General features: G+C 65.7%; 62 protein-coding genes and 1 pseudogene (2 of these 63 only partly in view). 23 read left to right on the top strand and 40 right to left on the bottom strand.

Annotated features, from left to right (window positions below; translation table 11 throughout):
• The 17 genes and pseudogenes from MA07_RS26765 to MA07_RS26685 all read right to left on the bottom strand — a co-directional run.
• Positions 1–335, bottom strand: the 5' portion of a protein-coding gene (locus tag MA07_RS26765) for an ATP-binding protein (RefSeq protein ID WP_052003586.1). The gene continues 1087 nt to the left of window position 1, outside the view; 335 of the gene's 1422 nt are visible here — the first part of the coding sequence; it begins with the start codon at positions 333–335; the stop codon falls past the left edge of the window.
• 10 nt (positions 336–345) lie between these two features.
• Entirely contained in the window at positions 346–1044 is a 699-nt protein-coding gene (locus MA07_RS26760; protein WP_036359595.1) for a response regulator transcription factor, read from the bottom strand.
• A gap of 139 nt (positions 1045–1183) precedes the next feature.
• Complete coding sequence (locus MA07_RS26755; RefSeq protein ID WP_052003585.1) at positions 1184–2386, bottom strand: trypsin-like peptidase domain-containing protein; 1203 nt, start codon at positions 2384–2386, stop codon at positions 1184–1186.
• A 106-nt stretch (positions 2387–2492) separates the two neighbouring features.
• On the bottom strand, positions 2493–2957 hold the full coding sequence (locus MA07_RS26750; RefSeq protein ID WP_036359593.1) for a cytochrome c-type biogenesis protein: 465 nt from the start codon (positions 2955–2957) through the stop codon (positions 2493–2495).
• A gap of 3 nt (positions 2958–2960) precedes the next feature.
• Positions 2961–4943: a heme lyase CcmF/NrfE family subunit gene (locus MA07_RS26745; RefSeq protein WP_036359590.1), complete on the bottom strand. Its 1983-nt coding sequence runs from the start codon at positions 4941–4943 to the stop codon at positions 2961–2963.
• A gap of 28 nt (positions 4944–4971) precedes the next feature.
• Positions 4972–5430, bottom strand: coding sequence for a cytochrome c maturation protein CcmE (gene ccmE / locus MA07_RS26740; RefSeq protein ID WP_036359587.1), 459 nt, complete (start codon positions 5428–5430; stop codon positions 4972–4974).
• The gene (gene ccmI, locus MA07_RS26735) at positions 5427–6530 is read right to left on the bottom strand and encodes a c-type cytochrome biogenesis protein CcmI (protein WP_244445360.1); all 1104 of its coding nucleotides are present in this window, start codon (positions 6528–6530) and stop codon (positions 5427–5429) included. The genes ccmE and ccmI overlap by 4 nt, the downstream gene beginning before the upstream one ends.
• Positions 6531–6598: 68 nt before the next feature.
• Positions 6599–7996 (bottom strand): sensor histidine kinase, encoded by a 1398-nt coding sequence (locus MA07_RS26730; protein WP_081929183.1) that lies wholly within the window; start codon positions 7994–7996, stop codon positions 6599–6601.
• Positions 7993–8685 carry a response regulator transcription factor gene (locus tag MA07_RS26725; protein WP_036359581.1) on the bottom strand — a complete coding sequence of 231 codons (693 nt, stop codon included), beginning with the start codon at positions 8683–8685 and terminating at the stop codon, positions 7993–7995. Before MA07_RS26725 ends, MA07_RS26730 begins: the two co-directional genes overlap by 4 nt.
• A 14-nt stretch (positions 8686–8699) precedes the next feature.
• Positions 8700–9014 (bottom strand): PepSY domain-containing protein, encoded by a 315-nt coding sequence (locus MA07_RS26720; RefSeq protein WP_152569033.1) that lies wholly within the window; start codon positions 9012–9014, stop codon positions 8700–8702.
• Between the two features lie 93 nt (positions 9015–9107).
• A complete protein-coding gene (locus tag MA07_RS26715) occupies positions 9108–9317 on the bottom strand; it encodes a hypothetical protein (RefSeq protein WP_036359577.1) in 210 nt (69 codons plus the stop codon).
• Position 9318: 1 nt separating this feature from the next.
• Complete coding sequence (locus MA07_RS26710; RefSeq protein ID WP_036359575.1) at positions 9319–9858, bottom strand: glycosyl hydrolase 108 family protein; 540 nt, start codon at positions 9856–9858, stop codon at positions 9319–9321.
• Positions 9855–11393, bottom strand: coding sequence for a DUF2793 domain-containing protein (locus tag MA07_RS28250; RefSeq protein ID WP_052003583.1), 1539 nt, complete (start codon positions 11391–11393; stop codon positions 9855–9857). Before MA07_RS28250 ends, MA07_RS26710 begins: the two co-directional genes overlap by 4 nt.
• Before the next feature lie 33 nt (positions 11394–11426).
• Positions 11427–15284, bottom strand: a complete 3858-nt coding sequence (locus MA07_RS26700; protein WP_036359573.1) for a glycoside hydrolase/phage tail family protein — start codon at positions 15282–15284, stop codon at positions 11427–11429.
• Complete coding sequence (locus MA07_RS26695) at positions 15284–15712, bottom strand: NlpC/P60 family protein (RefSeq protein WP_036359571.1); 429 nt, start codon at positions 15710–15712, stop codon at positions 15284–15286. The genes MA07_RS26700 and MA07_RS26695 overlap by 1 nt, the downstream gene beginning before the upstream one ends.
• Before the next feature lie 256 nt (positions 15713–15968).
• Positions 15969–16859 (bottom strand): annotated as a pseudogene (locus MA07_RS26690) (DUF2163 domain-containing protein).
• A 414-nt stretch (positions 16860–17273) separates the two neighbouring features.
• Positions 17274–17912, bottom strand: a complete 639-nt coding sequence (locus MA07_RS26685) for a DUF2460 domain-containing protein (RefSeq protein ID WP_036359676.1) — start codon at positions 17910–17912, stop codon at positions 17274–17276.
• 81 nt (positions 17913–17993) lie between these two features.
• On the opposite strand from MA07_RS26685, the gene MA07_RS26680 reads away from it, so the two are divergent.
• The gene (locus MA07_RS26680) at positions 17994–18239 is read left to right on the top strand and encodes a DUF465 domain-containing protein (RefSeq protein ID WP_036359569.1); all 246 of its coding nucleotides are present in this window, start codon (positions 17994–17996) and stop codon (positions 18237–18239) included.
• 5 nt (positions 18240–18244) lie between these two features.
• On the opposite strand, the gene MA07_RS26675 is transcribed toward MA07_RS26680, so the two are convergent.
• The 8 genes from MA07_RS26675 to MA07_RS26640 all read right to left on the bottom strand — a co-directional run bounded on the left by MA07_RS26675 (position 18245) and on the right by MA07_RS26640 (position 22299).
• Positions 18245–18901, bottom strand: a complete 657-nt coding sequence (locus MA07_RS26675) for a phage tail tape measure protein (protein ID WP_036359566.1) — start codon at positions 18899–18901, stop codon at positions 18245–18247.
• Positions 18902–19211: 310 nt separating this feature from the next.
• Positions 19212–19361, bottom strand: coding sequence for a hypothetical protein (locus tag MA07_RS30345; RefSeq protein WP_160195506.1), 150 nt, complete (start codon positions 19359–19361; stop codon positions 19212–19214).
• Between the two features lie 471 nt (positions 19362–19832).
• Positions 19833–19994: a phage tail assembly chaperone gene (locus MA07_RS29270; RefSeq protein ID WP_348270426.1), complete on the bottom strand. Its 162-nt coding sequence runs from the start codon at positions 19992–19994 to the stop codon at positions 19833–19835.
• Complete coding sequence (locus MA07_RS26660; RefSeq protein WP_052003582.1) at positions 19994–20377, bottom strand: gene transfer agent family protein; 384 nt, start codon at positions 20375–20377, stop codon at positions 19994–19996. Before MA07_RS26660 ends, MA07_RS29270 begins: the two co-directional genes overlap by 1 nt.
• Positions 20378–20385: 8 nt before the next feature.
• Entirely contained in the window at positions 20386–20796 is a 411-nt protein-coding gene (locus MA07_RS26655) for a phage major tail protein, TP901-1 family (RefSeq protein WP_036359557.1), read from the bottom strand.
• A 175-nt stretch (positions 20797–20971) separates the two neighbouring features.
• A complete protein-coding gene (locus MA07_RS26650; protein ID WP_036359554.1) occupies positions 20972–21385 on the bottom strand; it encodes a DUF3168 domain-containing protein in 414 nt (137 codons plus the stop codon).
• The gene (locus MA07_RS26645) at positions 21382–21717 is read right to left on the bottom strand and encodes a phage head closure protein (protein WP_036359551.1); all 336 of its coding nucleotides are present in this window, start codon (positions 21715–21717) and stop codon (positions 21382–21384) included. The genes MA07_RS26650 and MA07_RS26645 overlap by 4 nt, the downstream gene beginning before the upstream one ends.
• Positions 21718–21732: 15 nt before the next feature.
• Positions 21733–22299, bottom strand: coding sequence for a head-tail connector protein (locus MA07_RS26640; RefSeq protein ID WP_036359670.1), 567 nt, complete (start codon positions 22297–22299; stop codon positions 21733–21735).
• Positions 22300–22324: 25 nt separating this feature from the next.
• On the opposite strand from MA07_RS26640, the gene MA07_RS26635 reads away from it, so the two are divergent.
• A complete protein-coding gene (locus MA07_RS26635; protein WP_036359548.1) occupies positions 22325–23071 on the top strand; it encodes a trypsin-like serine protease in 747 nt (248 codons plus the stop codon).
• A 79-nt stretch (positions 23072–23150) separates the two neighbouring features.
• Positions 23151–23939 (top strand): trypsin-like serine protease, encoded by a 789-nt coding sequence (locus tag MA07_RS26630; protein WP_036359545.1) that lies wholly within the window; start codon positions 23151–23153, stop codon positions 23937–23939.
• 243 nt (positions 23940–24182) lie between these two features.
• Here the strand turns inward: MA07_RS26630 and MA07_RS26625 are convergent, their stop codons facing one another.
• The 9 genes from MA07_RS26625 to MA07_RS26590 form a co-directional block, all read right to left on the bottom strand.
• Entirely contained in the window at positions 24183–25421 is a 1239-nt protein-coding gene (locus MA07_RS26625) for a phage major capsid protein (protein ID WP_036359542.1), read from the bottom strand.
• Positions 25422–25532: 111 nt separating this feature from the next.
• Positions 25533–25757, bottom strand: a complete 225-nt coding sequence (locus tag MA07_RS30340) for a hypothetical protein (RefSeq protein ID WP_052003581.1) — start codon at positions 25755–25757, stop codon at positions 25533–25535.
• A gap of 108 nt (positions 25758–25865) precedes the next feature.
• The gene (locus tag MA07_RS26615; RefSeq protein ID WP_036359537.1) at positions 25866–26402 is read right to left on the bottom strand and encodes an HK97 family phage prohead protease; all 537 of its coding nucleotides are present in this window, start codon (positions 26400–26402) and stop codon (positions 25866–25868) included.
• Complete coding sequence (locus MA07_RS30335) at positions 26399–26548, bottom strand: hypothetical protein (RefSeq protein ID WP_160195505.1); 150 nt, start codon at positions 26546–26548, stop codon at positions 26399–26401. Before MA07_RS30335 ends, MA07_RS26615 begins: the two co-directional genes overlap by 4 nt.
• The gene (locus MA07_RS26610) at positions 26545–26745 is read right to left on the bottom strand and encodes a hypothetical protein (RefSeq protein WP_052003580.1); all 201 of its coding nucleotides are present in this window, start codon (positions 26743–26745) and stop codon (positions 26545–26547) included. The genes MA07_RS30335 and MA07_RS26610 overlap by 4 nt, the downstream gene beginning before the upstream one ends.
• 129 nt (positions 26746–26874) lie before the next feature.
• Positions 26875–28047, bottom strand: coding sequence for a phage portal protein (locus MA07_RS26605; protein WP_052003579.1), 1173 nt, complete (start codon positions 28045–28047; stop codon positions 26875–26877).
• Positions 28048–28831: 784 nt separating this feature from the next.
• On the bottom strand, positions 28832–30205 hold the full coding sequence (locus MA07_RS26600; RefSeq protein ID WP_244445359.1) for a terminase family protein: 1374 nt from the start codon (positions 30203–30205) through the stop codon (positions 28832–28834).
• The gene (locus MA07_RS26595) at positions 30093–30644 is read right to left on the bottom strand and encodes a hypothetical protein (protein ID WP_036359534.1); all 552 of its coding nucleotides are present in this window, start codon (positions 30642–30644) and stop codon (positions 30093–30095) included. The genes MA07_RS26600 and MA07_RS26595 overlap by 113 nt, the downstream gene beginning before the upstream one ends.
• Positions 30645–30897: 253 nt before the next feature.
• Positions 30898–31995, bottom strand: a complete 1098-nt coding sequence (locus tag MA07_RS26590) for an endonuclease/exonuclease/phosphatase family protein (protein ID WP_052003578.1) — start codon at positions 31993–31995, stop codon at positions 30898–30900.
• Positions 31996–32153: 158 nt separating this feature from the next.
• On the opposite strand from MA07_RS26590, the gene MA07_RS26585 reads away from it, so the two are divergent.
• The 9 genes from MA07_RS26585 (at position 32154) to MA07_RS26545 (ending at position 41506) form a co-directional block, all read left to right on the top strand.
• Entirely contained in the window at positions 32154–32348 is a 195-nt protein-coding gene (locus MA07_RS26585; protein ID WP_036359531.1) for a hypothetical protein, read from the top strand.
• Positions 32349–32447: 99 nt separating this feature from the next.
• On the top strand, positions 32448–33956 hold the full coding sequence (locus MA07_RS26580; protein ID WP_052003577.1) for an HWE histidine kinase domain-containing protein: 1509 nt from the start codon (positions 32448–32450) through the stop codon (positions 33954–33956).
• A 137-nt stretch (positions 33957–34093) separates the two neighbouring features.
• Positions 34094–35182 carry a TRAP transporter substrate-binding protein gene (locus tag MA07_RS26575; protein ID WP_036359528.1) on the top strand — a complete coding sequence of 363 codons (1089 nt, stop codon included), beginning with the start codon at positions 34094–34096 and terminating at the stop codon, positions 35180–35182.
• Between the two features lie 139 nt (positions 35183–35321).
• Positions 35322–35903, top strand: coding sequence for a DUF2939 domain-containing protein (locus MA07_RS26570; RefSeq protein WP_036359653.1), 582 nt, complete (start codon positions 35322–35324; stop codon positions 35901–35903).
• 87 nt (positions 35904–35990) lie between these two features.
• Complete coding sequence (locus tag MA07_RS26565) at positions 35991–36305, top strand: glycine zipper domain-containing protein (RefSeq protein ID WP_036359525.1); 315 nt, start codon at positions 35991–35993, stop codon at positions 36303–36305.
• A gap of 424 nt (positions 36306–36729) precedes the next feature.
• Positions 36730–37779 carry an AI-2E family transporter gene (locus MA07_RS26560; protein ID WP_160195504.1) on the top strand — a complete coding sequence of 350 codons (1050 nt, stop codon included), beginning with the start codon at positions 36730–36732 and terminating at the stop codon, positions 37777–37779.
• A 176-nt stretch (positions 37780–37955) separates the two neighbouring features.
• Entirely contained in the window at positions 37956–39134 is a 1179-nt protein-coding gene (locus MA07_RS26555) for a hypothetical protein (RefSeq protein ID WP_036359522.1), read from the top strand.
• Positions 39127–40110 (top strand): DUF6384 family protein, encoded by a 984-nt coding sequence (locus tag MA07_RS26550; protein WP_244445358.1) that lies wholly within the window; start codon positions 39127–39129, stop codon positions 40108–40110. Before MA07_RS26555 ends, MA07_RS26550 begins: the two co-directional genes overlap by 8 nt.
• 4 nt (positions 40111–40114) lie before the next feature.
• Positions 40115–41506 carry a hypothetical protein gene (locus tag MA07_RS26545; protein WP_036359519.1) on the top strand — a complete coding sequence of 464 codons (1392 nt, stop codon included), beginning with the start codon at positions 40115–40117 and terminating at the stop codon, positions 41504–41506.
• Positions 41507–41521: 15 nt separating this feature from the next.
• Here the strand turns inward: MA07_RS26545 and MA07_RS26540 are convergent, their stop codons facing one another.
• A complete protein-coding gene (locus MA07_RS26540) occupies positions 41522–42016 on the bottom strand; it encodes a YcgN family cysteine cluster protein (RefSeq protein ID WP_036359516.1) in 495 nt (164 codons plus the stop codon).
• Between the two features lie 218 nt (positions 42017–42234).
• On the opposite strand from MA07_RS26540, the gene MA07_RS26535 reads away from it, so the two are divergent.
• The 6 genes from MA07_RS26535 to MA07_RS26510 all read left to right on the top strand — a co-directional run bounded on the left by MA07_RS26535 (position 42235) and on the right by MA07_RS26510 (position 48383).
• Positions 42235–44445, top strand: a complete 2211-nt coding sequence (locus MA07_RS26535) for a PBP1A family penicillin-binding protein (protein ID WP_036359513.1) — start codon at positions 42235–42237, stop codon at positions 44443–44445.
• A gap of 20 nt (positions 44446–44465) precedes the next feature.
• Positions 44466–45116, top strand: a complete 651-nt coding sequence (locus MA07_RS26530) for a DUF1214 domain-containing protein (RefSeq protein ID WP_160195503.1) — start codon at positions 44466–44468, stop codon at positions 45114–45116.
• A complete protein-coding gene (locus MA07_RS26525) occupies positions 45113–45676 on the top strand; it encodes an integral membrane protein (RefSeq protein ID WP_036359507.1) in 564 nt (187 codons plus the stop codon). Before MA07_RS26530 ends, MA07_RS26525 begins: the two co-directional genes overlap by 4 nt.
• A gap of 5 nt (positions 45677–45681) precedes the next feature.
• Complete coding sequence (locus MA07_RS26520) at positions 45682–46179, top strand: GNAT family N-acetyltransferase (RefSeq protein WP_036359504.1); 498 nt, start codon at positions 45682–45684, stop codon at positions 46177–46179.
• 500 nt (positions 46180–46679) lie between these two features.
• Entirely contained in the window at positions 46680–47693 is a 1014-nt protein-coding gene (locus MA07_RS26515; RefSeq protein ID WP_036359501.1) for a DUF2336 domain-containing protein, read from the top strand.
• Between the two features lie 105 nt (positions 47694–47798).
• The gene (locus MA07_RS26510) at positions 47799–48383 is read left to right on the top strand and encodes an alkylhydroperoxidase (protein ID WP_036359499.1); all 585 of its coding nucleotides are present in this window, start codon (positions 47799–47801) and stop codon (positions 48381–48383) included.
• A 19-nt stretch (positions 48384–48402) separates the two neighbouring features.
• On the opposite strand, the gene MA07_RS26505 is transcribed toward MA07_RS26510, so the two are convergent.
• Both MA07_RS26505 and MA07_RS28245 read right to left on the bottom strand, forming a co-directional pair.
• Positions 48403–48744, bottom strand: a complete 342-nt coding sequence (locus MA07_RS26505) for a DUF1491 family protein (RefSeq protein ID WP_036359496.1) — start codon at positions 48742–48744, stop codon at positions 48403–48405.
• Complete coding sequence (locus MA07_RS28245; RefSeq protein WP_152569031.1) at positions 48744–49583, bottom strand: peptidoglycan-binding domain-containing protein; 840 nt, start codon at positions 49581–49583, stop codon at positions 48744–48746. Before MA07_RS28245 ends, MA07_RS26505 begins: the two co-directional genes overlap by 1 nt.
• 151 nt (positions 49584–49734) lie before the next feature.
• Between MA07_RS28245 and MA07_RS30330 the strand changes: the two genes are divergently transcribed.
• The 3 genes from MA07_RS30330 to MA07_RS26485 all read left to right on the top strand — a co-directional run bounded on the left by MA07_RS30330 (position 49735) and on the right by MA07_RS26485 (position 50770).
• A complete protein-coding gene (locus MA07_RS30330; protein WP_160195502.1) occupies positions 49735–49875 on the top strand; it encodes a hypothetical protein in 141 nt (46 codons plus the stop codon).
• A gap of 75 nt (positions 49876–49950) precedes the next feature.
• The gene (locus tag MA07_RS26490) at positions 49951–50274 is read left to right on the top strand and encodes a hypothetical protein (RefSeq protein ID WP_036359485.1); all 324 of its coding nucleotides are present in this window, start codon (positions 49951–49953) and stop codon (positions 50272–50274) included.
• Positions 50275–50314: 40 nt separating this feature from the next.
• Complete coding sequence (locus tag MA07_RS26485) at positions 50315–50770, top strand: SufE family protein (protein WP_244445357.1); 456 nt, start codon at positions 50315–50317, stop codon at positions 50768–50770.
• Here the strand turns inward: MA07_RS26485 and MA07_RS26480 are convergent.
• Positions 50767–51735, bottom strand: a complete 969-nt coding sequence (locus MA07_RS26480; protein WP_244445356.1) for a DUF6456 domain-containing protein — start codon at positions 51733–51735, stop codon at positions 50767–50769. The genes MA07_RS26485 and MA07_RS26480 overlap by 4 nt on opposite strands.
• Positions 51736–51920: 185 nt before the next feature.
• On the bottom strand, positions 51921–52355 hold the full coding sequence (locus MA07_RS26475; protein ID WP_036359482.1) for a rhodanese-like domain-containing protein: 435 nt from the start codon (positions 52353–52355) through the stop codon (positions 51921–51923).
• Positions 52356–52443: 88 nt separating this feature from the next.
• Between MA07_RS26475 and ftrA the strand changes: the two genes are divergently transcribed.
• A complete protein-coding gene (ftrA, locus tag MA07_RS26470; RefSeq protein ID WP_052003573.1) occupies positions 52444–53439 on the top strand; it encodes a transcriptional regulator FtrA in 996 nt (331 codons plus the stop codon).
• A 45-nt stretch (positions 53440–53484) separates the two neighbouring features.
• Here the strand turns inward: ftrA and MA07_RS26465 are convergent, their stop codons facing one another.
• The gene (locus tag MA07_RS26465; RefSeq protein WP_036359480.1) at positions 53485–53919 is read right to left on the bottom strand and encodes a MucR family transcriptional regulator; all 435 of its coding nucleotides are present in this window, start codon (positions 53917–53919) and stop codon (positions 53485–53487) included.
• A 422-nt stretch (positions 53920–54341) separates the two neighbouring features.
• Here MA07_RS26465 and MA07_RS26460 point away from each other — a divergent pair, with 422 nt between their 5' ends.
• Positions 54342–54400 carry the 5' end (the start) of a S9 family peptidase gene (locus tag MA07_RS26460; protein ID WP_036359478.1) on the top strand. Its footprint extends 2053 nt past the window's final position, so 59 of the gene's 2112 nt are visible here — the first part of the coding sequence; it begins with the start codon at positions 54342–54344; the stop codon falls past the right edge of the window.

The raw sequence follows: 54400 nt of genomic DNA, 5'->3' as shown, positions 1-54400 counted from the left end.
TGGCCTGTCCGGCCCAGCACGTCGGGAGGCAGCGCGCCGACATTGCCGGCGATGCGTTCGCCCGTCTCGGTCGTGACAAGATAGATCAAGGCGCCGGGCGCGCGCGATCTCCGCTCGACGCTGGTCACAAGACGGCGCAGCCCCCCGAACCTGTACAGGTTGGACAGGCTGTCGATCTCGCTCTCGATGGTGGAGACGAATTGCTGGGTGAGGAGTCTCTGAGCGTTCCAGGCGACATAGCCGAGCCCGACAAAGGCGAAGATGGTGAAGATGAGGAGATACGCGAGGGACAGCTTGAAGGCGGTCGTGCGGACGAGCTTGCCGAGGGCGGTCATGACCGTAGCCTCATTCCTCGTCCCCCTCGGCACCCACACGCACCGTATAGCCCGCACCGCGGATGGTGTGGATGAGCGGCTTGTCGAAACCCTTGTCGATCTTGGCGCGCAGGCGCGAGACGTGAACGTCGATCACGTTGGTCTGAGGGTCGAAGTGGTAATCCCACACATGCTCCAGCAGCATCGTGCGGGTGACCACCTGGTTTGCGTTCTTCATGAGGTATTCGAGCAGCCGGAACTCGCGCGGCTGCAGCACGATCTCCTGCCCTGACCGGGTCACGCGATGGGACAGCCGGTCGAGTTCGAGATCGGCGATGCGGTAGACCGTCGGCTCCGCATGGGGGGCGGACGCACGGCGGCGCGAGAGAACCTCGACGCGGGCAAGAAGCTCTGAGAAGGCGTAAGGTTTCGGCAGGTAATCGTCGCCGCCCGCGCGTAGTCCCTTCACCCGGTCGTCCACTTGGCCCAGGGCCGAGAGGATGAGCACGGGCGCCTCCACCTTCTGCTCGCGCAGGGAGCGGATCAACGAGAGACCGTCGAGCTTGGGCAGCATGCGGTCGACCACGAGCACGTCGTAGTCGCCTGCTTCCGCCATGGCATAGCCGTCGAGGCCGTCGGCGGCGTGGTCAGCCACATGGCCCGCTTCCCGGAACGCCTTGACGAGATAGGAGGCTGCCTCCCGGTCGTCCTCGATGATCAGAATCCGCATCGGCCTGCACGCCACACAAGAAAAAGCCCGTCGGCGGACCGGTCCTGGAGGGGAAAGACCGATCCGCCGCGGGCAGAAGACACCAGGTGTCGGGGGCAATCAACAGGAAAGCCTGGTGTCCATCTCCTTATCCGAAGGATCAGACGCCCTTCGGCTGGCTCGCGACCTCGAGGGTCACGTTCCGCTCCTTGCCGTCACGCCAGAGCGTGAGCGACAGGCTCTTGCCCGGGGCGACATTGGCCACCTTGCGGGAGAGGTCCTTGGCCTCGTTGATCGGCTGCCCGTCGACGGCGATGATCGTGTCGCCCGTCTTGACACCGGCCTTAGCCGCGGGGCCGTCCTTCATGGCCTCGGCCACGAGGGCGCCCTTGGGCTCCTTCAGGCCGATGGCCTCGGCGATCTCCTTGGTCACCGGCTGCATCTGCACGCCGATGAAGCCGCGGGTCACGGAGCCGCTCTCCTTCAGGGACGCAACGACGGTCTCGACCGTGCTCGCCGGAATGGCAAACGCAATACCCACATTGCCGCCCGACGGCGAGAAGATCGCCGTGTTCACGCCCACGACCTCGCCTGCGAGGTTGAAGGTTGGCCCACCCGAGTTGCCCCGGTTTACGGAGGCGTCGATCTGGATGAAGTCGTCGTAGGGACCGGCGCCGATGTCGCGGTGCTGGGCCGAGACGATGCCCGCCGTCACCGTGCCGCCGAGGCCGAACGGGTTGCCGATGGCCACCACCCAGTCACCGATGCGGGCCTTCTGGCCTGCCAGGCGGACGTAGGGGAAGTCGCTGCCCTCGACCTTCAGCAGGGCGAGGTCGGTCTTCGGGTCGGTGCCGACCACCTTGGCGTCGAGCGTCCTGCCGTCGTCCATGGTGATCTCGACCTCGGAGCCCTTGTCGACCACGTGGTTGTTGGTCACGAGGTAGCCGTCAGCCGAGACGAAGAAGCCCGAACCCATGGACTGGCCGAACCGGCGGGGCTGCTCGCGCCGCTGGCCACGGTCGCCGCGCTCGCCGTCGCGGAACTGGCGGAAGAAGCGCTCCATCGGGTGGCCCGGGGGTAGATCCGGCGCGGAGAAGCGCGGGCCGTCCTCGTCGTCGCGGTCGGCCACGTTCTGCACCTTGACCTTCACGGAAACCACAGCGGGCTTCACCCGCTCGATCACGTCGGCGAAGGACGGGAGGTTCTGAACCGGCTGAGCCATGGAGCGCAGCTCGGCATGGGCGGCATTGGGGGCAACCAGACCGCTCTCGACGGCGCCGCCTGCGATCAACGCAGCCACGGCCGCTGCGCCGAGCCATGTCGCGGTGCGCTTGCGGGCGGGGGTGGAAACCTTGTCCAACATCTCTTGTCTCTCCTGGATGAACCCTTGGCGGTTCGTCATGGGAGCAAGATGGGGGCTGGCGCCTTACGGTACCCTCACCCCAAGATGAAATGTTGGTAAGGTTTGGTCAGGAGGCGGATTTGTCCTGGCTCAGCAGCGCGTCCAACGCCTTGCGCTCCTCCTCGTCGAGGGCTGCGGCGGCTGGCTGCGGGCGCCTGCGCATGGCCGCGTATGCACCGAGGCCGCCGAGGATCAGCACCAGGGCGGGCGTTAGCCAGAGCAGCAGGGTGTGGGCGCCGAAGGTGGGTTTCAGCAGGACGAACTCGCCGTAGCGCTGGACGAGGAAGCTCTCCACCTGATCGTTCGTATCGCCGGCGACCAGCCGCTCGCGCACAAGAAGGCGCAGGTCCTTGGCGAGCTGGGCATCGGAATCGTCGATGGACTGGTTCTGGCAGACGAGGCAGCGCAGACCCGCCGAGATTTCGCGGGCGCGCTTTTCGAGGGCCGGATCCTTCAGCACCTCGCCCGGTTGAACGGCGAAGGCGGAGGCGCTGAAGAGCAGGGCTGCAAAGAGGGCGAGGACGTAGCGCATGGCCTACTCCGCAGGAACCGCATGAGGTGGCATCGCCTTGGCGGGAACCGGGGCGCCGATGCGCAGGCGCCGGTCGGTGAGCGAGATGCCGCCGCCGATGGCCATCACGAGGGAGCCGATCCAGATCAGCAGGACGAGGGGCTTGTGGTAGAGCCTGATGCCGATCGATCCATCCGGCTGCGCATCGCCGATGCTGGCATAGACCTGGCCGAGGCCGACGGTCAGGATTCCGGCCTCCGTGGTCGGCATGCCGCGGGTGACGTAGAGCCGCTTCATTGACTCAAGGGTGCCGATCTCGCGGCCGGAGCTGAACACGGTCAGGACGGCCGCTTCCTCGCGGTAATTGGCCTCGACACGCGGGATGACCCGTTCGAGCCGCACCTCGTAATCGCCGCCCTTGAGGCGCTCGCCCACCTTCAGGCTGCCGATGGCCTCGACGCCCCAGGCCGTGGCCGCGATGCCGATCACGGTGAGGCCCACGCCCGCATGAGCAATGGACGTGCCCCAGGCGGAGCGCGGCAGCCCTCGCGCTTTACGCAACGCAACCGCCAGAGGCGTGCCCTTCGACCAGGAGCGGGTCACGATTTCGTTGAGCGAGCCGAGCACCAAGTAAAGCCCAAGCCCGATGCCGAGAGGCGCCGCCACCGGGCCGCCATAGGTGAAGGCGAACATCACGATCGTAGCCAGGATCGAGAGGCCGAACACCGCATAAAGCCGCTGGGCCGTACCGAGGAAGTTGCCGCGCTTCCAGGCGAGCGTCTGCCCGAGCGGCAGGAGCAGCAGGAGCGGCACGATCAGCGGCAGGAAGGTGAAGTTGAAGAACGGCGCGCCAACGGAGATCTTCTCACCCGTCAGCACCTCGAGCGCCAGAGGATAGAGCGTGCCGATGAACACGGTGGCACACGCCGTGGCCAGGAACAGGTTGTTGACCACGAGCGCGCCCTCGCGGGAGACGGGCGCGAACAGGCCACCCTGCTTGAGCATGGGCGCGCGCCAGGCAAAGAGCGCCAGCGAGCCGCCGATGAACAGGATCAGGATGCCGAGAATGAAGGTGCCGCGCTCCGGATCCACCGCGAAGGAATGGACGGAGGTCAGCACGCCGGAGCGCACCAGGAATGTGCCGAGCAGCGAGAGCGAGAAGGTCAGGATGGCGAGCAGGATCGTCCAGACTTTCAGCGCGTCACGCTTCTCCATTACCACGGTGGAGTGCATGAGCGCCGTGCCGGCAAGCCACGGCATGAGCGAGGCGTTCTCCACAGGGTCCCAGAACCACCAGCCGCCCCAGCCGAGTTCGTAATAGGCCCAGTAGGAGCCCATGGCGATGCCCAGCGTCAGGAACGCCCAGGCGCCGAGCGTCCAGGGGCGGACGATCCTGGCCCACACCGCATCGATGCGCCCGTCGATGAGCGCCGCGCAGGCGAAGGCGAACGAGATCGAGAAGCCCACATAGCCGATGTAGAGAAGCGGCGGATGGATCGCGAGGCCAGGATCCTGCAGCAGCGGGTTGAGGTCCTGCCCCTCGAGCGCTGCCGGAACGACGCGCGTGAAGGGGTTGGACGTGGTGAGAATGAAGAGCAGGAACGCGATGGTGACGGCGGCCTGAACGGCGAGTGTGTTCGCCTGCAGCCGCATGGGAATGCTGTTGCGCGAGATCGCCACCACGGCGCCGAACAGCGCCAGGATCAGCACCCAGAGCAGCATGGAGCCCTCATGGTTTCCCCACACGCCGGAGATCTTGTAGATCAGCGGCTTTGCCGAGTGCGAGTTCTGCACCACGTTGAGCACCGAGAAGTCGGAACTCAGATAGGCGAAGGTCAGGGCCAGGAACGAGAAGGCGATGCAGGCGAAGACCGCGAGCGCGCTCGTCGGCGCCACGGCCATCAGCACGGGATCGTTGGCGCGTGCGCCCCAGAGCGGCACGAGGAACTGGATCAGCGACAGGCCCAGGGCGAGCGCGAGTGCGAAATGTCCGGCCTCGACCAACACGAGGGTTCTCCCTTGCTACTGGGTCTCTTTACTGGGTCTTGGGCGCGGCATTGGCCTCGCCCTGCCAGTGACCCTGTTTCTTCAGCGTATCGGCCACTTCGCGCGGCATGTAGTTCTCGTCGTGCTTGGCGAGAACCGAGTCGGCCCGGAAAGCGCCAGGGCTTTCCAGAATGCCCTCGGCCACGACCCCCTGCCCTTCGCGGAACAGGTCGGGCAGCAGCCCCTTGTAGTTCACCTTGATCACGGCCTCGGCATCCATGACCTCGAAGGTGATCTGCTGATCGGCCCCGCGCTGTACGGAACCCTCCTTCACGAGGCCGCCGAGGCGGATGCGCGTGCCGGGCTGCACGCTCTTCGCCTGGATGTCGGCCGGCGAGTTGAAGAACACGATCGTGTCGTTCATGGCGTAGAGCACGAGCCCGAGTGCGACCGCGAGGACGCATCCGGCAACTCCGATAAGGGTCAGGCGGCGTTGTTTTCTCGTCATGGCTGTGCGTCGGTCAGTTTCAGTTCCTGGGCCATCGAGTCGATGGTCTTCAAGGCCTCGGTATCCTGCGCCAGCGCCTGCCGGGCGCGCTTGGCCGCGTCAGTAGCCTTGTCGCGCTGTCCCAGCACCGCGTAGGAGCGCATCAGCCGGGCCCATTCCTCGGCGGAGCCGCCTTGCGCTTCCAGACGGCTCGCAAGCCCCGCCACCATGCCGGCAATCGCCTCCGGGCCGATCTGCGGCGCCCCGGCCGGGGCTGCCTCGGGTTGAGGTTCGCCGAGCGCCGCCAGTTCCTGCCTCACCGCATCCACCCACGGCGCATCGGCGGGCGAAGAGGCGATCAACTCCTGAAGAATGGTCTTGGCCTTGTCGGTCTGTCCGTCCTGCACGGCCGCGCGGGCAAGGTAGAACTGGGCCTTGGGTGCGCTCGGATCGAGCTTGACCGCCTGCTCGAAGGCGGCCTGCGCCTCCGCCGAGATCAACCCGTCCTTGGCGAGCACCAGGGCCTCGCCGTAATTGGCAAAACGCACGGCATCGGGCGCCTGATGACGGATGGCCAATTCATAGGCCTTCACCGCATCCTCGATGCGGCCCATGCGCAGGTAGACCGGGGCGATCACCTCCCAGCCGCGCCCGTCCTGCGGGTTGCTTGCGAGATGCGCCTCGATCTCGGCCACGGCGCCGAGCAGATTGATGTTGCCGGCCTGCTGCGGCTGCATCCGTGCGCCCGGCGGTTCGCTCAGCAATTGGGGCGAGCCGTAGATCTCATAGGTCGCCAGCGCCAGAAGCGGGATGATCGACAGGGCCAGCGTCGATGCGGCGCGGCGGCGGCGCAGGGCCGGCTCGCCCACGGCGGCAAAGGCCTCTTCGGCCTGCACGCCCGTGGCCCGCAGCAGCCGGCGTCCGGCCTCGGTCTTGGCGGCTTCGGCCTCGTTGGGGAGAAGCACGCCGCGGGCCAGATCGCGCTCGATCTCGGCGATCTGCTCGCGGTAGAATTGCGTGTCCGGATCGGCCTGGCGCCCGACGGCATAATGGCGCGACAGCGGCCACAACACCGCCATCACGGCCGCAGCCGTCATTGCCAAAAGAATGATCCAGATCACCATAAAGTCCTATTTACTCCGTGTCCTCCTCAAGCACGACGGTGGCACGGTGTCACGCGTAAATCTCCTTAAGAGGAACTCCTATCCCCCGGGAGTTCCAGGATCGCGCGCAAGCCCCCCATGGGCGAAGCGTCGAGCTTGAGCGAGCCCCGATAGAGGCTCGCCAGATCGCTGACGATGGAGAGGCCGAGGCCCGAGCCCGGCTTCGTCTCGTCGAGCCGTCGCCCGCGCTTCAGCATATCGGCCCGTGCGGCCTCGGGCAGTCCCGGCCCGTCGTCGTCGATGAGCAGGCGGAAGCGCGGCCGGTCTTCGTCACGGACGATCTCGGTGGCCACCACGACCTTGCCGGAGGCCCATTTGGCCGCGTTGTCGATGAGGTTGCCGGCCATCTCCTCGAGATCCTGCTTCTCGCCGCGAAAGCGCAGGTCCGGTGGAATCGCGAGTTCCACCTCCAGATCCTTATCGCGGTAGATCTTCGCGAAGGTGCGGGCCAATCCCGCAATCACGGGCTCGGCTTCGGTCAGCGTGCCGAGCGTGCCGGCCAGCGCCGCCGCGCGGGCCCGGTCGAGATAGTAATTGACCTGATCGCGCATGAGAGTCGCCTGCTCGCGGACCCTGGCGGCCACGTCCTCGGGGGCGTTCTCCGCCTCGTTCATGATCACGCTGAGCGGCGTCTTGAGCGCGTGGGCGAGGTTGCCGACCTGCGTGCGGGCGCGCTCCAGAATCTCCCGGTTGGTGTCGAGGAGAAGGTTCAATTCGCTGGCAAGCGGGGAGATGTCGCGGGGATACTCGCCCACAATGCGCTCCGCCTCTCCCTGCCGGATGGCCCCGAGAGCGCTGCGCAGATTCGACAGGGGCCGGAGGCCGAAGCGGATCTGCAGCAGCGTGGTGAAGCCAAGCCCCATGCCGAGAAGCGCGAAGGTGACGGTCAGCGCGAAGATGAAGTCCCGCACCGCAGCTTCGATCTCGTCGGCGGGCCCGGCCACGCGGATGATGTAACGTCCGTCCTCGCCGAGATCGATGTCCCGTTCGATCACCCGCAGGTTGCGATCGTCCGGCGCCCGGCCGTAGCCACGGCGGATCTGCCCGAACCGGTCATCGCCGGCGACGAGGGTGGGCAACTGCCCGCCGAAAAGGGATTTCGAGGATCGGATCTCGGCCGGGGCCGCATTGGGGCGCGCCACCTGCCAGTACCAGCCCGACAGAGGCAGCTCGAACCGGGGATCGCCGATGGGTCCGAGATCCCGGTCGGGGTCGCCCGGCCCGACGAGGTTGGAGGCCAGGGTGTTGGCATAGACGAGAAGCCGCTGGTCGAAGGCCCGCTCCGTGTTGTCCCGATAGAGGGTCGACAGGATAAGCCCCGCGATGAGCAGGATCACGAAGCTCCAGAACACGGAGGAGACCGCCAGACGGACCGCGATGGGACGGCTGGCGAACCGTTTGACGAGCGGTGACAGTCCGGTCACGTCTTGGTCTGGGCTTGGGTCGCTTGAGCCTGGCTCGCATCGAGGAGATAGCCCAGTCCCCGGACCGTCTGGATGATGTCGACGCCGAGCTTCTTGCGAAGCCTGCCGATGAAGACCTCGATGGTGTTGGAATCCCGGTCGAAGTCCTGATCGTAGAGATGCTCGGTCAGCTCGCCTCGCGAGACGATGCGCCCCATGTGGTGCATCAGGTAGGACAGAAGCCTGTACTCGTGTGAGGTCAGCTTCACGGGATTGCCGTCAACGGCCACGCGGCCTGAGCGGGTGTCGAGCTTCACAGGCCCGCAGGAGATCTCGCTCGTGGCGTGTCCCGCAGAGCGGCGCAGCAGGGCGCGCACGCGGGCCAGAAGCTCCTCCATGTGGAAGGGCTTCGTAACGTAATCGTCGGCGCCGGCGTCGAAGCCCTGCACCTTGTCGCTCCAGCGGTCGCGGGCGGTGAGGATGATCACCGGGGTCTTGCGACCCTCGCGGCGCCAGGCGGTCAGCACGGAAACGCCATCCACCTTCGGCAGGCCGAGATCGAGGATGATGGCGTCGTAGGGCTCGGTCTCCCCGAGGAACTGCCCCTCCTCGCCGTCCATGGCGGCGTCCACCGCGTAGCCTGCCTGTTCAAGGGCAGTCACGATCTGCTTATTGAGGGTTCTGTCGTCCTCGACAACGAGTAGGCGCACGGTTTTCGCTTTCTCTACTTGACCGATCTCACACGCCCGGAGGAGCCGTCGATCATCACTTGCACGATGCGACCATCCTTTTGCAAGGCCATGATCACATAGACAAGGGCATCGCTGCTGCGGCAGAGGCTGGCCCGGACCACATCGGCGCCCGGAACCTGTCGCCGCGCCGTCATCACGGCGGAGGCCGGGGTGACGACGCCCTTCGAGGCCACGGCTTCCTGCATCTCGCGGGGTGGAAGGCAGTTTCCGAGGGCTGCCGACGCGCTTTGCGCATGAGCCGCCCCCATCGCTCCCCACAACGCTATGACCAGACAAACCAGACGCATGAGGTGACCATGCCTTTGCCGCACTGAACGAATTCTGAATGTAACTAGGGCCGGTTCGGGAAGGATAAACCGGCCCGATGGCCTTAAAATCCTTCAGTTCAGGATCTGCTTCGTGGCGACGATCCGGAACAGGGTCGATGCGATGAAGCTGCCGGCGGCGAGGAGCTGGACGAGCGCCTCCTCGACCGCGCCGGTGGCGAGAGCCGAGCCGTCGAAGCCGAACATCCCGAAGACGAGGGCCGCAAGCCCGATCAGGTTGGACCAGATTGTGCGGCTGGCCAGAATGGTCTTGGTATCGAACATATCAGATGCTCCTGGAGTGAGGGGGTGGAGAAGCAAGCCGCAGAGTCCCCTGCTCGACGGCGAGAACCCGCCGGCGCCAGCCGCGCCCGAAGACCGGCCAGGCAGCGAGGCGCCCGAGGAAGCCGAGGCGGGCGCGGGTGAGATGGCGGATCGTGTCCGAGGAATCGGCGTGTCGGGCCGCCTCCAGGGTCACAGGGCCGATGATCCCATCGGCCGGATCCCCGAGGATGGTCTGCATCATGCGCACGGCTCGGACGGGGCCTGAATTCACGGCGAGGTCGAAGACGGCGAGATCGATGCCGGGCGGCAGCTCATCCGCGCGCAGCACATCCCAGTAGAGCCTCCGATAGACGGCCACAGCCTCCGCGCGGGTCAGCTCCCGCACGTCCTCGACGGACACGGGGCGTCCCCGCGCCCGGGACAGGGTTTGCCGGGTGATGCCGAACTTGGTCGCACCGCCCGGATCTCGGGGATGATCCACGAATCCGCCCTCGTGCTGCAGCACCAGTTCGACCGCCTGGTGAAAACGCGATGCGCTCACAGTTCCGCCTCGATCGCGATGAAGGCGTCGGCTCCGAGGTGGACGTTGCCCATGCCGCCGGCCGCAGCCGTGAAGGAACTGCCGGCTCGAAACCGCAGAACGAGACATGTGGCGCTCGCAGGCGTTGCGGTCGTCACCGTCAGCGAGCCCGTAAGGGCTGCCCAGAGCGCGCTGCTGTTGCTGTAGAAGCCGACTTGGTTGCCCACGGGCGGTGCATTCACCCAGGCGAACCCGCTGGTGAGGAGCGTGGGCTCGGCCCGCATGGGCACCGGCAGGGTGCAGGCCGCATCGATGATGTTCATGCCGACGCGCTGCCCGACATAGCCGAGCAAGCAGGGCGCTCCGCCGGTTGTGGCGAGGCGCTGGAAATGACGGCGGCAGCGATACTCCTCGATGTCGAGGGACGGCGCGCACCAGGGCGTCGCCTGAGCGCCCAGCTCCAGCTTCACATGCCTGAAGGAGCAGGCTGCCTCCGGCTGCAGGCGCAGGGTAATGTTGCCGGTCTCCCCACCGTCGAGGGTCACGCTTGCCGTCTGGCGACCGGAGCCCGCCGGGATCGTGGCGGCCTTCGAGCCGATGACGACCGGCAGCGGCCCGGAGGGATTCTCCACCGAGAGGGTGAGCGTCGCGCCCGCGAGATTCGCAGCACCGAACTCGGCCGCCGCCTGTGCGGCATCGATCACCTGCTCGATGGCGCCTGAAAGCGTGATGGTGCCGTCGGTCGCGCGGGTGATCGTGCAGCCGCCCGGCCCGCCCTTCCAGCGGTCGAAGCCGAACACGCCCGCCCCCAGAGCCCCGCCGGCGAACCGACGCTGGTTCACGCTGAAGGCGGCATTGATCAGCAGGTTGGTTCGCGGCGCCTCCGACAGGCCGCAGGGAAACGACGCGATGCCGGTCCGGCGGTCGATGACGAGCGCATTGCGCCACAGGCTTCCATCATCGGAGACGCGGATGCTGAAATCGTCGTTGCCGATCAATCCCGTTTCCGCGCGTCCGCTGAAGCCGCGCTGGTAGAGCTGCGACAGCACATTCGCCTCCGCGCCCTTGTTGAGCACGAAGCGCAGATCGCCGCTCCCACCCTCCCCGGTCGTCAGCGCCGCAAAGAGGGCGGCGTTGAGTTTTGCCGAGAGCCGGTTCAGCCCATCGGCGGACGTGCCGAGCCCGAGCCGCTGCAGGTTGTGGATCTCGTCGGGAACGGCGCCGAAGGTGTTCCATTCGGTTCCGTCGAACACGACGACCAGGTCCTCGTTTTCCACATACGCTCGCCACCCGGGTCGCGGCGTGAAGAAGCGCCAGATGCCGAGATCGAACAGGGCGATCTGCCCCTCATGGCGGGCGAAGGCGCCGGTGGTATTCGCCCCGACGAGGAAGCGGTCGCCCTCCTCCGGCGCGGCTGGCGGCGCCGTGCGGTGGCGCTCCTTTACGGCCAACTGCACGAGGGCATCGAGGGAGGCTAGTGCCTCGTTGTGGGTGACATGCTTCTGCGCCTGCGCGGCGGCGATGAGCGGCAGGGCGAGATGGGGCGTCGATGACATGGGGTGGATTGCTTTCGAAGAGTGTTGCGCCGTTCAGCGCACGGGAATCGTGACGCGACGCTCGAAGCCGCGACCTGCGACGGTGCTCATCTGCGCGATGGCGAGAGTGAGCGCCGATTGAGCGGTGCCGAAATCGGCGATCTCCTGCGCCTGCGTGTAGACGATGAAGGGCTGCGCACTCGTGAGCCGTCTTGCCACCTGACCATCCCTGAAGACGTCGATCTCATAGGCCTCGAAAGCCTCGCAGAGCGGCACGTCCACGGCCTCCCAGCCGTCACCGTCGCGGCGCGTGCGGCGGATCCAGGTCAGGCGGATGCCGCTCGGCTCGCGCCGCGCCGTCACATGCACGGGGCTCAAGGGTTTCAGCGCCTCGCGCCCAACAGTCGCGGTGATCTCCGCAACGGACGCATCCGCATGATCGCGCCCCGATGGCCCGACCCTGTAGCGCCAGCTTTGGCCGAGATCCTGCAAACTGGTTGTGAGCGGAACGACGGCTTCATCGAGCTTCACGATAAGGGCGCCGGCCGGGACGGTGCGATGGGCCTCCGGCTCGCTGCCCGCAAGCCCGCGCAGAAAGCGCGACAGGCGATAGGTGCGCTCCCCGATCAGCTCGGCGCGGGCAACGGATAGAACTTCCCAGCGGCCATCCGCGCCGCGAAGCGCAAACAGGTTAAGCCCAGCCAATGCCGCCTCGTCGTCGATGGCGCTCAACGCGCCGGTAGAGATCTCCACATCGAGGGTCGCCTGCATGTCCCAGCGCCACAAGGGTCCTGGAGCGAACGCGGTTTTCGTGCGCCCGATCAGGGCGGGCAGATCGAGAATGCGATACGGCGTGAAGCTCGCCCCATTGCCCGAGTGCCAGATCGTCATAGCGCCGGGCCATGGGTCCGCCGCCACGGCGATGTACTGCAGCGGCGTGGGATCGCCGAGCGCCGCCGGCAGGTCGAGCACGACAGCCTGCGGCTTTCCCGGCACCGGCGGCGGCCGCTTCACAGGCCGGGGAATCGTGGAGCCCGGCCGCTCGAACACCGCCGGCTCCACGGCGCGCGTGCTGACCTTGCGCGTCGGCCCATCGGCGATGCGGGTGATGCGATGGAGCTTCGACCCCGCGTCGGTCGGAACCGCAATCACGTCGCCGGGCTCCAGCTCGATGCGGCGCGGCGACACCTCGAACTGGGCGCCTTCGCGCCCCGCCCACAGATCCTGCAGCCATGTGTCGGCGAGGCGCTGTGCCTCGGCACGCCGGGTGACCACGGCGCTGTCCGCCCGCGCCTCGCGGCGGCTCGAACCGGACAGGCGCCGGGAGGCCACAGTGGCACGGCGGTAATCCGTGTCGCCCTCAGTAAACCCCACTTCCACCTGCTGCGGCAGCTCGGTCTCCTGGGCGCGGGTGAGCTTCAGCGCGGGCTCCTTCTCGTTCAGCACGAGATCGTCCTTCGTCAGCTGCAGCACGGCGCGCCCGCCGCGCCCCTGCCAGGCGATTGCGCCGCCGCGTGCCACCGCATCGACGCCGAAGAGGCGCAGCAGCGGCTCGAGGGCACCGCGCAGCGACATCGGCCGGTCGATCACATAGCCGTCCACGAAACCGTCGACGGGAATCGCCCCGGGATCAGCGAGGCCGAAATCACGCAGGATTCGCGCGATCAGCCGGTCGAGCGTCGCGCCCTCGATGCGCCCGGTGATCCAGTGGCCGGTGTCCCAGTTGGCGCCGTCCGACCACATGCTGTCGAAATCCGGAAAGGCCGGATAGGGCCGCGCATCCCACGCCCAGACGAACACGTTGTCCGGGTCCACCATGCGCCCGTTGTAGGACGACGATGCGGGATTGTACTCAGGCGCAAAACCCCTCTGGGCCGGATCGAACCGCGAGAGAATGGCTTCCAGCGCACGCGCCTGCACGAGGTCGTCGCGCACCCCGCGGGAGAACGGCGGGTATGCGGATTCCGACGACTTCGGATCGGGAAAGACGTTGGGTCCGTTCGGCCCCTTGTCCACGGCGGGCACGCCGATCTCGGTGAGCCAGATCGGCTTCGATTGCGGCTGCCAGGCCGTCGCGCCGACCTCGACGCCGCCGACGCGCTCCACATGCCGGTTCGACCACCAGGACACGAGATCCTTCTGGCGCAACATCCAGGCCTTGTCATAGGCGCCATCGGTGATCGGACGACGGGTTTGCGCCGCGCGCTCGGATGCATTGGCGTAGTACCAGTCGAAGGCCTCCCCGCTGCCGAGGCGGGTGCGCAGATAATCCACATCGTAGATGCTGCGCCCACTCGCCAGATCCGCATGAGACGGACCGTCGCGCCAATCGGAGATCGGCGGATAATAGTCGATCCCGACCGCGTCGATGGCGCTGCTCGCAAGGAGCAGATCAAGGGGAAAGCGCACCTCGCCGCCGCCGTTCAGCACATGGGCGCCGTATTCGGTCCAGTCCGCCGCATAGACGATTTTCGTCGAGGCGCGCAGGATTGCGCGTACATCCTGCGCAAGCTCCCGCAGCCGCGCGACCGCAGGGTAGACGCCGGATGCGGAGCGCACGCGGGTGAGGCCGACGAGCTCGCTCCCCAGGATGAAACCGTGGACGCCGCCCGCCTGCTCCGCAAGAGCGGCATAATGCAGGACCATGCGGTTGAAGCCGGCACTGCGCGTGAACCAGAGATTCACCTGGCTGGCCGCGGCACTCGTTCCATCGGGAGATCCTGACGTTCCCGGCGCTGGATGGCAGGTGATGCGCCCGCGCCAGGGATAGGCGGGCTGCCCGGTGCCGCCATAGGGGTCGGGCAGATTGTTGCCGGCGGGCACGTCCATCATCACGAAAGGATAGAGCACCACCTCGAGGCCGCGATCCTTCAAGTTCCTGATCAGCCGGATCACGCTCTCGTCGGACGGCGTGCCGCCATAGGCGGGTGTACCTTTCGACAGTGAAACCGCCTTCGCCCCCTCACGCGTCAGCCCGGCCACGGACCAAGTGGCACCGTCCGTGGTCTTCGTCTTCACGTCCACGCGCGGCTCGACCAGGCAGGAGCCCGCGCGCAGGTCGTCGCCGAACCAGCTCACCACGAGGGACACGCGCTTGAGGTTCGGGCACAGGGCTTCCAGGGCATCCAGCGATGCCGAGACATCGCTCGCGCGCTGCAGCTGGTGCCGGTTCTCCGGCCGGGTCTTCCCAAGGTCGAGCACCTGCATCACGGGCTTGGTGTCGTAACCGAACTCGCTCGCGCCTGGGATCAGGCAGACCGCCCGCACCATGCGGTTCAGTCCGTCGACGGGGCGCACGACCTCGAAGGAGAATTGCGGCACGCGGTTGCCGAAGTCCGCAAGCGGCAGGCGCTCGAACACCACATAGGCCAATCCGCGATAGGCGGGCGCGTAATCCGCGCCTTCCTTGGCGACGATCAGCGGATCGGCGCTCTGCGTGTCGCTGCCCTTGTGCACCCGCATGGTGAGGGTGCTGAGATCGAGTTCGCGCCCGTCGGCCCACACGCGCCTGATGAACGCGATGCGGCCCTCGCACAGGCCCACCGCGAGATTGGCGAAATAGGAATAGGACGTGGTGACGGTTTTCGGCCCGCTCATGCCCTTGCCGCCCTGACTTCCTCGGTCAGACTTGGTGTTCACCACCTCCTCCAGGCGCGTCGCCCAGATGAGCTGGCCGCCGATGCGCGCCCGGCCATAGACCCGCGGAATCGGCGCCCCCTCCGTGGAGGTGAGCCCGTCGATGTCCTTGAGGCGCGGGCCCTCCACATGTTTCGTGTCGCTGCCGGAAAAGAGCGCGTTGTCGATGGCAGCGCCCGCGAGCGCGCCGAGGGCCCGCCCTGCCATGGCGCCGATCGGCCCGCCGACCATGCCGCCCACGACGGAGCCGACTGTTTGCAGAACGATGGTGGCCATCAGGGTGCATCCGGAAAACGAAAGGCATGGGACAGGTGACGCCGCCACCAGGGATGGAACGCGACTTCCGCAACCGCAGCAGCATCATGGGCGTGGATCATGGTGTCGGGCGCGGTCGCGATTGCGCAGTGCTTGGCCGGCAGGTTCTCGCGCCAGCGGAACAGCAGCACGTCGCCGGCCGCGAATTGCGCGGGCTCGACTTCGACGAGATGCTTCCGCGCGGCCGCCACGAGCGTGTCGGCTCCGGCCTCCGCCCAATCGGGCGAGTACGGCGGCGGCAACTCGGGCTCGGCCCCCATGACGCCGCGCCACACGCCGCGCAGCAGCCCGAGGCAGTCGCAGCCGACGCCTTTCAGCGAGGCCTGGTGACGGTAGGGCGTGCCGATCCAGGATCTGGCTTCAGTGATGATGAGGTGAGGTGTGGGCATGACGATGCTCGCGGCAGCACCCTCCCCTCGAGGGGGAGGGTCGGCTCGAAGAGCCGGGGTGGGGTGAATGGCGCAGGTGTTTTGATTGGCTGTGCGTTAGGTCCGAGTCCGCTCGGGCAAGGGCGCGCTGCCGCCCCGCCCCGCCGCCCTGAAGGGCGTCGACCCTCCCCCTCGGATCTCGGGTGTTCCCGAGATCCGCATTCTCAATGCGCAAGTCGGGAACACCCGACTTGCGTTGGGGAGGGTGAATACGGCCTCACCTGAAAAAGCTCCCGCCATCCAGCCCCGGCTCGCCCTGCTGCGGCATGCGGATGATGAAGTCGTTGCCGGGCATGTGCGGGAAGCCGCGGAAGTTCGCCACGTTGTCGAACCTCCTGCGGCATATGGCATGGGTCTTGTCGCAGCCCGCTGTCACGCGGAACGTGTCGCCCGCCTTGATGGGCTGCGGCGCGCGCTGCCACAGGTCGAACTCGTCCACTCCGCTGATCGCACGATGCACCTTGATCTCGACGGAGACACCCGTGTTGTCACCGGTGACCCAGGTGAGCCTGCCGGCATTGCACCATCCGTCCGCAAAGCCGATGCCGGAAGCGGCGATGCTCAGCGCGCCATCGGTGCGCGTGACCGTGCCGGTGTCGGTATAGGCTGGTGCGGAGAGGTTGACGCCGCACTGCGCATCGCCGAGATCGGCCGAGCAGGTGGCGCGGAAGAGCCGCCCGCGCTCCTCGTCGAAGCGGTGCATGAGCCCCCGCACCTCGGCGACGAAGCTGCCGTCGGCACGACGGATCTCGCCGATGGAGCCGATGTCGAGGAGCACGCGCTCGTCGACATTGCTCCAGTTCACGAGCTAGGTCTCCACGCTCGCGTCGTCGTAGAGGCCGGACGCGATGTCGTCCTCGGTGAGCCCTGCGGAGACAAGCGCGCCCGCCACCTCGCCGCCGCCGACCGCGAAACCAAGTTCGGCGGTGGCTTCCGCGGCCTCCAACCCCGAGCGCGCCGCATAGGTGGTGCCACTGATGACGATGTCGCGCTCATGATCTGTGAAGCCGAAGGACACGCCGTCCCGCCGGATGAGCCGCCAGCAATGGCAGAGCGTGGTGGCTCCATCGGTGAGATGGGTGGCAAGGTTTTGGGGGATAGTGCGCATGGAAATTCAGCTTGAATTGTGGGGCGTCCGTCAATTCACCCGCTCGTCATGGCCGGGCTCGTCCCGGCCATCCACGTTTTCGATCCACTGTGGCTCCTTCCGCCCTCATCCTGAGGAGGTCGCGTCAGTGACCGTCTCGAAGGAGGCTTCAGTAGGCGCTGGATGATCCTTCGAGACGCAGCCTGACGGCTGCTCCTCAGGATGAGGCTGGAGAGGCAGGCAGCAAAGACATGGATCCCCGGAACAGGTCCGGGGATGACGAAGAGGGTGGCAGGACTGGAGGAGCATCGGAATCAGAGGGTGTAATTCCCGGCCGGAGCGAAGCGGAGGGGAAGGGAATCCACCCGTACCCTCAGCGCGTGATCGTGGATCCCCTTCCCGCACTTCGTGCGCCGGGGATGACAAAGGCGAATGTCAGGGAACGATTTCGATCAGCGGGATCTGCGGGATGCCGCCGGCATCGAAGGTGGAGAGGTCGATGTCGAGCTCGTCCGTGTCGAAGCGCACCGGCACGTCGAAGGCGAAGCCCGCCGTGATGATGGCGCCGGCAGGCGGCGCGGCCGCGAAGGTCACGATGCCCGTAGTCGGATCGCAGTTGAAGCCTGAGCCCACCGTCTGCTCCACGCCGTTGACCGCAACCCGCACCGTGCCGCCGACCGGCTTGGCGATGCTGCGGCTGTAGGGCGCGAAGGCGGAGCCGTAGGCCTTCACCAGCTGGAAGTTCCGCTCCGCCCCGGTGCCGGTGCCGATGCGCTGGTCCAGCGGTGTCGGCTCCCTGGAGGGCGGGCCGGAGCGCCAGTCGGTGCGGTCGCGGAAGCGGAAGCCGTAGAGCCTGCCGCGCCGCTCCTCGAAGAACGCGATCACCGTGTGCAAGGCATCGACGGTTCTCACGCCCAATCCCGCATCATAGCGGCGGCGCGAGCCGGCCCAGCGGCTGTTGCGGTGCTCACGGCCGGATGCGAGCGTGACGATATCGGTCCGCCGCACGGGCCCGCCCCGGCTGCCGAGGCTGACGTCGAGCGGAAAGCGGACCTCGTGGAAGTCTGAGGCCATGGGCATGTCCTGAAGTTTGAAACGAAAGAACCGGGGTGGCGTTGACGAGGCGCAAGCCATTCAACACGGAGGCGGCCCGCGATGAGCAATGCTCCCAACGACCTCGCGCAGGATTTCCCGGACAAGGTCGACCGGATTCACCAGCTGAAGACGAGCAACGGCCGCTTCGCACGGCTCTACGACGAGTATGACGAGCTGAACCGCACCATCCACCGGATCGAGACCCGGGTGGAGCCCAAGTCCGAGGAGGCCGAGGAGGAGCTCAAGCGCCGCCGCCTGCAGATCAAGGACGAGATCATGGCCATGCTCGAGGGCACCGACGCCTGATGCCCTCACATCCCGCGCTGGCCCCGCGCGACCGCGCGGGCGAGCGCAGCTGACACCTGCGCCTCGGAGCGGCGGAAGCTGTCCGCATCCGGGGTCGTGACGTTCACGGTCACCGAGACCGGCCGCCCTCCCCCGCCGCCCCGCACGCCGAGCCGCCCGTCCGGCCCGCGCGCCAGCGGCATCACGGCTTCCGCCCCCTGCTCGCCCATGAGGCCGAGCCCGCGCCCGAGCGGAAAATAGGTTGGCGCGCCGACAACACCGCCCTTGGCGAACGGCATCAGCATGCCGCGCGAGAGCACGCCTCCCTTAGCGAGCGCAGGTCCTCCAGCGCCGAAGAGGGAGCCGAGGATCGAGCCCAGCCCGTTGGCCAATCCTCCGAAAAGCCCACCCCCATCGAGCGGCAGCGAACCCTGCAGAGCGCCGGTCATCATCCCCTTCACGCTCTGGCTCAGGGCGAGCTGCAGCGGCGCCAGCGCCAGACGCAACCCCGTTTCCACAAGGGATTGGCGCACAGATTTCAGAACGTTATCAAATTTCTTGCCTTCCGAGACATTCTTGGCGAAAGCCTTGGACAGAGAGTCCCCGAACTTTTCGGAGAGGCCAATGAGAGTGGTGAGTTGGCGCTTACGGTCTTCGTCGGCTTCTTTCTCGGCGGGCGTCATCACTGGTGGTTTAAGGGGATCGTTCAAGGTCACGCTCCTCGTGGGGTTTTTGACTGCAGGATGCACAACATCAAGGTCACCTGAGCCAGTTTATATTTCGAAGCTATCTGATGCCGCACTCCAGCAGGCCAAACGGGAGTGTGCATACGAAGCCGAGAAAGCGACGGCGTCTGTAAAGCCCGGGTATGCTTATTATCCCTGGTTGCGTGTGTACGTTATGTGCCTTGAAATCAAGGGAGTGAAGTACGTCGAGCAACGCTAAGACCACAGAAAGTTGATTTGCCTTGATGACGCGGACTCCACAGCAAATTTAGGCACCCTCCGAGATGTTCTTGGCGAAAGCATTGGATAGGTATTCACCGAACCGTTCAGAGAGGCCGATGAGGGTGTTGAGCTGGCGCTGTCTATCCTTGTTACCCTTATCACCTGCACCTGAATTTGATCTCAACGGTTCGGCCATCGCTAAATCTCCTAGAGTAAAGCTGGGCCTGGCAGCGCTTGTGTTGTTTTCATAGGGCGCTTGTATCAGCGCTCCGGCGACTACGACCCAAATGATCTACGGAACCCCTGGCACGGTCTCCGCCCAATGGAGCCGAATTCAGGATGCGTGCAATTATGAAGCCGAGAAGGCGACGGCATCTGCAAGCCTCAAGACTCCAACTGAGTACAGGAGGTTCCGTCTCTTCAACATGTGTGCGAAGCTGAAAGGTGCGACATTCGTCGGTAAGGTCACCATGCCAGATGCCGAGTGGGAGCGCATTTCAATGCGATGCAAAGCAGAGGCCCGAACAGCCGTTGCCAAGCAACCCGCCTCACGTAGCCGAGACGAATTGCAGGAGGACCTCGAGATCGATTGCGCCAAGCGGAATGGTGCGGTGTTTCGCCAAGACTACTATCCTTAAAATTGAAGCATCATCATTAAGATTCAGGCTTACCCGTCCGGAAACACCTCCATCAACCTACTGAGATCGTCACTTAACGCGGGCTCGCTCTTTCGCCCGCCCTGCAATCCCTCCCATGCCGCCATCAACTCGCGCGGCGTTGCACGCCAGAAACTCTCCGGACTCCACCGCAGGATACCTAAGGCCAGCATCATCGCGTCATCCCAGGGGAAGGCGCATGGATCGCGCTCGTCTCCTGGGATGACGGAGGGTTTGGCGATGGCTCGCCTCCACCGAAGGTCATGAGGAGAAGATCGGCCAGCGCCGCGGCAACAGGCTCGATGCCCTCGTGCAGGGGCAGGTTCGCCACCTGCGCGTCGCTCAATCCATGTCCGCCGCCGCGCAAGGCAACGCTGAGCAGCATGAGGAGATCGCGGCTCGACAGGCGCCCGGTGCCGAAGCGCTCCGTCAGCGCCATAAGATCCTGCACGCCGAAGGCATCCTCCAGCTCCGCAAGCGCGCCGAGCGTGAGGCAGAGGGTGTAGCGCGTGTCGCCGAGCTGAAGCGCCACCTCGCCTCGTCGTCTATTGGCCATGGTGCCTCCTATATCGCCACGAAGGCGAGCGCGCCGGCGGATTCGAACGCCATCTCGAACGTCACCTCGCCCGCATGGTCGCCGCGGTATTCCAGGCTTGTGATCTGGAAGGGGCCCTCGATGCGTCCGAAATCCGGAATGACGATCTGATAGGTGAGGATGTCGCCGTCGAAGAAGACCTGGCGCATGCGGGCGTCCGACGCTTCGTCCTTGAACACGCCGGAGCCGGAGATGCTGGCGCGGCGCACGCCGACGCCGGCCAGAAGCTCGCGCCAGCGCCCGGCGGATTCGGAATGCGTCACGTCGACGGTTTCGGCGTTGAAGGCGATCTGGCGCGTGCGCAGTCCCGCCACGGTCACTAAGGCATTGCCGCCGTCGCTGATCTTGATGAGCAGGTCCTTGCCCTTCTGAGCAGGCATGGGATGTCCTTTGTTTGATTGATGAAGGTGTTCGCGGCAGAGGGCAAGGGAGCTGCCGTGTCATTCCCGGCGCACGCAGTGCGGGAAGGGGATCCACTCATACGCGCAGCGCCATGGATTCCCTTCCCCTCCGCTGCGCTCCGGCCGGGAATGACACCGGATGGAGAAAAGCGCCCTATCCTGCCATCTCGGTCACAGCGCGCAGGCGCAAGGTGACGCGGGCAAGTCCCGAATCCTTGTCGCGGGCGGAGGCGAGCTCCGTGACGCGCAGGTTGACGAGACGGTGGCCGTCGATGGTGAGCGCCGCATCGTCGAGGATCGCAAAAAAGCGGTCGGCCACCATGAGGGCCGTGCGGGCGCCGCCCTTCTCCGACCAGATCACGAGATCGATACTCTGCGCATGGCCGCGGTCGAGATCGGTGGACCAGTCCTCGGCCTTCACGTCGCCGAAGAGCGCATAGACCGGCTCGGCCCCACGCGGCGGCTCGTCATAGAGGCGAAGCGCGCCGCCCATGAGCGTGCGCAGCTCCGCGTCCGCAGAGGCCGCGTCGAGGATCGCGCGGCGTAAGGAAAGCACCGGGCTCGTCATGCCCTCACCTCTTCGACGAGACAGACGAGATCGCGCTTCGACCCATCCGGATCCGACGCGGCCCGGATGGCGAAGCGGCGCAGGCCCGAAGTGAGCCGCATGGCGCCGGTCACCCCCTCGCGGTAGCGCAGGGTGATGCGGTGGGTGAGGCTCTGCTCCGGCCGGTCGGAGCGCACGCGCTCGTGGCCCGAGAGCATCTCGATGGCGCCCCACACCTGAGGCCCCGGCGCATAGGAGCGGATGACCCCGCCGAAGCCGTCAGGCCGCTCCAGCGGCAATTCGAGCACGAACCGGCGTGAGCGCGCGCCAATGGGAATGGATTTGGTTGTCATGAAACGTCTCGCGGATTAAAGCCGCGCCCTCTGGAACGGCGCCACGAGCGCCAGCGCCTCGGGCGGGAGGATCTGCTCGCCCGCGATGTCGCCTCGGTTCTCGAACCAGTGCGCCACGAGGATGCGGATGGCGAGCTTCAGGGTTGCGGGCACCGTATCGGGCGTGGCCCCATAACCGGCCCGCAGCGCGATGGAGATGCCGTTGCGGGATTTGCCCGGCTCCGGCGCCCCCTTGACGAAAATGCGCGGCGGCTCGCTCAGCGCATCCGCCTCGAACGCATCGTCCGGCAGTTCCGTCGTGGCGCCCGAGGCATCGGTGATCCTGACCGCGTCCACGGCGATCAGGGGCGAGAGCGGCAGCAGGACCACGCCGTCGCGGGGCCAGCGGTCGAGCACCACGCGCCAGCCTTGCTCGATGAGAATCCGCCGGGACGCTGCCTCAACCGTGAGCCTGGCTGCCTTGATGAGGCCGGAAATCAGGTCATCCTGCGCGCTTTCGTCGTCATCGACGCGCAGGTAGGCTTTCACCTCGGCGAGCGTGATGGGCTCGTCGGCGGGGCCGCTGACGAATATGGGAATCATCGGAAACAAGGATCCTTGTGCTGTCATGAAGCGTCTGATCACGTTCTGTCTTGCGCTGGCGCTGCCTGCTGCGGGCGCCCACGCCATCATCGGCGGCCAACCCAATGAGGGTCCGCTGTCGCGCCAGAGCGTGATGGTGTTGAGTTCGAACGGCGGCGTGTGCAGCGCCGTGGTGCTGGCACCCGACGTGGTGCTCACCGCCGCCCATTGCGTCACGGGCGCGGCCGAGCACCGCGTGCATTTCCGCGATGAGGCGGGCGAGCCCGTGCTGATCGTGCCCGCTGCAAAGGCGGTGCATCCCGGCTACAACGCGAAGGCCATCGAGACGCGCCAGCGCTCCATCGACCTCGCGCTGATCCGCATTCCCGAGGCGCTGCCCGGGCGGTTCGAGCGGGCGACGCTCAGCGCCGCGAAGGTTCCCGAGAACACGTTCGTCACCGTCGGCGGCTATGGCCTTGCCCGCGAGGGCGATGCCAAGAGCACCGGCACCTTCCGCTCCGCGTCGCTGACCGCCGTCGAGCCCTATGGACCGAGCAGAATCCTGCTCTGGGCCGAAGGCTCCGGTTCGGCCAGCGCCTGCCAGGGCGATTCCGGCGGGCCGATGGCGTCTGGCACAACAGTCGCGGCCATCACCAGTTGGGCAGCGCCGGCCAAGGGCCGTAGCTGCGGAGGGCTGACGCAGGGCATTCTCGTCGGCCCACAGCGCGAGTGGATCGACAGGACCTTGAAGGGCTGGAATCGTGCGGCGTTGTGGAGCGGCAACGGGTTTTAGAAATTCATAATGTTACGGAACTAACCTCCGGCAGAGGTCTTGCCTCAAAAAGGTCCCTCCTTCACGGCATCATCATTCCATGCGCGCATTGCCGATCCTTGTCCTTGCTGCCTTGACCCTCATCGCAAGCCCGGCCTGGGCCATCCTGCAGGGTGCGTCCTCTCGCGATCCCAACGGGCTGCGCCGCTCGGTGGTCTCCATCGAGAACTCCCTCGGCGAGCTCTGCTCGGGCGTGATCGTCGGGCCCGATCTCGTGCTGACGGCGGCCCATTGCGTGATCGACCGCGCCGCCTATCGCGTCACGGCCCTGACCCGTGCGTTCCGGCCGCAGCGCTTCAACGTCGCCGCGCTCGCGATACACCCGACCTTCGTGCCCGGCACCACGCCGCGCACGCAGCCCGGCATCGATCTCGCCGTGGTCAAACTCGACCGGCCTCTTGGCCCCGACTTCCTGCCCCTCGATCCGACCCAGGCGGGCCGCATCGATGTGGGCGACGGCGTGACCATCGCGGGCTACGGGGTGCTGTCGGAGCGCGCCCGCGGCACGGCCCGGACGCTGCGCCAGACCAATCTCGTCTCGCTCGGCCCCATCGAGGTCGCGAACCGCGTCCTCATCGTTGCCGACCGCAACCGGCTCGCCGAGACCACGGGCGCGGGCGCCTGCCGGGGCGATTCCGGCGGCCCGATCCTCGCCGCAACCCAGAGCGGCTATCAGCTCTACGGCATCACGAGCTGGTCGAGCGGCGCCCTGCGCACCCGCACCCCCAGCGCCTGCGGCGGCCTTACGGCCGTGACCCCGGTGGTGGAGCACCTGCGCTGGATCGTGGGCAGCATGCAGAGCCTCAATGCCGCCTGGGCGGGGAATTGATCCGTCCAAGCACGTCTAATCGGAAACCACACCCACTCCGTCATGGCCGGGCTCGTCCCCGCCATCCCGATGCTGAAAAGCTCTGCGCCTCAACCATCGGGATCACCGGCACAAGACTGGTGATGACGTGAGCGGGTGTCATTCCCGGGCGGACGCGAAAGCGCAGGGAAAGGGAATCCACTCATAGACGCCGCGCTATGGATCCCCTTCCCGCACTTCGTGCCCCGGGGATGACACCGATGTTCAAGCCGCGAACTTCAACAGCTTGATCGCCGCGTAATCCTGCACGCCGCCGCCCACGCGCTTGGTGGTGTAGAACAGCACGTAGGGCTTGGCGGAATACGGATCGCGCAGCACGCGCATGCCGGTGCGATCCACCACGAGATAACCGCGCTTGAAGTCGCCGAACGCGATGGCGCAGGCATTCAAGCCAATGTCCGGCATGTCCTCGGCCTCGACGACCGTGAAGCCCATCAGCGTCGCGGCCTGGCCGATGCTCGCGGGCGGCGCCCAGAGGTACTGGCCGTTGTCGTCCTTGAAGCGGCGGATGGCGCTCTGCGTCTTGCGGTTCATCACGAAGGCGGCGTTCTGGCGATAGCCGGCCTTGAGGGCGTAGATCAGCTCCACCAGCACGTCGGACGGGTTTGACGCCGGGAAGGTCGCGCCGCCGGTGTTCACCGTGCCGAGGCGCCCCCACTCCCAGATTTCGTTCTCAACCGTGTCGGCGGCAAGAAAGCCCTTGGGCTTGTTCACGCCGTCGCCATTGACGAAGGCGGCGCTTTCCTGCTCGGCGAAGGCGGACTCGACCTCCTCGGCAATCCAGCTCTCGATATCCACCACCGCATCGTCGAGCAGGGTCTGGGTGGCAGCCGGCATGGCATAGAGCTCCATGGCCGGAAAGCTCATCTCGGACAGCGTGGGGCTTGCGGTCTGCGGCCGCGCCGCCGTCTCGCCCACCCAGCCGGTGGCCGGGCCCGTGGTCGAGAAGGCACGCTTGTACTGGCCGCCGGAGATCACCCGCACCGACGAGATGGCGCGGATGGGCGACACGTTGGAGAGGCGGCGCAGCACCTCGCGCTCGACCGTGTCGGGCACGAGATAGCCGCCGTCGGGGCCGGAGCCCGCCGAGAGCGCCTTCTCCTCTAGCCGCTTGAGACCGGTGGCCTCGCCGCTGCGGACATAGGCATGGAACGCACTCTTGTGCTCGGCCTGGGCCGGGTCGCGCTGGGCGTCGGGGTTGCCACCCAGGGGCGGGCGGGAACGCTCGAGGCTGAGACGGTCGAGGCGGCGCTTGGCGTCGTCGAGGGCGGTGTCGATGCGGGCGAGCTTTTCGTCCGTCACCACGTCGCCGGTGAGCCTGGTCTCGATCTGGGACAGGCGCGTGTCGTTGGCATCCTTGAACGCCTCGAAGGCGCGGGCGAAATCATCGAAGGCCGAGGCGACATCGTCGGACACGGCTTTGGTTTCAACAACGGGAATCATCGCAATCCATAGGTTTGAAAAGAGAAAAGCCCGCCGAAGGGCGGGCTCTGGGTCTGAAAAGAAAAAGGCCCGCCGGAGGGCGGGCCCATTGTTTCCCCGTGAAGGGAAGTCTTAGCGGCGGCGGGTCGTGCGGCGAGCCGGGCGGGTGTTGGCCTGAACCGTGTCTGACACGGCCGGGCCGGCCGCCGCACCGATCGCGCCGCCAGCCACGGCACCGACGGGTCCGGCGACGGCACCGACGCCCGCACCGACGGCCGCGCCGCCGATCCGCTCTTCCGTGGTCGTGCACGCAGCTGCCGCAAGGCCGACGAGCGCAACGAAAGCAAGCTTCTTCATGAGAACCTCCCGAGACAAGCGAAGAACAGACACCTCTCGCGTGAGGAAAGGGCCCGCAGCCTCCGCGCTCTTGCGGGCTCTCAGCTAACGCGCTCCCACGGACAAGGTTCAGGAAAACAATCTAACGGCGGTGCTGCGGATATGCACCGCGAGCTTCGGAGCCGCCTGCTTGACGGTTTCGACCCGCGCGCCGGGCAGCATCGGAAAGGTCACGACCGAGATCTCCCACAGGTCGAGCCGCTCCAGGCGCCGCAACCCGGTGGGCCGTTCGGCCCTCGCCCGCTCGACGCGAAAGCCGATGGAGAGCCCGTCGACGGCCCCGTCCCGCATGAGCGCATGGATGTCCCGCGCCCGTTCGACCGCCAGGTTGAGCCGGCCGCGCACGCGCAGGCCCCGCAGGTCCTCGGTGATGGAGAGCCAGCGCCCGATGGGCTGCGCCGGATCGTGCTGCCACAGCAGGCGCACCTGCGCGGCGCCGCGTTTCTTCAGGCTGTCGCGGAAGGCGCCCGGCATGACCACGTCCTTGCCGAGATCGGCCTCGCCGAGCAGGCTCGCATAGCCTTCGAACACACCCTCCGCATCGACGCCGCTCAGGGGCTCGGGCAGGAACTTGCGCTCGCGGACGGATGGTGCGACCGCATTCATCGCGCGGCCCCGCGGGCGGCTTTCGGCGGCTTCGGATCGAGCTTTTCGAGCTGGCGCACGAAGTCGCGGAACACCAGCGTGGCACGGGTCTGGCTCTCCCGTGCGGCCTTCGGCTTGCGCGGCGCGCGGGATGAGAGGCGGGTCATGTGGGGTCTCCCGAATGGCGTCGGTTGAACAGGGACAGCTCGCGCACGAACGCATCGAACCGGCGGTTGGCCGCGAACAGGTCGCGCAGGGTCATGGCAAGCAAAGCGGACGCCCCGCTGGCCCAGACGAACAGGGCCAGATGGGCAAGATCCCCGCGCCGGATGACGGCCTCGGTGATCTGGTCAAATGAGTTCATGATTTGTTCTCGTGAAAAGCTCCGTTGGAGGCACGTGATGAGAAAGTCTTGCTCGGATGTCAGTCCCTCCGCTGCGCTCCGGCCGGGAATGACACCCTCCTGGTCAAGGTGCGCCGATGCTGAAAAGCACTACGCTCGCCTCCCCTTCGCGCCATCAGCACGCCCATACCCCACCGCCTCGCGTTTCTCCTCATCCGAGAGAAACGCCGCCGCCGACACGCGGCGCCAGAGGCTTTCGCGCTCTTCGGCGAGAGCCTCAATGGCGTCGAGATCGGGCTCGAGGGCAAGCGTCTCGCGATAGGCCGGCGCGAGCCAGTGCGCGAGGGCCTCGGCCGTGCGCTTGACCATGGGGATCACGGTCTGGCGGTAGAAGGCGCGGTTGGCCTCCGCGTAGTTGGCGTGCGTGCTGTCGCCGGGCAGGCCCAGCAGCAGCGGCGGCACACCGAAGGCGAGCGCGATCTCGCGCGCGGCGGCGGCTTTCGCTTCCACGAAGTCCATGTCCTTCGGCGAGAGCGAGAGCGGCTTCCAGTCGAGGCCGCCTTCCAGCAGCAGCGGACGGCCCGCATTGCCGGCGCCCTGATAGTTCGTCTCCAGCTCTCCTTTCAGCCTGTCGAACTGCGCATCGGTGAGCGTCGCGCCGCCGACCACCAGCGCGCCGGAGGGCCGCGCCGCGTTGTCGAGAAGCGCCTTGTTCCAGGCGCCCGCCGCGTTGTGGATGTCGAGCGCGGTGGCGGCCGCCTCCATGGGCGAGAGGCCGTAATGATCGTCCGCCGGATGAAACAGCGTCAGGTGCAGGATCGGCGCCAGGATCTCGTCGCGGATCGGGAAGCGCACGGCCTGCGTGCCGACTGCATATTCGTAGGCAGCCGGCCAGCCGTCGGTATCGGGCACCACGCGCATGCGGTCGGGCCGCAGGGCGTGCAGCTCGTGCGGCGTGCCGTCGAGGCTCACCGCCTCCACATACGCGTTGCCCGACACCATCAGGTGCCCATAGAGGCTCTCGAGAAAGCGCTGCCCGCCCTCGCGCCCATTGGGCCGCGCCAGCAGCGACAGCAGCGGATGAGAGGGAAGCTCCCTCCCCTCGCTCATGAGCACCAGCGGCAGCGACGCCGCCGCCTCGCTCACGAGCCGCACCGCGCGGTGCACGATGGCGTTCTTCTGGAATCCCGCGCGGGCGAGCGCACCATAATCGCGCGGCGTCCACACGGGGCGGCCGGCGACGTAGAGCGCAATGGCTCCTTCAGCACGGGAGGCCTTGGCCTCCGGCGGCGCCTGGAGCCAGCGGGTCAGTCGGTTCAGCATGAAGTGGTCCTGCCTTGGTGGGCATGAAGAATGAAGAGCGATGCGGTGTGTCGGCCGCACGCCGCGTTGTCATGGCCGTCCCCGGACTTGATCCGGGGATCAGTCCCGGCCATCCCGGTGCAGAAAGGCGAGACGCTCATGCAGTCGAGATCACCGGCACAAGGCCGGTGATGACCCGGGAGGGTGTCATTCCCGGCCGGAGATGGCGAAGCCATCGGAGGGGAAGGGAATCTACAGCGCCGCGCATGGTCGTGATCCCCTTCCCGGTCCTTCGGACCGCCGGGATGACAAGCGGTGCCTCACGTCGATTCAGACTGCCGAGAACTTCCGCAGCCGATGACCGCAAAGCAGGCATGTCCGCCGCGTTCGTCATTGGCGCGTCACATACCCCAGGGTAATCTTCAATCGTTGCGGGGGCACCCGGCGACATTCACGCGCCAGCCGGGCCGCTTTTCCCGGACCGGCTGGCGCGACCATCGGTTTCTCAAGCTCTGCCCTCCCGACAGGGACGGCACGAGGCAGATGGCGGGGCGGATCGGCACGGATGGACTGCCATCCGCCCCGGCCCTGCAGCCATGATCCCCAGGGCGTTGCCCGAGGGCGCGGACCGCTCTGTCTCTTCCGAGACAAGCCGGCGCAAAAGGCTCACCCCATCAGGAGCCTTGAGGATTCTTTTCAACGGCATAGCTTATGCCGGGTGGCTTCACATGTTGCCCCTACGGTAGCCACGGCGCCCCGGCTGGAGATGTGCGTGAACACCACCCTTCGGCTGGGGCGTTCTAATTCACAACACCCGCACCCGCGGCTCGCGGCGTTCGCGCAGCATCAGCTCGGTGAGCGCCCAGACCAGCGCATCCATGCGGTCGGGCGAGCGGCCCGAGGTGAGGCCGCCGGGACCGAAATCGCACAGCTCGTCCTCCAGCTCCGGCAGCGCGCCCACATGGCGCACGCGATCTTGCGCGTAGAGCACGGAGACCGGCTCGGCGCGCAGGTACTTGCCGCGCGTGGCGCGTACGCTCACCACCGGCACGGACGGGTCGACCTCGCGGATCACGTTGCCCACCATCTCGCCGCCCTGGTTCGTCTCGACCACGAGCGCGTCGGCCTGCAGCCTTCTGTACAGCGCCACGGCCTTCGCGGCCCATTCGGGCGGCTTCAATCCTGACGCCGTCGCATCCTCCAGCACATAGGCCGTGCCGCCATCATCGACGCCGGCTGCCACGATCCCGCAGGCGTCCGCCCGCTTCGACGAGGAGGCCGGCGGATCGACCGCCACGACGATGCGCATGAGCGATGGCGCCGCGTCGATGCGGTTGCTCTCGATGACGTCGCGCGTCCAGAGCGCATCGGGACGGTCCTCGATGATGTCGCCGTCGAGTTCCTGCCGCCCGAGGCGCGTGCCCGCATAGCGGCGCACCACCGTGTCGAGAAAGGCGGGCGCCAGGTTCTCTGCGTTCTCACATGTGCGCATCCGCGACACCGCCACATGCGGATCGCCGAGAAAGCGTTTCAGGATCGGAATCGGGCGCGGCGTGGTCGTCACCATCTGGCGCGGATGGGCGCCGAGGCGCAGGCCGAACTGCAGCATGTCCCAGGTCTCCTCCACGTGCCGCCACTTGGCGAGCTCGTCCGCCCATGCGGCCTCGAATTGCGGACCGCGCAGCGAGTCGGGGTCTTCCGCCGAGAACACCTGCGCGACCGCGCCGTTCGGCCATTCGAGCTTGCGCAGCGACGGCGACCATGTGGGCCGCTCGTGCCGCGCATGGACGGCGAGAATGCCGGCAGGCCCCTCCACCATCACGTTGCGGGCATCCGAAAAGGTTTCGCCCACCAGGGCGATGCGCCGCGAGGCACTTGTGCCGAAATCGGGATCGCCGAGCGCGATGCCGCGCACCCATTCGGCGCCGGTGCGGGTCTTGCCCGCGCCGCGTCCGCCGAGGATGAGCCAGATCGTCCAGGGGTCGTGGTGCCGGGCGAGGCCCGGAAGGCGCTGCTCGGGCCGGCAGCGGATCGGCCAGAAGCGGAGAACGGTCTCGAAATCGCGCTCAGACCAAGAGGCCGTCGCGTCCGCGAGATTCTTCCTCCGCGATAACCCGGTCAAGGTGGCGAGCAAGCTCCTCGCGGAGTTCGTGCAGGCTGCGCCGGGGTCTGTTGTCATGGGGCTCGCTGTCATCGAGCGGTGAACTTTCCTGTTCCAGAAGCGCCCGGGCGGCTGCCAGCGTCCTGGCGTAAGACGCGAGCCTGCGGGCGGTCTTGTCGTGATCCTTGGCCTGGCCTCTGCGCTGCTCGTCCATGAGCGCGTCGATCTGCACCCGCGTGGCCTGCGCCAGGGCACGGGCCGCGTCGTTCACCGAGGCGACTGCGGCCTTCGCGATGCCGTCGATGCCACCCTGGTCCTTCGCGGCCTTGCTGAGCGCGTTCTCGCTAAGGGCCACATTGCGATGCGGCCAGCCCCAGCGCTCGCGCAGCCGCACGAAGGTGCCGGCGCTCACCCCGAGAAAGGCCTGGATATCGGGCAGATGCTTCTCCGGCTGGCGGGCGTAGATCTCCCAGGCCTGCTGCCTCTGCTCGTCCGCAATCTCGATTCTCTGGCGCATGGGAACAGCCAATAAAAAACCGCCCGAGCGGGGACGCTGGGCGGTGGAGGTTTGACCTGACGCGGTGAATGCGGGCGGGGGCTCTTCATTCACACTTCGTCAGTGTTCTCGTTTTGTACTCTAAGAGCGTCACGCTGTCAAGGTGAATCATCACAGCCTCTGAATTGCGCCGAAACCGCCAGGAACGGAAGAACACTGTGACTGTCTCGATGATCAGCCTCAGAACAGGCGCCTATCACCAGGCACTCATCTTTCATTCCACGACGTGACGATTCCCGGTGCCAGGAGGCTGTACGCGCTGCAATGCTGAAGGCTCTCCTGAAAACCGCACATCCACTGCGATCATATCGTGGTCGGACAGTGCCCTGCCCTGCTCGTCGCGTGCCGGGATGATCTGTGGGTTTGACGCCTCAAGCCCGCGCACCACGATCCAATCGAGCTTGCCGAAAGGCGGTTCGTGCTTGTTCGTGGGGCCTGGCGTCTGCGTGGGCCGCGCCAGGTTCGCGTGCCGCCATTCGAAGCCTGCCTCGCGGAGATCCGCGAAGAGCGGCTCATAAGCTTCAGGCGCCTCCAGCAGGAGATGCCGCTCGTCCTGGCCCCGCGGCAGGGCCTTGGTGTTGAAGTCGCCGCCGATCACGCAGGCCTCGCCAGGGGCGATCTCGTCCAGAGCCCGCAGCAGGGCCTTGATCTGCCCCTGCCGGTCGGCCGGATCGGTCTTGCTCTCCAGATGGGTGCTCACGATCCAGAGCGGTCGGGGCGCCTGAGCCACCCGGGCGGCGATCGCCATACGCCCGCCGATGCGTCGCTGAAAACCGTCGATGCCCGGAAACCACAGGCCGTGCTCCTCGAGCGGAATCAGCCGCGGGTGCTCCAGGGCGAGGCCCGTCACGACGGCGTTTCCGTGCAGGCCGCGGGCGTTGCTCTGACCGGCGCATTGCGCGATCTCGTCGGCGCCGCCGAGGTCGAGCTCCACGAACTCCGCCCCGTAGAGATAGCCCTTCCTCGACCCGGCGATCAGTTCGCAAAGAGTATGGACGTTGCCGGACCGCGCCATGCCCACATCGACCTCGCTGAGCAGCGTGACCTGCGCTCCGGCCTGCTCCATGAGATGCCGGGCCGCCCGCCTGTTCTTGAGGCGCTGGGCGTTGAACGCCGCAATCCTGAGGGAGCCGGGCCACGGCAGCGGCTCGGCCGGCGGGGCCTGCTCGACGGCGTGGAGGGCGGGAATGTGCGCGAGCAGGTTCCCGTGAGCAGCCTGCTGGTGTTGTTCGGATGCCTGTCGGGCCTCCTCCAGCACGGCGCTGTCCGGGGGCTGGAGACCAGACACGATGCGGTCGATCAAGGGGCGCATAGACAGGCCTTCAAAAAACCGTCATGAAACGTATCCATGGTAGGGCATCGCCTCTTGCCGAAAACCGACGGTCAACAAATCTTTTAGCTTGGCCTTAGGAACTTTTGGGCTAATTGGACGTTGTGTTGCCGCAATAAGCTTAGCCGGGGAGAGGGCCCATGATGTTTTGGGCTGTCGTTGTCGCGCTCGTTTCGGGCGCGTTTGCCTATGCGGGCGATCTGTCTTCCACGCTTGTCAGCTTCGCCGAGATCATCGGCGTCGTCGCCCTGTTCACCCTGATCTGCGCTGCCGAGGCTTTCAGCATCCCGAAGAACGCCTCGTTCGACAAGAACTCCGTTCAGACCGAGTCCTGATCGACCTGGACGGTCCCGGCGTGCGGATTCGCACCCTGCGCCCTAAAACTTGACCGCACGCTTCCGGGGGCACATTGCTCACGATGTGAAACCGTGATTATGTTTCAGATCATGACCATGTCCAACCCGGCACCGGCTGCATCCATTGATATGGAGCAGCTCACAAGCGACCTTGTGGCTTCGATCTCCGCTTCTCCGCGGGGAGCGTTGAACGATGCCCTGCAGCAGGCCCTCGCCCACACCGTCGAGGCGAAGGTCAATGCCCAGCTCGCCGTGGTCCTGGAGGGCATTGGGGACGCCTTCTACTCCCTCGATGCGCACTGGCGTTTCGGCTACATCAACCGGGCCGCGGAAACCTATTTCGGCCTTCCCCGCCAGGCGATGCTCCACAAGGTCATCTGGGACATGTTTCCCGAGTCCGAGGGCACCGATCTGCGCCGCCGCTACGAGGAGGTTTTCCTCTCCGGCCGCTCCCTGTCCTTCGAGGCGGAGGCGGTCGGTCGCCCCGGGCGCCACCTGGAGTTCCACGTCTTCCCCTATAACGGGGGCATCGGCGTCAGCTTCCGCGACTGGACGGAGCGTCGACAGGCGGAGGAGGAGCTGCGCGCCAGCGAGGCGCGCCTGAGCGCGCTGGCCAACAACGCGCCGGCCTGCATGTTCTATCAGACGAGCCACTCCCCGGCCTACCATGCCCGCAAGGTGCTCTACGTCTCGAAGACCTGCGAGACGCTCACGGGCATCCCCGCGGAGGAAGCGCAGGAGAACCCGGATCTTCTCTATAGCCTCGTGCTGCCGCAGCACCGGGACCGCATGCTCGCCCGGCGGCTGGAGAGCCTTCGCGACCTCACAGAATGCCAGGAAGAGGTCGAGATGCGGCATGCCAAGACCGGCGAGACCCGCTGGCACCGCATCATCACCACACCACGGCGGCTGGAGAACGGCAGCATCGTCTGGGACGGCATCCAGATCGACATCACCGATCACAAGCGGTCGGAAGAGCACCTGCGGCTCCTGCTCAACGAGCTGAACCACCGGGTGAAGAACACCCTGGTCACCGTCCAGTCCCTGGCATCCCAGAGCTTTCAGGTCCGAGGGGCCAACGGCATGCGGGATCTGCCCGCGCTCTACGCCACGTTTGAGGCGCGCCTCTTCGCCCTGGCGCGGGGTCATGACATCCTGACCCGGGAGAACTGGGAAGGCGCGGGCCTCGTCGAGATCGTCGCCCAGGCGTTCGCTCCCTACCGGGATCTCTCGGAAGATGGCTGCCGGATCCGGCTGGAGGGGCCGGACCTTCGCGTGAACCCCTCCATGGCCCTGAGCCTTTCCATGGCCATGCACGAGCTGTGCACCAATGCGGCCAAGTATGGCGCCCTCGGGGCTTCCGAGGGCCAGGTCCGGGTGTCCTGGTCGCCCCAGGAGACCGCATCCGGACCGCGCCTCGCCATGCGCTGGGAGGAGCATGGCGGCCCGCCCGTCTCCCCGCCCTCACGCAAGGGGTTCGGCTCGCGCCTGATCCAGGACGGTCTCGCGCGCGAGCCAAACGGCGAGGTTCGCCTGGTCTACCGGCCCGAAGGGGTGGTCTGCACGATCGACGTGCCGCTTTCCTAGGCAGACCCGGCAGGTTTTCAAGAACCGCATTGGTCATTAGTCGATACCGGCTCCAGGGTTCTTGCGGAGGGAACCTGATTTAGTGTCAATAGGGCCCAAGTGACGAAGTCACGATCCCAGAGGGAGGAGTTAGTTTTATGAAACGTCGTCAGTTTTTGCAGGCCACGGCGGTCGGCGCCGCGTCGACAGCGGTCGCTGCTCCGGCGATCGCGCAGTCGATGCCGGAAGTGAAGTGGCGCCTGCAGTCGGGCTTCCCGAAGTCGCTCGACACGATCTACGGCGCAGCCGAAGTGATGGCGAAGTTCGTCTCCGAGGCGACCGACGGCAAGTTCCAGATCCAGCCCTTCGCGGCCGGTGAAATCGTCGGCACGCCCCAGATCGCCGATGCGGTCGGCGGCGGCACCGTCGAGCTGGGTCACACCTGCTCCTACTACTACTTCGGCAAGGATCCGACCTTCGCCATTGGCACCGCCCTGCCCTTCGGCCTCAACGCCCGCCAGCAGAACGCGTGGCTCTATCACGGCGGCGGCAACGACCTGCTGAACGAGTTCTACGCCAAGCACAACCTGTACGGCATGCCCGCAGGAAACACCGGCGTGCAGATGGGCGGCTGGTTCCGCAAGGAGATCAAGACCGTTCAGGACCTGCAGGGCCTGAAGATGCGCATCGCCGGCCTTGCCGGTCAGGTGATGGCGAAGCTCGGCGTCGTGCCGCAGCAGATCCCGGGCGGCGACATCTATCCGTCGCTCGAGCGCGGCACCATCGACGCCGCCGAGTGGGTCGGCCCCTACGACGACGAGAAGCTCGGCTTCTCGAAAGTGGCGCCGTACTACTACTATCCTGGCTTCTGGGAAGGCGGCCCGTCGATCCACCTGTTCGTGAACCAGGCAAAATGGCGTGAATTGCCGAAGGCGTATCAGGCCATCCTGACCACGGCTTCGAGCTACGCCAACAACGACATGCTGGCCAAGTACGACGCCCGCAACCCGGCGGCCTTGCGCCGTCTGCTCGGCGCCGGCACCCAGCTGCGTCCGTTCTCGCAGGAGATCCTCGAGGCCGCCTACAAGGCCGCCAACGAGGTCTACGACGAGGTCTCGGGCAAGAATGCCGACTTCAAGAAGGTCTACGAGAGCGTCCGCGGCTTCCGCAACGAGGAATACCTCTGGTTCCAAGTGGCCGAATACGCCTTCGACACCTTCATGATCCGGGCTCGCGCCCGCGGCTGATCTTCAGTCCAGCCAGTCTCAAGAAAGGGCGATCGCAGGGTCGCCCTTTTTTATTGCCTGAAGCATCCTTACCTGAAGCGGCTCACCGGTCGTGCCGCTCCTTACGGATGACCCTGTACCCTCTCACCCCCAAGAGACGATGCGCTGGACCTTCCGCATCAGCTTCCTGCTTCTCTTAGGCTGGGCCATCTTCATGGTCTCGCCTTTCGTCGCGCTCTATGACTTGTCCAAGGCTGTTCAAGCCAGGGACGTCACGCGCATCGCCGAGCGGGTCAATTTCAATGCCCTGCGCGTCTCGCTCGCCCGCCAGATCCTCGGGGAGTACCTGAAGACCCAGGACATCAGCGAACGTGACCGGCAACTGGCCGCACAAGCCGGAGCTGCCGCGCTCAATCCGGTTCTGGAGGGCCTCCTCACGCCTCAGGCCTTGATCGATCTTCTCGAGGACGGGCAGCTGCAGCAGATCCAGCAGGAGGCTACGGCCGGGCCGGCGATCCGCTTCGATCCCGGCTCCCTGCAGCAAGCCTGGCGGAGCTTCATCCTGTCGGAATCGCAGGGCTTCCGGGCGATCACGATCCCGCTTACTCCGGACGAGCCCCGAGATCGGCAATTCAGGGTCACCTTGCGCCTGAGCGGCACCACCTGGCGCCTGACAGGAATCGACCTGCCCTCGTCGCTCCAGAAAGAGTTGACCAAGCGCGCCGCCATCGCTTCGAAGTAGATGCGTTAGACTACCCTGTCTATAGAAGGAACATTGATGGCAAGCTTAACGTTCTTCATCAGAAGTATTCTGATGAAGGATTGAGTTATGCGTAAACTTGCTATCGCGCTTTCTGCATCCGCTCTCTTTATGGCGCCTCATCTTGCCGTTGCCCAAGAGGGCACGGCAACGGGCGTTGCGACCGGCGCGCTAACCGGTGCGATCGTGGGCGGCCCCGTGGGCGCAGTGAGCGGCGCAGGTGTCGGCGGCATTGCGGGCGGCGTTGCCGAGCAGAATGCCAAGGCCCAATCAGTGTCGGGCGTGGTGACCGTTTCGGATCCTGCAACCACCGGCTCCATCCGCCAGAAGACCTGCAGCGTGGACATTCGGGGCAATCAGTCCTGCACGGAAGTCATTCGCTAGGAAAAATCAACAGTCGAGGCATGCAAAACCCGCCTGATGAGTTCAGGCGGGTTTTGCATGAGCATCGATCAGAATTGAATGCACAGAACACTTCAGCTGGAAGTGATGAGCTGCTTTTCATTCAGTGGACGAAAAGCCAGCCTACCGTAGCAAGCGGAAATACCGTACCGAGAATAAAACAGATGACATTTGATGTCATTTGACTTCCCTCCATGTCAGAACAACCATGAATTTCCCATAACGTTCCACAATGTTGGGAATACATTTCGCTCTATACGGTCAAGTTACGGCGAGCTAGTCCATAATTGCTTTATGAATACGCTCATTTAGCGCCTCGGAACCGAGCTTCGCCGTTTCCATTGTCAATGCGCATGTGGAGAGGGCGTAAACGATGGATGACCGAGACCGTTCCCGACTGGGGATCATGAGAGATGCGGAGTTCATCCGTAAGCTCCTCATCGGACTCGGCATCGGGCTCTTCGCCCTCCTCCTCTGGAAGCTGTCGGACGTTCTTCTGCTGGCCTTCGGCGCCATCCTGGTCGCCCTCCTGCTGCATGCCGCCGCCGAGGCACTGGAGCGCTACCTGCGGGTGCCGGATCGGTGGAGCCTGACGGTCGCGACCCTTCTTATCTTCGTGGGCCTGTTGGCCATGATGGCCCTGTTCGGAACGCAGGTTCGGGCTCAATTCTCCAACGTGGTGGAGCGACTGCCCTTTGCCGTCGACAACTTCGCCAAGAATCTCGGTCTCGGCGCGGTCAGCGACGACCTTGCCGAGATCATGAACAATGCCCCCAATGGCAGCATGGCAGCGCGCATTGCGGGTGTCGGCGGCGCCATTCTCGACGGGTTGGCGGACTTCATCCTCGTGGTGATTGCCGGCATCTATATCGCGGCGGCTCCCCGCGTTTACGGACAAGGCTTCGTCAAGCTGTTCCCCATCCGCCATCATGAACGGGTCGAGGACTCGCTGCAGGCTTCCGGACAGGCTCTGCGCCTGTGGCTGACGTCTCAGCTGATCGCCATGGCATGCGTCGCGGTGCTATCCACCATTGCCTATTGGCTCATCGGTCTGCCCTCGGCCCTGGCCCTCGGGCTCATCGCGGGTCTTGCGGATTTCATCCCCTTCCTCGGGCCCATTCTCGGTGCACTTCCGGCTGTTCTGATTGCTTTCAGCGTCAGCGGAGAGGCCGCACTCTGGACCGTTCTCGCGATGCTGGCCATCCAGCAGATCGAGGGCAACGTGATCTTTCCCCTAGTGGCCAGAAGCATGATCAGCATCCCGCCGGCCCTGGCGCTCTTTGCGATCCTGATCGGCAGCGTGCTGTTCGGCACGCTCGGCCTGATCTTCGGCTTTCCCCTCGCCGTGGTGACTTACGTTCTGGTGAAGAAGCTCTACGTCCGGGAGACCCTGGGCGAACATACGGACGTTCCAGGCGAGAATGAAAGCAATCGATCCCAGGGAGCAAGTTCGTAGGAACGCGATCGACACTCCATCGCAAGGAGAAGCCGCGGCCCTGCGGACAGCCCGTCCTGGAACCCTCGATCCGATTGCACATTAGACCGCTGTACTTTCATGCCCGCCCGATCATGCGCTGCGCTGACAATCTTCAGAGCGGCTGAGAGGCCGCGCTCTGGTTCGGAGGAGATCCTATGTCCGATATCGTCGTCAAAACGCCCCTGCAGTATCTCGACAAGGCGACATCCGCCCTGCGGGAGCTCGGGATCATCCCGCCCCAGGCCATGGATGCGCCGATCAACGGGCTCTTGGAGAAGATCTCGGACCTGGATCAGGACAGGATCGTGGTCATTGCCCGCACCCTGGGCCAGACCAGCGTGTTCAACGAGGTGGTGCGCGAGCAGACGCAGGCCATGGAGATCGGCGAGCGCTACCGCGAGATCACGGAATCCTTCAACTCCATCCGTGACGATACGAAGAAGATGGTCGACCAGCTGGACGACCAGAAGATCGATTTCTTCGAGCGCATCAATAACGTCTGGATGAAGGTGTCCCGGGGCGATGTCGCCGACCGTTTCGACAGGATCAAGGAAGTCTATCTCGATGTGACCCGGTCGACCAAGGATCAGATCGAGCGCGAGCAGATCATCCTCGACGCCTATCGCGATTTCCGCGGTGCTCTCAAGCATGCCGAGGTGATGGCTCTCGAGGTCCTGCGGACCGCCGAGCAGAAGCTTGAAGCCGCCAAGGCGGATCTGCAGCGGGCCTCCGATACGGTCGTCAACTTCAAGGGCACGGAAGTGGCCGAACGCGCCCGCCTCGAGCTCACCCGCGACGAACAGCTCCGGCGCACCCAGGACGAGGAGAAGCGCTATCAGATCGCCAAGGACCTCTCCGACAACCTGACGATCGGCTACAACACCTCCGAGGTGATCATGGCGCGCCTGATGCAGATGACGAATGCCAAGGAGCGCGTTTATGCCCAGGCGGTCTCGTTCTTCTCCACCAACGACTCGGTGTTCACGGCGCTCAAGGCTTCGTTTACCGGCATGTTCGGCCTGAACGAGTCGACCCAGACCTTGAACGAGATGAAGGAAGGCGTCTCCCGCAGCCTGGAGGTGCTGGCCGAGATCGGCGATCAGGTGGGCGAGGCCGCAGTGAAGGCAGGCTATGGTCCGACGATCCGGGCCGACGCGGTGAAGAAGCTCGTGGACTCCGTGATTACGTTCCAAGAGCGTTCTCAGGAGATCATCGGCGAGATGCGCCGGCTCTCGACGCAGAACTCGGCCGAGATCCGTGATGCGGTCGAGGACGGCAAGCGGCGCATCGCGCGCCTCGTGGCGGAAGGACAGGCGCTGCCGGCCAATGGCTGAGATGGTCGCCACACCGGCCGCGAGCCCGCCTGCCGGCACGCCCCGGAACCTCGACGAGGTGATGCTCGCGATGGACGTGGTGGACACGCTCCGCCACCAGGAGAACCTCGTCAGCCGCGAGCTCGGCGAGGGGGATCGCGATGCCCAGCTGCTGCAGCGCCTGCGCGAGATCTACCGGGGTCAGGGGATCGAGGTCCCCGACCGGATCCTGCAGGAGGGCGTGCAGGCCCTGAAAGAACAGCGCTTCGTCTACACGCCGCCCGGTCCCAGCTTCTCCCGCAGCGTGGCGCGGGCCTGGGTGAACCGGGGGCGGATCGGACGGCGCCTGTTGACGCTTTTGGCCCTGCTGGCCTTCGGTTGGGGTGCCTACCAGTTCGGCGTAGTCGAGCCTGCGCGCCAGCGGGTCGCGCAGGAGCAGGCGCAGGCCGAGAGGAACCGGATTGAACTGGCCGAACGGCTGCCGGTTGCCCTCACGCAGGGTCATGAAGACGTGCTGCGGGAGACCCAGCTGCCGGCCGCGAAGGAAAGGGCCGACCGCCTGCTCGCGGACGGGCAAGCCGCCGTCGCTCGCGGTGACGCCGACGGTGCCCGGCAGGCCCTCAATGACCTGGAGGTCCTGCGTGCGGAGCTGCGGCGAGAATACGTGCTGCGCATCGTCTCCCGTCCCGGGGAGCCCTCCGGCGTGTGGCGGGTGCCGGAGCGCAATCCGGCCGGCCGGAACTACTATCTGATCGTTGAGCCGGTTGCCCCGGACGGACGGATCCTCAGCCTGCCGGTCACGAGCGAAGAGGACGGCCGCACCGTGACCACTTCCAAGTGGGGCGTGCGCGTGAGCGAGGCCACGGCCATGCAGGTGCAGCGGGACAAGAGCGACGACGGCATCGTTCAGCGAAACCGTCTGGGCGAGAAGCGCAGGGGACAGCTCGACGTGGACTATCAGATGCCGGTTCTCAATGGTGCGATCACACAATGGTAGGGCGATGATTTCGGGACGTCAGGCACTCGCGCAGATCGAGCAGACCATCGAGAAGGCCCGTCAGCAGGAGGCCAAGTGCGAGCTTGCCTATACCCGGGCCACCGAAGAGGTCGGACGCCTTCGGATCCAGCGCACGGAAGCCTTCCGCGAACTGGCGCGGCTGAAGCTCGACGCGATCCGGCAGGATCAGGTCGTCGGCCAACTGGATGCCGCCGAACGGCAGGCGCTGAGCGTGCTCAACAGCCGCCAGGAAGCCCTGCGCCAGCTGAACGAGCGGCGGCGCCAGGCCGAGGAGCGGGTCAGGCAAGCCGAGGCCCAGCGGCAGGCCGCCGTGGATGCCCTGGAACAGGCCCTGGCCCAGGTCGAAGCCCTGCGCCGGGACGTGGAGGCCAGGGTCAGCACTGACCCTGAATGGATCACCGCCCGTGCCAGGGTGGCCGAGATCACCGGACAGGCGCAGCAGGCCGAGAAGAAGGCCGTGCAGGCAGAGACCGACCGGGACGAGAAGCGCCGCCCCTACGAGGCCGATCCGCTGTTCATGTATCTGTGGAAGCGCAAATTCGGCACGGCCGCCTACCGGGCTGGGCCCTTCACCCGGTACATGGACAGGATCGTGGCGCGCGTCGTCGGCTACGACAAGGCACGGGCCAACTACGCCCTGCTCAACGAGATCCCGGAACGGCTGCGGGAGCACGCGCGCCGCATCATCGATGATCTCAGAACCGTCCGGAGCCGGCTGACTGCCCTGGAGCGCCAGGCGCTCGTCGCTGCCGGCATTCCGCCGCTGGAGGAAAAGGCCGCCCAAGGCAGAGAGACCGTCGAAGAGTCCGACCGGAGGCTCACGGAGGCCCGGTCAGCCCTCACCAAGCTGGACCGAACCCACGATGCCTCGGTGCTGGAAGGTGACGCACCTTATCGGGAGGCCGTCGCACTGCTTGCCGCCGCCGACGAGCGCGAGGACCTCAACCAGCTCTATGAGGAAGCCCTGCGCACGCCCACCCCCCAGGACGAGGCGATCGTGCGCCGCATCCAGGCCACCGACGTCATGATCAACCGGGCGCTGCGCCAGGCGGTGGACGCCCACCGCCAGCTCAAGGAGACGGCCCAGCGCCGGGCCACGATCGAACAGGAATGGGAGGAGTTGCGCAGCCAGGGCTACGACACCCCCTACGGCACCTTTGGCAACGAGGCGGCCCTTGGCAACGTGCTCGGTGGCGTTCTCACCGGGGCAATCGGCGGAGCGATCCTCGGCCAGGTGCTGCGCGGCGGCTTCCATCACGGGCCCAGCCCCTGGGATTCCGGCTTCGGCGGCGGCATTCCCTTCCCTCAGCCGGGCGGCTTCGGAACGGGCGGGTCCTTCGGTGGAGGCGGCTTCAGGACCGGCGGATCCTTCTGACGAGGGAGCCCACCCTTAATCCTCGGGATGCTCCATCGGCCAGTCGGTGATGCGCTCCAGGAGTTCGGCGATGCTGAAGTTCTCCTCCGGGCCCGCCACCCGGTCGCGGACGGAGATGCCCGCCGCATGCACGGTCTCCGGGTCGCCGGAGACGAGCGGATGCCACCAATAGAGGTCTTGGCCCTCCGCCAGCAGACGGTAGGCGCAGGTCTGCGGCAGCCAGGAGAGGCTTCGGACCGCCTGCGGCGTCAGGCGCACGCAATCGGCCACCTTGGCCTGACGGTTCGGGTAGTCGCGGCAGCGGCAGGTCTGGTCGTCCAGGAGAGTACAGCCCACATTGGTGTACATGACCTCGGCCGTGTCCTCGTCCTCCAGCTTGACGAGGCAGCAGCGGCCGCAGCCGTCGCACAGGCTCTCCCACTCCTCGAGGCTCATGGCCTCCAAGGATTTCACGCGCCAGAAGGGTTGCTCCTCCGGCTGGGAGCGGATCAGGGGTGCGGCATTTGGCATGTGGGCGCTTTGACGTCTCTTTGAGGCGGTTTGAAGGAAAGTGCTAAACCGCACGTCCGGCAGCCTTTTACCCTCTAAGAGGTAAATCTCCGTGAACCTACAAACAAGGTTCGGAGTTATATATATCAGCCTCGCCGCGCTTCAGCGTTGCCGCTAGGATACCGAACGATCATAATATGAGTGCGGTCAGCCCGTCTGACCCTCCCCGAAGGACCGCCGTGAGCCAGCAGCCTCCCCTCCCTTTCACGACACGGATCAAGCGTGCCGCGCTCGCGTTCGATGCCTGGCTCAACTCGGCCCTGTTCCAGGGCCGCAGCGGCCTGGGGGATGCATGGGAATGGTACTCGGAAAAGATGAAGGGCCTGCGGTTTCGCGGCGCTCCCCGCGTTATCCTCGACCTGACGAGCGAGGCGACCACGCTCGGGGCGGGCGGCGCCGTGGTCATGCTGGCGCTCGCCCTTCCGGCCTTCCGGGAAACCGAGAGCGACTGGCTCAAGACCCAGGATCTCGCCATCACCTTCCTCGACCGTTACGGCCAGGAGGTGGGACGCCGCGGCCTGCACCTCGACGATTCCTACAAGCTTGAGGATTTCCCGGATCACCTGATCAAGGCGGCGCTGGCGACCGAGGACCGGCGCTTCTACGATCACTGGGGCATCGATCCCATCGGCACCTTCCGCGCCCTCTTGGTCAATGCCCAGGGCGGCGGCGTGGTGCAGGGTGGCTCCTCCATCACCCAGCAGTTGGCGAAGAACCTCTTCTTGACCAACGAACGCTCCCTCGAGCGCAAGATCAAGGAAGCGTTTCTGGCGCTCTGGCTCGAGTTTCACCTGACCAAGGACGAGATCCTCAAGCTCTACCTCGACCGCGCCTATATGGGCGGCGGCGCTCATGGTGCCGTGGCAGCGGCCGATTATTATTTCGGCAAGCCGGCCAAAGACCTGACCCTGGCGGAATCCGCCATGCTGGCCGGCCTGTTCAAGGCGCCGAGCAAGTACGCCCCGCACATCAACCTGCCGGCCGCCCGCGCCCGGGCGAACGAGGTGCTGCGCAACATGGTCGAAGCCGGCTTCCTCACCGAGGGCCAGATCCAGATCGCCCGGCGCAATCCTGCCACTCCGGTCAGCCGAGAGCGCGAAACAACGCCGGATTTCTATCTCGATTGGGCTTTCGAGCAGGTGAAGCTCCAGGCCTCGCAGAAGAAGTTCGGCAATGAGCGTGTGCTGATCGTGAAGACCCCGCTCGACACGAACCTGCAGCGCCACGCGGAGCAGACCCTCGAGAACATGCTTCGGCAGCACGGGCGCCAGTACAAGGCGGGTCAGGGCGCTCTCGTGGTGATGGATGTCGACGGGGCCGTCAGGGCTATCGTCGGCGGGCGCGATTACGGCCAGAGCCAGTTCAACCGCGCCACAGGCGGCCTGCGCCAACCGGGCTCGTCCTTCAAGCCGTTCGTCTATGCGGCGGCCATGACCACCAATCCGAAGCTGCGGCCGACCTCGAACGTGGTCGACCAGCCGATCTGTCTGGGCAACTGGTGCCCCCAGAACTACAACCGGTCGTTCTCCGGCTCTATGTCCCTGACGTCGGCCCTGGCCCGCTCGATCAATTCGATTCCGGTGCGCATGTCGCTTGAGATCGGCAAGGGGAATGCCAAGGCCGGCCGCGCCGTGATCGTCGATACGGCCAAGCGCATGGGCCTCACCCATCCGCTCACGGATTCGAGCTCCCTGCCCATCGGCGCCGCCGAGGTGACGGTCATCGACATGGCCGCCGCCTATGCGGTCTTCGCCAATGGCGGCAAGCGCGCCGACCCTTATGCCGCCTGGGAGGTGCGCAACTCGTCCGGTGAGGTCATCTTCCGCCATGACCGCGACACCCCGCCCAAGCAGGTGCTCGACACCCGCGTGGTGCAGGACATGAACTTCATGTTGAACAAGGTGGTCGAGGAAGGCACCGGCAAGCGGGCCATCCTCGAGGGAATTCCGGTCGCCGGCAAGACCGGCACCACGAACGGCTACAAGGACGCCTGGTTCGTGGGCTACACGGGCAACCTCGTGGCCAGCGTCTGGTATGGCAATGACGATTCCACGCCGATGAACGACATGACCGGCGGCACGCTTCCCGCCATGACCTGGCACGACGTGATGGATGTCGCGCACCAGAACCTGGAAATCCGCCCAATCCCCGGCGCAAGCCCGGCCAATGCCAATCGCGTCGCCTCCTCGAACCGTCCGTCGGCGGATCAGGCCCAGTCGCCCGCGCAGGCTTTCCTGGCCGGCACCCTGTCCCGCAAGTCCTATGAGGTCCTCGGCGGGATCGGCACCCTGTTCCAGTCGGTCGACCGCTCTGTCACGACGGGCAAGGCTCCCGAAGCGCCGCGCAGCTCGGCGGCTGTGAATACCCCCCGCCAAGTCGCCATGCCCTGACCATGCAGAGTGAGACTCTCTTGACGAACGCCCCTGCGGCCGGTTCGATGCGCGCGCCATCGAGGCCATCCCTGTCCGTGTCCATCCGCCGAGTTCCCACGGCCATCCTGGTCGTCTACACGCTTCTCCTGGCGCTGGGGCTCGGCCTGGGCTCGGCCTATTGGGCCATCAACGGCAATCCCCCGTTCGGCAGCCTCCGGCTCGGTCCGTGGCAGGCTTGGCCCCAGTTAGGCGCTCCTGCGGCCGATCCCTACATGCGCGCCATCATCGCGCGCCGGGGCGACGTTCCCCTCGCCACAGGCGAAGGTATGGGCTTCACGGCAAGCGTGGACAACGACGGCAGACCTCTCGACTCGGCCTGCTCCTACAGCATCGGCCCGGTTGCGCCCATCGCCCGTGTCTGGACCCTGACCCTGTATGACCAAGCCGGCCGTTTGCCGAGCACTGAACTCAGGCGCGGGAGTTTCACTTCAGCCGAAGTGCTTCGCGACGCGCAGGACCGTTTCTCCATCGCCCTGTCTCGGAGCGTGCAGCCGGGCAACTGGCTCCAGCTTCCCGCGGGAGGCACCTTCACGGTGGTGCTGCGCCTCTACGACCCTCCAGGCGCGGCGGGGGCCAATCTCGAAGAGAGTGACATGCCCGTCATCCAGCGGCTGGAGTGCGGCGCATGAGAGGGTTCGGCCGGTTCATCATCGCCACCCTCTGCGGCCTCGTCATCGCGGTAGGGATCCACATCGCAGCCATCCTGGGCAGTCCCTATCTGGCCGATCAGGATGCGTTCTCCAAGGTCCAGGCGACCCTGACCGCCGACAAGGCTCAGATCATCAGCGCTCCCGGCGGCGAGAACACATGGCTGCCCAATCCCGATCCCGCTGCGGCGGTCGCCACCTGCGCGTTCGACCTGCGCAATGGGCCGATGCGGGTCGCCACCCGAACGGGCTCGCTCCTGCTATCCTTCTCCTTCCACAAGGAGACGGGCGGCGTGTTCTTCGCGGTGACGGACCGTGCCGCCGTGCGCGGCGAACTCGATATCGTCGCCATGACCGGGCGCCAGCTCGACGAGGCTCGGGCCGCCGAGGACGAGAACGCCCCCTCCCGCGACGTGCGGATCGTTGCTCCCGAGGTGCAGGGCTTCGTCATCGTGCGCGTCATCGCCCCTGCCCCCAGCCTGCGACCCCAGGCGGAAGAGATGGCGAAGGCGGTTTCCTGCACGGCCGAGCAGGACGCCTGATCGGCATGGCCTGGCGGCCGATGACCCCGCAGGATCTGACCCAGGTTCAGGCTCTGGCGGATGCGATCCATGTCAGCCACCCGGAGGATCCCGAGGTTCTGGCCGAGCGGCAGCGCCTCTATCCGAAGGGCTGCTTCATGCTGGTCGATGATGAACGCGCCATCGGCTATGCGCTCACCCACCCCTGGCGTTTCGCGGAGCCACCATGTCTGAACCGGCTTCTCGGCGCGATCCCGTCCCCGGCCACAACCTACTACATTCACGACGTCGCCCTGCTGCCTGCGGCGCGGGGCAAGGGCTATGCGGCGCAGATCACGAGCCTGTTGGTGGGCCATGCGCGCAAGGCGGGTTTCGACAATCTGTCGCTGGTCGCCGTCAACAAGTCGCAAGTCTTCTGGGAGAAGGCAGGCTTTCGCGAGGTTGCGGTTCCGGGCCTGGGAGCAAAGCTCGCAAGCTATGGACCGGATGCAGCACTGATGGTGCGCGACGTGGCCAGCCTTTGAACGACGCCTAACGGCGCCACTTCGGCAATGAAAAAATCAATCGATCAGGAACGGCGACGGCCGCGGCCATTGGAGACCAATGGGTGGGAAGGGCCGGGATTGGGAGCCGGTCTCTCGTAGCGAACACCGGTGAAGAGAAGGATCTCGCCCCTGGGTTCGTTCGCGGACAGATGCGGACGCGGCGGCCGCTCCGAAATATCCGGGAATGCGATCACCAATCCTGGCGACCTCGTCCAGACGTCTTGCATCTTGCCCTCCTCTTCTATGGTGCCACTGGCTGCCTCGACGACTGACCCACAAAAAGAGACCTATGGTTAACAGATGGTTTCCACCGGCCTGGACCATGTCGAAAAAGGCCCAGCCTGACATGAAAACAACAGTCACGGCCGCGCTTATGTTCCGCTTCTGATCGCTCACATTCTGGGCAACGGACGCCCGTTAAAGGTGCGCTAAGATGCACCCCCTTAGCCTCTGCGCAGTTGCGTTGAAGCGAGTTGTTTATGGCGTCCTCTTCGAACCCGGATCTGTGGTCGGACCTGTCGGGCTTCGGCTCCTCCGAGAACGCAACGCCGGACATGCGCGCCGCTCTCCTGAAAGTGAACGCGGAGATGTTTGTCGCCGCGCCTGCACGGGACCGGGAGAGCATCGAAACCTTCGAAGCGCTCATGCTCGGTTCCCTGCCGCGCGGGGACGCAGCCACTCTCCTGGCGCTCGCCCGCATCCTTGCGCCCTGTGCCGATGCGCCAGCTTCCGTTCTCGACTATCTCGTTCAGCATTCGCCTGAGGCACGATCCTTCCTGCTCCAGCACGCTACGCATCTGCCCGAGACGGGAAACCGCCGGCAGCTCGCAACCCCTGCAGGGCGCCTGCGGCTCGCAGCCCGCCCTGATCTCGATCCCGCAACAATCCGCAGGCTGCTGCTTCTCGGCGAGGAGACTGTGGCGGAGGCCCTTGCGGCCAACCCCGCCGTTGCACCCGACACGGGCTCGTTCAAGCTCCTGGTGCAGCGCGCACGCTGCCGGCCTGCTCTTGCCCGCATCGTTCTCGGGCGAGACGATCTTCCGCCGAGCGACGCAGCAACCCTGTATCTCGCGGCCGATGCCACGCGGCGTGCTGGAATCCGCGAACACGTCGCCGCCCTGCTGGCCCGGCGGCGCATGACGCTGTCCTGCGCTCTCGCCGAGGAGGATGTCGCAGAACTCCTGGCTGTCAGCCGCCGGGGCGATGTGGAGCGGCTGGAGACCCTTCTCTCCACCTTCTTCGAGCTGTCCTCGTCGGTGGAGTGGCGGGTGCTCGAACTCGGACGCCATCGTCTGCTCGCGCTCGCGCTGAAAGCTCTCGGCATGAACAGGAGGGATGCGACGCGGATCTTCCTCTGCCTCCACCCTGCCCTGTCCTATCCGCTCTCGGCGATCAAGGAACTGGTGCGCGAAGTGCAGGACGTTCCCGGCCCGGTCGCCCTTGCGCTCGTCGAGGCGATCCTGGGCGTCAGGGCGCTGTCGCGGGAGCGTTAGACGTAAATCGCCTGAGGGTGAGCGGCCACCGTTCCGAGGAGGATGCCTGCCCGTCTGGATTTCTGTTAGGATTCTCCCATTCCGTCGGATGGATCGGAGAGCCGTATGTTCCTGGAAACGATCGAGGAAGAGCACGCAACCGGCAGGGTCGCGGAAATTTACGAGCGGCAGAGAGAGCAACTCGGCTTCGTCATGGAGGCGGCGAAATGCTTCACCGCCCGCCCCGACCTGCTGCCCATCTACACGGACTTCTCGGACAAAATCCGGGCCGGTTTTTCCCTTGGCCTGCGCGAATGGCGTTTGATCACTCTGATCGCCGCAAAGCACATCCCATCGACTTATTGCTCACAAGTCTACAGCAAGCAGCTCATCGCGGATCTGGGATCGAAGGACGCCGTTCTGGCGGTTCAGCGTGACTTTCGCGCCGCAGGTTTGTCTGCGAAGGACGTCGAGATGCTGTCCTATGCGGAGAAAGTCGCCATCGATGCATCTCGCATCTCGGAATCCGATATCGAGCGACTGCGGTCAGCAGGGTTTTCCGACCGGCAGATCTGCGACATCGCTCTCTGCGCGGCCTTTCGATGTTTCGTCAGCCGGTTCTTCGACGCGGTCGGGGCCGGCACGGAAGCAGCCTTCATCGACAGCGATGAAGAATTCAGGTCGAAGATGACCGTCGGCAGAGCCCTCTGAAACGGATCGACCCTCGAAACTAGTCGCCCGGCGCTAGGTCGAGGAGGTGCCTGCCCTGCCTGTCGTCGACTTCGACGAGCCAGAGGTCGGGATCGAAGCGCAACTCGCGGGTCATGCGCTCCTCCACGTCGAGGGGCATCACGCCTTGCAGGATGGGAGCGAAGAGTCGCTCGCCGCTGTCGTCGAGGAAAAGCTGCGGCGCGGGGCCGTACAGGCTTGCAGTGCCGTCGAGATGATCGACCTTCACGAAGATCGCTCCGGCCTCGGCCGCCCCGCGCTTGCGCAGGGCTGCGTCGAGGCCTTCCACCGCGCAGCGGCGGAGGTAAGCGGAAACCCAGAAGTCGGAGCGAAGGCGCGGCACTACTGAACCGCGATGCCGGAAGCGTTGGACAGTTCACGCAGGGTGCGCGCGTTGAACTCGCCCGTCACCGGCAGGCGCTTATCCTGCTCGAAGCGCTCGATGGCCTGCCGCGTTCCGGAGCCCATCACGCCGTCCACCTTCACGCTGTAGCCGAGCCGCGCGAGGGCGCGCTGGCCCGCCAGAACCGTGTCGCCGGGATCGGATCGGCCCACATTGCCGGGCGGCACCGGCACAGGTCCGCCCATGCGGATCATATCGGCGATCGGATCCCGCGGGGCGGTGCGCGCCGCCGGCGGTGCCGCTGCGGGCGCAGGCGGCTGAGCGCGCGCGGGAGGCGCAGCGGCCGGTGCGGGCTGACCGCCGTTGCGGATCATCTCCGTGATCGGGCTGCGCGCCACCGGCCTCGCCGCCGCGCCGGCGGCACCTGCTTCAGGTGCTGCAGCTGCGTGCGGAACGAAGGCATTCGGGTTCGGCCCCGTCGACGACTGCTCGGTCAGCTCAGCCCCGGGACGCACGGGAGGCAAGGGCCGATCAGCTCCGGCCTCGGCAGGCTCGGGTGCAAGGACGATCTCCCGTGTGTTGAAGAGAGGTGCGGGATGACGGCTGCTCTGAAGTGCCAGCGCGTTCCAGGCAATCGCCCCTCCGCATCCGGTGAGGAACAGAGCAGCGAGAATCTGCCGCGGATGTCCGAACACGAAAGCGGCCGCCTGCTCGGCCATGCCCGGCCTGCGCTGAGGCTTTGCGGCACGCCGCTGCGGCGGCCGTGCCGGCGCCTTGCGCCGCACCACGGCGGGGAGGTCCAGATCGTCATCGGGCTGATCGGCAAAAGCTTCGCGCAAGGGATCGTTCCGTTCTCAAAGGATGAGGTCGTTTTGGACCACGCAGCCGAAAGGACAAGCCCGCAGATGGATCCGCTTGCCGTCCTTCTGGAAACGGAGCCTGACAGAGGGCGCTTAAACGAAACCTAATTGCCGCAGCCGTTTCGTTGGAGTGGTCGGCATCGGCATCCTCTTGATCTTCCACAAGCTGCGGATCGGCGAAGATCGCACCGGTTTCCTATTACGTCACAAAGACTTGGCGCTGGCGCAAAGCAGCAAGGTTTCGTTCATCCTGTTTGCAGGTTTCCCATGACACGCCTACGCGGGACGCGTCCGGTCCGTTATGGTGCTGCATCATTGTTCGCTTCAGGCCATAGCGTCACCAATCATGTTGTCCATTCTCCGTTTCGTCCTGATCGTCGGCGCCATTTTCTACTACTCGCCGGTTCGCCAGAAAGGCGAAGGCACTGCCGCCATCGAGGCGTTCTTCACGCCGAAGTCCAGCGCGCCGGCGGCCCCCTCTCCGCTAACGGCCCCTGAGGGTCCAGGCCACCTAGAGACCGTCTGGAAGGCTCTGCCCGACAGCGCCAAGCAGGCTGTGGTCGACAAGATCATGACGTCCTCGGGCTTCCCCCTGGCGGACGCCTCCAGACCGGCCGATACCCTGAAGCCGGAGGACCGTGCGCTGGCCGCATCGAAGCCACGCACGTAAATTCACCGCACCCGTCGCCAAAGGGCGGCCCGATGGCTATATGAGCGGCAGACATCACAGGTTTTCCATGCTGCCGACCATCGATGAAATCGTTTCCAACTTCGAGCTGCTCGACGATTGGGAGGAGCGCTACCGCTACCTCATCGAGCTCGGCCGGATGATGCAGCCGCTGCCCGACGACGCCCATAGCGACGTCAACAAGGTGCAGGGCTGCGCCAGCCAGGTCTGGCTCCAGACGGATGTGAGAACCTCCGGAAACCAGCCGGTTCTGCATCTGCTCGGCGACAGCGATGCCCATATCGTGCGCGGGCTCGTGGCGCTCCTGATATCCCTCTATGACGGCAAGACCGCATCCGAGGCCCTCTCCACGGATGCGCTTGGCCTGTTCAAGGAGCTCGGCCTGTCCGAGCATCTGACGCCGCAACGGTCGAACGGCGTCAGATCCATGGTCGAGCGCATCCGCCGGGATGCGCAGGTGGCGCTGGCCGCCTCCTAGATCCGTCCGCCTTCGATCACCACAGCCTGCCACGTGCGGATGCCGCGCGAGGCGGCAGGACCGCGCGCTTCAGACTCGATGCCGTAATGCTCCGCGAGCCGCGCGAGCGCGAGGCGCACGACGATCTTGGCCGAGCGTGCGGGCCATTGCCGCTCCCGCTCGATCTGCTCCAACCCTTTTAGAAAACCGCACAGGTCGAGAAGCAGGTCGCTGAAATCGCTCCCGATGGCATCGAAGGCGTGGCGGAGCCTCTGGCGGGCCGCGACCATCCGGTCCGTGGCTTCGCCCGGAGAGGCAGGACCGCCGGACTTCGGCATGGCATCCCAGCGCGCCGTTACGCCTGGCAGCAGACCGGCAAGCATGATGTCGGTGCGAAGCCGCTCTCCCGCCTGATAGGCCGTCTCGTCGATCATCGGTTCGCCATTGCGGTCCCGGCGCCGGTGCAGCCAGTCGAGAGGGCTCTCCTCCGTGTCGATCCGCACGCGCGTCGTGCCCGTGGCTGTCTCAACAGTCGCGGCCGCCGTCTCGCGGTGCTGATGCAGGAAGGCGAGCTCCGCATCGGGCGCGCAGGTGCGGCGCCGATGGGCTTGCCCGGCTGAGGTCAGTTGCAGGGTCCGGCGGCCCGAGCCTGCCTGCTGCCAGCAGGCGAGATCCTCGCGCACGAGAGCGTCCGCAGACGCCGCCGCAAAGCGCCCTGCCCCGACCGAGACGCCGCCGCGGCGCCTGTGGATAAGCACGCTCGACGGGTCCGTCGGATCGATGAACGCCCAGGTCTCCGGCTGACCCAGAGCTCCGAGCAGGCGCTTTGCCTCCCGGGTCAGGGAATCGCCTGCAGGCTGTCCAACGACTGGCGCGGCCCTGTTCTTCACATGTCCTTTACGCCTGTTCGAACCAACCTTCTTCAGCCCTGAAAAGTCTGCTGCGGCAATACTTTGATGAACCGCATCGCCGTCTTCAATGTTCATGTTTTGTTCCCATAAATAAAGTAAGGAAGGGGTACCCCTTCCTCCTTCGATAGTGGGGGCATATTCCTAGTTGTCAACGCGATTCAAAACTGTTGATAAGACTGAGGATAACTCGGACAGCGCCGGATCCGCCCGCACAAAGGCCGCAATGATCCCCTGCCTTTTCGGCGGGGGATCTCTCAGGTTTACGCTGCAGACATGACGTTCAGCGATCCGGCCTCAGCCCCTTTCGCGAAGGGAAAATCCTCGTCGGCCCAACCCGTCATGCCACCCAGCATCAGCTTCACCGGACGTCCGAGTTGCGCCAGCCGCAGCGCGCCCCGGTCGGCGCCGTTGCAATGCGGGCCTGCGCAATAGACCACGAACAGCGTCGAGTCGGGCCAGGCGGACATCCGCTCCGATGTAATCTCCCGGTGCGGGAGGTTGAGAGCGCCCGGCACATGGCTGCGCGCATAGGCCTTGGGGCCGCGCACGTCGAGGAGCACGAAGTCGGCTTGGCCGCTCACGAACGCATCGTGCACATCGGCGCAATCGGTCTCCAACGAGAGGCGGCCGGCGAAATGTGCCTGTGCGGCGGCAGGTGCGGCAGCGGGAATGGCTGTGACGGAACTGGCTGGCATGAGAACCTCCTTGTGGAAAAGCCGTGGCCAGAGTTCCGCACAGGCGTCATCGTGGAAAGTGGCGCTCCCGCCAACAGACGTAAACATCATGCCAAACCACCTCGTCGTCGCCCTCGCCTATGACCGCCTGAGCACCTTCGAATTCGGCATCGCCGTCGAGGTCTTCGGATTGCCGCGTCCGGAGATGGGGCCGGACTGGTATCGTTTTGCCGTCTGCGCCATCGAGCCAGGCCCTTTGCGTGCCATCGGCGGCTTCCAGATCATGGCCGATGGCGGCCTCGAGCTGCTGGAGCAGGCGGACACCATCGTGATTCCCGGCTGGCGCGGAGCCTCCGCCGAGCCGGTCCCACCGGCCCTTGTCGACGCCCTGAGACGTGCGCATGAACGCGGCGCGCGGCTGATGTCGATCTGCTCCGGTGTTTTCGCGCTTGCAGCCACCGGCCTGCTGTCGGGACGCCGCGCGACGACCCACTGGCATTATGTGGAACAGCTCTCGGCAGCCTATCCCGAGATCAGGGTCGAGCCGGATATTCTGTATGTGGATGAAGGCCGGCTGCTGACATCCGCCGGCAGCGCTGCAGGCATCGACCTCTGCCTGCATGTGGTGCGCGCGGACTTCGGCCCCGAGATCGCCAACCGGCTCGCCCGCCGCCTCGTCGTGCCGCCGCATCGCGAGGGTGGGCAGGCGCAGTTCATCGAGCGTCCCGTTCCACCAGCCCGCGAGGGGGCACGATTCGCTCCCCTGTTCGACCGGATGCGGCAGCGGCTGAGCGAAGAGCAGCCCATCGACCTACTGGCCGCCGAGGCGGGCATGAGCACGCGAACGTTCCTGCGCCGCTTCAAGGCCGCAACGGGCCTGCCGCCGGGCGAGTGGCTGCTCGGGGAGCGCCTGATCCGCGCCCGCGAATTGCTGGAGACGACCCGAAACTCGATCGAGGACATTGCCGGCACAACCGGCTTCGGCTCCGCGGCAACGCTGCGCCATCACTTCCGGTCGCGGCTCGGCACCAGTCCGGTCGCTTATCGAAGCCGTTTCGCGCAGGAGGCTAAGGTCAACCCTGCCCTCAGCACGGCTCAGGAATGAAAAAAGCCGCCCAAGGGGCGGCTGATCTCAACGATTGGAAGTCGTTCAGCTGGAGCTGCGCGAGGAGCGGCGCTTCCGGCGCTGCTGACCGAGGCCCATTTCCTTGGCGAGCTCGGAGCGGGCCTTCGCGTAGTTGGGAGCCACCATCGGGTAATCGACGGGCAGGCCCCACTTCTCGCGATACTGCTCGGGGGTCATGTTGTACTGCGTGCGCAGGTGGCGCTTCAGCGACTTGAACTTCTTTCCGTCCTCGAGGCAGACGATGTAATCCGGGGTCACGGACTTCTTCACCGGGATCGCGGGCTTGGGCGCCTCGACCGGGACCTCCACCGTGCCGCCCCCGACACGAAGAAGAGCCGTATGGACCTCGTTGATCAGAGTCGGAAGGTCGGATGTAGGAACAGAATTATTGCTGACATAGGCGGAAACGATGTCGGCAGCCAGCTCAATGTAGTTCGAAGCAGCGATGTTGTCGCTCATTTTGATTTTCTTCCTTTCCGGCTCTTTAGAACAGCTCAAAAAAGCTTTTCAACCTATCTTTGAGTATTCTCGTCTGAAGCAATGCTTGCCTCTTCCTAGAACCGCACCGTACTTGCACAGAAATCGTGCTTGTTCGTCCAAGTATGGCAAATTCAGCCTCAATGCAAGATGTTCAAAAGGAAAACTTTGGAAAACTTCGTATCATCTTGGACTGTGCAATAAACCCTGGAGCAAAAGTTAATGCCTGTGTCCATAGGTTAGGCTCTCGATCACAATAATTTCATGCTTTGGAGCCGAAGAAGTAACTAGAAAGGCAGTTCGATAGAACATTCGGGCGCCTGTCATGCCCCATGCGGACCCTCGATGGGAAATCAGAGTTATCTGTGCATAATCCCTGCCCGATATCCTCACCGGAAGATTTCATGAAACCCGAGCGCCTCCCCTTCCATCCCCTGCCTGCTGCGCCGTCGGTTCCTGCGCG

Origin of the sequence: Microvirga sp. BSC39, assembly GCF_000739015.1 — a bacterium.
Lineage (GTDB): Bacteria > Pseudomonadota > Alphaproteobacteria > Rhizobiales > Beijerinckiaceae > Microvirga.
The sequence above is the reverse complement of the archived record's forward strand: the minus strand, read 5'-3'. Positions and strand labels throughout refer to the sequence as shown.

What these genes read in the sequence shown, in the direction of transcription:
- MA07_RS26760 (WP_036359595.1), bottom strand. Translation starts at nt 1,044, where the DNA reads ATGCGGATTCTGATCATCGAGGACGACCGGGAGGCAGCCTCCTATCTC.
- MA07_RS26755 (WP_052003585.1), bottom strand. Translation starts at nt 2,386, where the DNA reads ATGTTGGACAAGGTTTCCACCCCCGCCCGCAAGCGCACCGCGACATGG.
- MA07_RS26750 (WP_036359593.1), bottom strand. Translation starts at nt 2,957, where the DNA reads ATGCGCTACGTCCTCGCCCTCTTTGCAGCCCTGCTCTTCAGCGCCTCC.
- ccmE (WP_036359587.1), bottom strand. Translation starts at nt 5,430, where the DNA reads ATGACGAGAAAACAACGCCGCCTGACCCTTATCGGAGTTGCCGGATGC.
- MA07_RS26720 (WP_152569033.1), bottom strand. Translation starts at nt 9,014, where the DNA reads ATGCGTCTGGTTTGTCTGGTCATAGCGTTGTGGGGAGCGATGGGGGCG.
- MA07_RS26715 (WP_036359577.1), bottom strand. Translation starts at nt 9,317, where the DNA reads ATGTTCGATACCAAGACCATTCTGGCCAGCCGCACAATCTGGTCCAAC.
- MA07_RS28250 (WP_052003583.1), bottom strand. Translation starts at nt 11,393, where the DNA reads ATGTCATCGACGCCCCATCTCGCCCTGCCGCTCATCGCCGCCGCGCAG.
- MA07_RS26700 (WP_036359573.1), bottom strand. Translation starts at nt 15,284, where the DNA reads ATGGCCACCATCGTTCTGCAAACAGTCGGCTCCGTCGTGGGCGGCATG.
- MA07_RS26695 (WP_036359571.1), bottom strand. Translation starts at nt 15,712, where the DNA reads ATGCCCACACCTCACCTCATCATCACTGAAGCCAGATCCTGGATCGGC.
- MA07_RS26685 (WP_036359676.1), bottom strand. Translation starts at nt 17,912, where the DNA reads ATGGCCTCAGACTTCCACGAGGTCCGCTTTCCGCTCGACGTCAGCCTC.
- MA07_RS26680 (WP_036359569.1), top strand. Translation starts at nt 17,994, where the DNA reads ATGAGCAATGCTCCCAACGACCTCGCGCAGGATTTCCCGGACAAGGTC.
- MA07_RS26675 (WP_036359566.1), bottom strand. Translation starts at nt 18,901, where the DNA reads ATGACGCCCGCCGAGAAAGAAGCCGACGAAGACCGTAAGCGCCAACTC.
- MA07_RS30345 (WP_160195506.1), bottom strand. Translation starts at nt 19,361, where the DNA reads ATGGCCGAACCGTTGAGATCAAATTCAGGTGCAGGTGATAAGGGTAAC.
- MA07_RS29270 (WP_348270426.1), bottom strand. Translation starts at nt 19,994, where the DNA reads ATGCTGGCCTTAGGTATCCTGCGGTGGAGTCCGGAGAGTTTCTGGCGT.
- MA07_RS26660 (WP_052003582.1), bottom strand. Translation starts at nt 20,377, where the DNA reads ATGGCCAATAGACGACGAGGCGAGGTGGCGCTTCAGCTCGGCGACACG.
- MA07_RS26655 (WP_036359557.1), bottom strand. Translation starts at nt 20,796, where the DNA reads ATGCCTGCTCAGAAGGGCAAGGACCTGCTCATCAAGATCAGCGACGGC.
- MA07_RS26650 (WP_036359554.1), bottom strand. Translation starts at nt 21,385, where the DNA reads ATGACGAGCCCGGTGCTTTCCTTACGCCGCGCGATCCTCGACGCGGCC.
- MA07_RS26645 (WP_036359551.1), bottom strand. Translation starts at nt 21,717, where the DNA reads ATGACAACCAAATCCATTCCCATTGGCGCGCGCTCACGCCGGTTCGTG.
- MA07_RS26640 (WP_036359670.1), bottom strand. Translation starts at nt 22,299, where the DNA reads ATGATTCCCATATTCGTCAGCGGCCCCGCCGACGAGCCCATCACGCTC.
- MA07_RS26635 (WP_036359548.1), top strand. Translation starts at nt 22,325, where the DNA reads ATGAAGCGTCTGATCACGTTCTGTCTTGCGCTGGCGCTGCCTGCTGCG.
- MA07_RS26630 (WP_036359545.1), top strand. Translation starts at nt 23,151, where the DNA reads ATGCGCGCATTGCCGATCCTTGTCCTTGCTGCCTTGACCCTCATCGCA.
- MA07_RS26625 (WP_036359542.1), bottom strand. Translation starts at nt 25,421, where the DNA reads ATGATTCCCGTTGTTGAAACCAAAGCCGTGTCCGACGATGTCGCCTCG.
- MA07_RS30340 (WP_052003581.1), bottom strand. Translation starts at nt 25,757, where the DNA reads ATGAAGAAGCTTGCTTTCGTTGCGCTCGTCGGCCTTGCGGCAGCTGCG.
- MA07_RS26615 (WP_036359537.1), bottom strand. Translation starts at nt 26,402, where the DNA reads ATGAATGCGGTCGCACCATCCGTCCGCGAGCGCAAGTTCCTGCCCGAG.
- MA07_RS30335 (WP_160195505.1), bottom strand. Translation starts at nt 26,548, where the DNA reads ATGACCCGCCTCTCATCCCGCGCGCCGCGCAAGCCGAAGGCCGCACGG.
- MA07_RS26610 (WP_052003580.1), bottom strand. Translation starts at nt 26,745, where the DNA reads ATGAACTCATTTGACCAGATCACCGAGGCCGTCATCCGGCGCGGGGAT.
- MA07_RS26605 (WP_052003579.1), bottom strand. Translation starts at nt 28,047, where the DNA reads ATGCTGAACCGACTGACCCGCTGGCTCCAGGCGCCGCCGGAGGCCAAG.
- MA07_RS26600 (WP_244445359.1), bottom strand. Translation starts at nt 30,205, where the DNA reads ATGACAACAGACCCCGGCGCAGCCTGCACGAACTCCGCGAGGAGCTTG.
- MA07_RS26595 (WP_036359534.1), bottom strand. Translation starts at nt 30,644, where the DNA reads ATGCGCCAGAGAATCGAGATTGCGGACGAGCAGAGGCAGCAGGCCTGG.
- MA07_RS26590 (WP_052003578.1), bottom strand. Translation starts at nt 31,995, where the DNA reads ATGCGCCCCTTGATCGACCGCATCGTGTCTGGTCTCCAGCCCCCGGAC.
- MA07_RS26585 (WP_036359531.1), top strand. Translation starts at nt 32,154, where the DNA reads ATGATGTTTTGGGCTGTCGTTGTCGCGCTCGTTTCGGGCGCGTTTGCC.
- MA07_RS26580 (WP_052003577.1), top strand. Translation starts at nt 32,448, where the DNA reads ATGTTTCAGATCATGACCATGTCCAACCCGGCACCGGCTGCATCCATT.
- MA07_RS26575 (WP_036359528.1), top strand. Translation starts at nt 34,094, where the DNA reads ATGAAACGTCGTCAGTTTTTGCAGGCCACGGCGGTCGGCGCCGCGTCG.
- MA07_RS26570 (WP_036359653.1), top strand. Translation starts at nt 35,322, where the DNA reads ATGCGCTGGACCTTCCGCATCAGCTTCCTGCTTCTCTTAGGCTGGGCC.
- MA07_RS26565 (WP_036359525.1), top strand. Translation starts at nt 35,991, where the DNA reads ATGCGTAAACTTGCTATCGCGCTTTCTGCATCCGCTCTCTTTATGGCG.
- MA07_RS26560 (WP_160195504.1), top strand. Translation starts at nt 36,730, where the DNA reads ATGAGAGATGCGGAGTTCATCCGTAAGCTCCTCATCGGACTCGGCATC.
- MA07_RS26555 (WP_036359522.1), top strand. Translation starts at nt 37,956, where the DNA reads ATGTCCGATATCGTCGTCAAAACGCCCCTGCAGTATCTCGACAAGGCG.
- MA07_RS26550 (WP_244445358.1), top strand. Translation starts at nt 39,127, where the DNA reads ATGGCTGAGATGGTCGCCACACCGGCCGCGAGCCCGCCTGCCGGCACG.
- MA07_RS26545 (WP_036359519.1), top strand. Translation starts at nt 40,115, where the DNA reads ATGATTTCGGGACGTCAGGCACTCGCGCAGATCGAGCAGACCATCGAG.
- MA07_RS26540 (WP_036359516.1), bottom strand. Translation starts at nt 42,016, where the DNA reads ATGCCAAATGCCGCACCCCTGATCCGCTCCCAGCCGGAGGAGCAACCC.
- MA07_RS26525 (WP_036359507.1), top strand. Translation starts at nt 45,113, where the DNA reads ATGAGAGGGTTCGGCCGGTTCATCATCGCCACCCTCTGCGGCCTCGTC.
- MA07_RS26520 (WP_036359504.1), top strand. Translation starts at nt 45,682, where the DNA reads ATGGCCTGGCGGCCGATGACCCCGCAGGATCTGACCCAGGTTCAGGCT.
- MA07_RS26515 (WP_036359501.1), top strand. Translation starts at nt 46,680, where the DNA reads ATGGCGTCCTCTTCGAACCCGGATCTGTGGTCGGACCTGTCGGGCTTC.
- MA07_RS26510 (WP_036359499.1), top strand. Translation starts at nt 47,799, where the DNA reads ATGTTCCTGGAAACGATCGAGGAAGAGCACGCAACCGGCAGGGTCGCG.
- MA07_RS26490 (WP_036359485.1), top strand. Translation starts at nt 49,951, where the DNA reads ATGTTGTCCATTCTCCGTTTCGTCCTGATCGTCGGCGCCATTTTCTAC.
- MA07_RS26485 (WP_244445357.1), top strand. Translation starts at nt 50,315, where the DNA reads ATGAGCGGCAGACATCACAGGTTTTCCATGCTGCCGACCATCGATGAA.
- MA07_RS26480 (WP_244445356.1), bottom strand. Translation starts at nt 51,735, where the DNA reads ATGAACATTGAAGACGGCGATGCGGTTCATCAAAGTATTGCCGCAGCA.
- MA07_RS26475 (WP_036359482.1), bottom strand. Translation starts at nt 52,355, where the DNA reads ATGCCAGCCAGTTCCGTCACAGCCATTCCCGCTGCCGCACCTGCCGCC.
- ftrA (WP_052003573.1), top strand. Translation starts at nt 52,444, where the DNA reads ATGCCAAACCACCTCGTCGTCGCCCTCGCCTATGACCGCCTGAGCACC.
- MA07_RS26465 (WP_036359480.1), bottom strand. Translation starts at nt 53,919, where the DNA reads ATGAGCGACAACATCGCTGCTTCGAACTACATTGAGCTGGCTGCCGAC.